The organism is Corynebacterium sp. USCH3 (assembly GCF_037619475.1).
Lineage (GTDB): Bacteria > Actinomycetota > Actinomycetes > Mycobacteriales > Mycobacteriaceae > Corynebacterium.
This window is the reverse complement of the sequence record NZ_JAQPZT010000002.1, coordinates 230,686-286,652: the sequence shown is the minus strand read 5'-3', so window position 1 is coordinate 286,652 and position 55,967 is coordinate 230,686. Positions and strand designations below refer to the sequence as shown.

At 67.6% G+C, this 55,967-nt stretch carries 57 protein-coding genes, 2 tRNA genes and 1 pseudogene (1 of these 60 running past the window's edge); 35 read left to right on the top strand and 25 right to left on the bottom strand.

The annotated features are described in order from the left end of the window. Together PQI66_RS04650 and PQI66_RS04645 are read left to right on the top strand one after the other, a co-directional pair. On the top strand, positions 1–366 hold the 3' end of the coding sequence (locus PQI66_RS04650) for an alkaline phosphatase D family protein (protein WP_339996392.1). It extends 1,419 nt beyond the left edge of the window; 366 of the gene's 1,785 nt are visible here — the last part of the coding sequence; its start codon lies off the left edge, out of view; it ends in the stop codon at positions 364–366. 20 nt (positions 367–386) lie between these two features. After that, positions 387–1,103, top strand: coding sequence for a DNA alkylation repair protein (locus PQI66_RS04645; protein ID WP_339996391.1), 717 nt, complete (start codon positions 387–389; stop codon positions 1,101–1,103). Positions 1,104–1,140: 37 nt separating this feature from the next. Here the strand turns inward: PQI66_RS04645 and PQI66_RS04640 are convergent, their stop codons facing one another. Both PQI66_RS04640 and PQI66_RS04635 read right to left on the bottom strand, forming a co-directional pair. After that, entirely contained in the window at positions 1,141–2,733 is a 1,593-nt protein-coding gene (locus PQI66_RS04640) for a PTS ascorbate transporter subunit IIC (RefSeq protein WP_339996389.1), read from the bottom strand. Positions 2,734–2,745: 12 nt separating this feature from the next. Beyond that, positions 2,746–3,573, bottom strand: coding sequence for a PTS sugar transporter subunit IIA (locus PQI66_RS04635; RefSeq protein WP_339996388.1), 828 nt, complete (start codon positions 3,571–3,573; stop codon positions 2,746–2,748). A gap of 118 nt (positions 3,574–3,691) precedes the next feature. On the opposite strand from PQI66_RS04635, the gene PQI66_RS04630 reads away from it, so the two are divergent. Together PQI66_RS04630 and PQI66_RS04625 are read left to right on the top strand one after the other, a co-directional pair. Continuing rightward, a complete protein-coding gene (locus PQI66_RS04630) occupies positions 3,692–4,210 on the top strand; it encodes a hypothetical protein (RefSeq protein WP_339996387.1) in 519 nt (172 codons plus the stop codon). Between the two features lie 25 nt (positions 4,211–4,235). Next, entirely contained in the window at positions 4,236–5,093 is an 858-nt protein-coding gene (locus PQI66_RS04625; RefSeq protein WP_339996386.1) for a CoA transferase, read from the top strand. Positions 5,094–5,102: 9 nt separating this feature from the next. Here PQI66_RS04625 and PQI66_RS04620 read toward each other — a convergent pair whose 3' ends face one another. Both PQI66_RS04620 and PQI66_RS04615 read right to left on the bottom strand, forming a co-directional pair. Further along, the gene (locus PQI66_RS04620) at positions 5,103–5,642 is read right to left on the bottom strand and encodes a GNAT family N-acetyltransferase (protein ID WP_339996384.1); all 540 of its coding nucleotides are present in this window, start codon (positions 5,640–5,642) and stop codon (positions 5,103–5,105) included. Beyond that, on the bottom strand, positions 5,643–5,930 hold the full coding sequence (locus tag PQI66_RS04615) for a hypothetical protein (RefSeq protein ID WP_339996383.1): 288 nt from the start codon (positions 5,928–5,930) through the stop codon (positions 5,643–5,645). It lies immediately after the preceding gene. Positions 5,931–6,233: 303 nt separating this feature from the next. On the opposite strand from PQI66_RS04615, the gene PQI66_RS04610 reads away from it, so the two are divergent. Beyond that, positions 6,234–6,911: a hypothetical protein gene (locus tag PQI66_RS04610; protein WP_339996382.1), complete on the top strand. Its 678-nt coding sequence runs from the start codon at positions 6,234–6,236 to the stop codon at positions 6,909–6,911. Positions 6,912–6,978: 67 nt separating this feature from the next. Next, the gene (locus PQI66_RS04605; RefSeq protein ID WP_339996381.1) at positions 6,979–7,926 is read left to right on the top strand and encodes a D-isomer specific 2-hydroxyacid dehydrogenase family protein; all 948 of its coding nucleotides are present in this window, start codon (positions 6,979–6,981) and stop codon (positions 7,924–7,926) included. Between the two features lie 23 nt (positions 7,927–7,949). Here the strand turns inward: PQI66_RS04605 and PQI66_RS04600 are convergent, their stop codons facing one another. Continuing rightward, positions 7,950–8,564: a DUF1990 domain-containing protein gene (locus PQI66_RS04600; RefSeq protein WP_339996380.1), complete on the bottom strand. Its 615-nt coding sequence runs from the start codon at positions 8,562–8,564 to the stop codon at positions 7,950–7,952. A gap of 126 nt (positions 8,565–8,690) precedes the next feature. Between PQI66_RS04600 and PQI66_RS04595 the strand changes: the two genes are divergently transcribed. The 4 genes from PQI66_RS04595 to PQI66_RS04580 all read left to right on the top strand — a co-directional run bounded on the left by PQI66_RS04595 (position 8,691) and on the right by PQI66_RS04580 (position 12,936). Then, on the top strand, positions 8,691–9,518 hold the full coding sequence (locus PQI66_RS04595; RefSeq protein WP_339996379.1) for a hypothetical protein: 828 nt from the start codon (positions 8,691–8,693) through the stop codon (positions 9,516–9,518). Positions 9,519–9,868: 350 nt separating this feature from the next. Beyond that, positions 9,869–11,713 (top strand): BCCT family transporter, encoded by a 1,845-nt coding sequence (locus PQI66_RS04590; RefSeq protein ID WP_339996378.1) that lies wholly within the window; start codon positions 9,869–9,871, stop codon positions 11,711–11,713. Between the two features lie 81 nt (positions 11,714–11,794). After that, positions 11,795–12,649, top strand: coding sequence for a 3-hydroxybutyryl-CoA dehydrogenase (locus PQI66_RS04585; RefSeq protein WP_339996377.1), 855 nt, complete (start codon positions 11,795–11,797; stop codon positions 12,647–12,649). Positions 12,650–12,726: 77 nt separating this feature from the next. Then, positions 12,727–12,936 (top strand): CsbD family protein, encoded by a 210-nt coding sequence (locus PQI66_RS04580; RefSeq protein ID WP_339996376.1) that lies wholly within the window; start codon positions 12,727–12,729, stop codon positions 12,934–12,936. A gap of 110 nt (positions 12,937–13,046) precedes the next feature. On the opposite strand, the gene PQI66_RS04575 is transcribed toward PQI66_RS04580, so the two are convergent. From PQI66_RS04575 to PQI66_RS04560, 4 genes are read right to left on the bottom strand one after another with little or no spacing between them, the layout of a single operon-like run. Beyond that, positions 13,047–14,951, bottom strand: coding sequence for an ABC transporter ATP-binding protein (locus PQI66_RS04575; protein WP_339996375.1), 1,905 nt, complete (start codon positions 14,949–14,951; stop codon positions 13,047–13,049). Between the two features lie 17 nt (positions 14,952–14,968). Continuing rightward, the gene (locus PQI66_RS04570) at positions 14,969–16,183 is read right to left on the bottom strand and encodes a MalY/PatB family protein (protein WP_339996374.1); all 1,215 of its coding nucleotides are present in this window, start codon (positions 16,181–16,183) and stop codon (positions 14,969–14,971) included. Between the two features lie 10 nt (positions 16,184–16,193). Further along, positions 16,194–17,675, bottom strand: a complete 1,482-nt coding sequence (locus PQI66_RS04565; protein WP_339996372.1) for a carboxylesterase family protein — start codon at positions 17,673–17,675, stop codon at positions 16,194–16,196. Further along, a complete protein-coding gene (locus PQI66_RS04560) occupies positions 17,675–18,391 on the bottom strand; it encodes a TetR/AcrR family transcriptional regulator (protein ID WP_339996371.1) in 717 nt (238 codons plus the stop codon). Before PQI66_RS04560 ends, PQI66_RS04565 begins: the two co-directional genes overlap by 1 nt. A gap of 92 nt (positions 18,392–18,483) precedes the next feature. On the opposite strand from PQI66_RS04560, the gene PQI66_RS04555 reads away from it, so the two are divergent. From PQI66_RS04555 to PQI66_RS04480, 16 genes are all read left to right on the top strand, one after another. After that, positions 18,484–20,607 (top strand): M3 family metallopeptidase, encoded by a 2,124-nt coding sequence (locus tag PQI66_RS04555; RefSeq protein WP_339996369.1) that lies wholly within the window; start codon positions 18,484–18,486, stop codon positions 20,605–20,607. Positions 20,608–20,668: 61 nt separating this feature from the next. Beyond that, a complete protein-coding gene (locus tag PQI66_RS04550) occupies positions 20,669–20,899 on the top strand; it encodes a hypothetical protein (protein ID WP_339996368.1) in 231 nt (76 codons plus the stop codon). Positions 20,900–21,114: 215 nt separating this feature from the next. After that, positions 21,115–22,941 carry an AMP-dependent synthetase/ligase gene (locus PQI66_RS04545; protein WP_339996367.1) on the top strand — a complete coding sequence of 609 codons (1,827 nt, stop codon included), beginning with the start codon at positions 21,115–21,117 and terminating at the stop codon, positions 22,939–22,941. A 155-nt stretch (positions 22,942–23,096) separates the two neighbouring features. Next, positions 23,097–23,762: a hypothetical protein gene (locus PQI66_RS04540; RefSeq protein ID WP_339996365.1), complete on the top strand. Its 666-nt coding sequence runs from the start codon at positions 23,097–23,099 to the stop codon at positions 23,760–23,762. A gap of 57 nt (positions 23,763–23,819) precedes the next feature. After that, entirely contained in the window at positions 23,820–25,049 is a 1,230-nt protein-coding gene (gene hemW, locus PQI66_RS04535; RefSeq protein WP_339996363.1) for a radical SAM family heme chaperone HemW, read from the top strand. Positions 25,050–25,156: 107 nt separating this feature from the next. Next, on the top strand, positions 25,157–26,191 hold the full coding sequence (gene hrcA / locus PQI66_RS04530; protein ID WP_339996361.1) for a heat-inducible transcriptional repressor HrcA: 1,035 nt from the start codon (positions 25,157–25,159) through the stop codon (positions 26,189–26,191). 86 nt (positions 26,192–26,277) lie between these two features. Continuing rightward, the gene (gene dnaJ, locus PQI66_RS04525; protein WP_339996360.1) at positions 26,278–27,423 is read left to right on the top strand and encodes a molecular chaperone DnaJ; all 1,146 of its coding nucleotides are present in this window, start codon (positions 26,278–26,280) and stop codon (positions 27,421–27,423) included. Between the two features lie 14 nt (positions 27,424–27,437). Further along, a complete protein-coding gene (locus tag PQI66_RS04520; protein WP_339996358.1) occupies positions 27,438–28,226 on the top strand; it encodes a 16S rRNA (uracil(1498)-N(3))-methyltransferase in 789 nt (262 codons plus the stop codon). 61 nt (positions 28,227–28,287) lie between these two features. Next, positions 28,288–29,379: a PhoH family protein gene (locus PQI66_RS04515; protein WP_339996356.1), complete on the top strand. Its 1,092-nt coding sequence runs from the start codon at positions 28,288–28,290 to the stop codon at positions 29,377–29,379. Continuing rightward, positions 29,376–29,969, top strand: a complete 594-nt coding sequence (ybeY, locus tag PQI66_RS04510) for an rRNA maturation RNase YbeY (protein WP_339996355.1) — start codon at positions 29,376–29,378, stop codon at positions 29,967–29,969. Before PQI66_RS04515 ends, ybeY begins: the two co-directional genes overlap by 4 nt. Next, a complete protein-coding gene (locus tag PQI66_RS04505) occupies positions 29,962–31,368 on the top strand; it encodes a hemolysin family protein (protein ID WP_339996353.1) in 1,407 nt (468 codons plus the stop codon). Before ybeY ends, PQI66_RS04505 begins: the two co-directional genes overlap by 8 nt. Beyond that, entirely contained in the window at positions 31,361–32,359 is a 999-nt protein-coding gene (gene era, locus PQI66_RS04500; RefSeq protein ID WP_445227995.1) for a GTPase Era, read from the top strand. The genes PQI66_RS04505 and era overlap by 8 nt, the downstream gene beginning before the upstream one ends. A gap of 53 nt (positions 32,360–32,412) precedes the next feature. Continuing rightward, complete coding sequence (locus PQI66_RS04495; RefSeq protein ID WP_339996351.1) at positions 32,413–32,937, top strand: DUF4282 domain-containing protein; 525 nt, start codon at positions 32,413–32,415, stop codon at positions 32,935–32,937. 46 nt (positions 32,938–32,983) lie between these two features. Beyond that, positions 32,984–33,769, top strand: coding sequence for a DNA repair protein RecO (gene recO, locus PQI66_RS04490; protein ID WP_339996349.1), 786 nt, complete (start codon positions 32,984–32,986; stop codon positions 33,767–33,769). 79 nt (positions 33,770–33,848) lie between these two features. Then, a complete protein-coding gene (locus tag PQI66_RS04485) occupies positions 33,849–34,520 on the top strand; it encodes an isoprenyl transferase (RefSeq protein ID WP_445228003.1) in 672 nt (223 codons plus the stop codon). Beyond that, a complete protein-coding gene (locus tag PQI66_RS04480; protein WP_339996346.1) occupies positions 34,517–35,650 on the top strand; it encodes a VIT1/CCC1 transporter family protein in 1,134 nt (377 codons plus the stop codon). Before PQI66_RS04485 ends, PQI66_RS04480 begins: the two co-directional genes overlap by 4 nt. A 43-nt stretch (positions 35,651–35,693) precedes the next feature. On the opposite strand, the gene PQI66_RS04475 is transcribed toward PQI66_RS04480, so the two are convergent. After that, complete coding sequence (locus tag PQI66_RS04475) at positions 35,694–36,110, bottom strand: Fur family transcriptional regulator (RefSeq protein WP_339996345.1); 417 nt, start codon at positions 36,108–36,110, stop codon at positions 35,694–35,696. A 398-nt stretch (positions 36,111–36,508) separates the two neighbouring features. On the opposite strand from PQI66_RS04475, the gene PQI66_RS04470 reads away from it, so the two are divergent. Together PQI66_RS04470 and PQI66_RS04465 are read left to right on the top strand one after the other, a co-directional pair. Then, positions 36,509–37,891 (top strand): glycine--tRNA ligase, encoded by a 1,383-nt coding sequence (locus tag PQI66_RS04470; RefSeq protein WP_339996343.1) that lies wholly within the window; start codon positions 36,509–36,511, stop codon positions 37,889–37,891. 18 nt (positions 37,892–37,909) lie between these two features. Then, positions 37,910–38,503: a hypothetical protein gene (locus PQI66_RS04465; protein WP_339996342.1), complete on the top strand. Its 594-nt coding sequence runs from the start codon at positions 37,910–37,912 to the stop codon at positions 38,501–38,503. A 28-nt stretch (positions 38,504–38,531) separates the two neighbouring features. Here the strand turns inward: PQI66_RS04465 and PQI66_RS04460 are convergent, their stop codons facing one another. Then, positions 38,532–39,053 (bottom strand): dihydrofolate reductase family protein, encoded by a 522-nt coding sequence (locus PQI66_RS04460; protein WP_339996341.1) that lies wholly within the window; start codon positions 39,051–39,053, stop codon positions 38,532–38,534. Positions 39,054–39,187: 134 nt separating this feature from the next. Continuing rightward, positions 39,188–41,257, bottom strand: coding sequence for a TPM domain-containing protein (locus PQI66_RS04455; RefSeq protein ID WP_339996340.1), 2,070 nt, complete (start codon positions 41,255–41,257; stop codon positions 39,188–39,190). Between the two features lie 50 nt (positions 41,258–41,307). Here PQI66_RS04455 and PQI66_RS04450 point away from each other — a divergent pair, with 50 nt between their 5' ends. Continuing rightward, complete coding sequence (locus PQI66_RS04450) at positions 41,308–41,976, top strand: YdcF family protein (RefSeq protein ID WP_339996339.1); 669 nt, start codon at positions 41,308–41,310, stop codon at positions 41,974–41,976. A gap of 14 nt (positions 41,977–41,990) precedes the next feature. Next, positions 41,991–43,295, top strand: a complete 1,305-nt coding sequence (locus tag PQI66_RS04445; protein WP_339996337.1) for a deoxyguanosinetriphosphate triphosphohydrolase — start codon at positions 41,991–41,993, stop codon at positions 43,293–43,295. A gap of 15 nt (positions 43,296–43,310) precedes the next feature. Here the strand turns inward: PQI66_RS04445 and PQI66_RS04440 are convergent, their stop codons facing one another. Together PQI66_RS04440 and PQI66_RS04435 are read right to left on the bottom strand one after the other, a co-directional pair. Continuing rightward, positions 43,311–43,745, bottom strand: a complete 435-nt coding sequence (locus tag PQI66_RS04440) for a ribonuclease domain-containing protein (protein ID WP_339996336.1) — start codon at positions 43,743–43,745, stop codon at positions 43,311–43,313. A 25-nt stretch (positions 43,746–43,770) separates the two neighbouring features. Next, positions 43,771–45,585: a GMC family oxidoreductase gene (locus tag PQI66_RS04435; RefSeq protein WP_339996334.1), complete on the bottom strand. Its 1,815-nt coding sequence runs from the start codon at positions 45,583–45,585 to the stop codon at positions 43,771–43,773. Between the two features lie 164 nt (positions 45,586–45,749). Here PQI66_RS04435 and dnaG point away from each other — a divergent pair, with 164 nt between their 5' ends. Further along, positions 45,750–47,729, top strand: coding sequence for a DNA primase (gene dnaG, locus PQI66_RS04430; protein ID WP_339996333.1), 1,980 nt, complete (start codon positions 45,750–45,752; stop codon positions 47,727–47,729). Positions 47,730–47,882: 153 nt separating this feature from the next. Here dnaG and PQI66_RS04425 read toward each other — a convergent pair. Beyond that, positions 47,883–48,122, bottom strand: a pseudogene (locus tag PQI66_RS04425) (hypothetical protein); the annotation flags it as partial. Positions 48,123–48,287: 165 nt separating this feature from the next. Between PQI66_RS04425 and PQI66_RS04420 the strand changes: the two are divergent. The 3 genes from PQI66_RS04420 (at position 48,288) to PQI66_RS04410 (ending at position 50,509) form a co-directional block, all read left to right on the top strand. After that, the gene (locus PQI66_RS04420) at positions 48,288–49,415 is read left to right on the top strand and encodes an S-(hydroxymethyl)mycothiol dehydrogenase (protein ID WP_339996332.1); all 1,128 of its coding nucleotides are present in this window, start codon (positions 48,288–48,290) and stop codon (positions 49,413–49,415) included. An 11-nt stretch (positions 49,416–49,426) separates the two neighbouring features. After that, complete coding sequence (locus PQI66_RS04415) at positions 49,427–50,074, top strand: MBL fold metallo-hydrolase (protein WP_339996807.1); 648 nt, start codon at positions 49,427–49,429, stop codon at positions 50,072–50,074. A 135-nt stretch (positions 50,075–50,209) separates the two neighbouring features. Continuing rightward, entirely contained in the window at positions 50,210–50,509 is a 300-nt protein-coding gene (locus tag PQI66_RS04410; protein WP_339996805.1) for a metal-sensitive transcriptional regulator, read from the top strand. An 85-nt stretch (positions 50,510–50,594) separates the two neighbouring features. Here PQI66_RS04410 and PQI66_RS04405 read toward each other — a convergent pair. Continuing rightward, positions 50,595–50,668 (bottom strand) — tRNA-Ile (locus PQI66_RS04405). 206 nt (positions 50,669–50,874) lie between these two features. On the opposite strand from PQI66_RS04405, the gene PQI66_RS04400 reads away from it, so the two are divergent. Continuing rightward, positions 50,875–50,946: transfer RNA gene (locus PQI66_RS04400), tRNA-Asn, on the top strand. 172 nt (positions 50,947–51,118) lie between these two features. Here the strand turns inward: PQI66_RS04400 and PQI66_RS04395 are convergent. From PQI66_RS04395 to PQI66_RS04355, 9 genes are all read right to left on the bottom strand, one after another. Continuing rightward, positions 51,119–51,550 (bottom strand): hypothetical protein, encoded by a 432-nt coding sequence (locus PQI66_RS04395; protein WP_339996331.1) that lies wholly within the window; start codon positions 51,548–51,550, stop codon positions 51,119–51,121. Positions 51,551–51,679: 129 nt separating this feature from the next. Next, positions 51,680–52,234: a hypothetical protein gene (locus PQI66_RS04390; RefSeq protein WP_339996330.1), complete on the bottom strand. Its 555-nt coding sequence runs from the start codon at positions 52,232–52,234 to the stop codon at positions 51,680–51,682. Between the two features lie 35 nt (positions 52,235–52,269). Further along, positions 52,270–53,013, bottom strand: a complete 744-nt coding sequence (locus tag PQI66_RS04385) for a hypothetical protein (RefSeq protein ID WP_339996328.1) — start codon at positions 53,011–53,013, stop codon at positions 52,270–52,272. A gap of 57 nt (positions 53,014–53,070) precedes the next feature. Next, positions 53,071–53,541, bottom strand: a complete 471-nt coding sequence (locus PQI66_RS04380) for a hypothetical protein (protein ID WP_339996327.1) — start codon at positions 53,539–53,541, stop codon at positions 53,071–53,073. Between the two features lie 41 nt (positions 53,542–53,582). Then, positions 53,583–53,795: a hypothetical protein gene (locus PQI66_RS04375; protein WP_339996326.1), complete on the bottom strand. Its 213-nt coding sequence runs from the start codon at positions 53,793–53,795 to the stop codon at positions 53,583–53,585. Then, positions 53,792–54,124 carry a hypothetical protein gene (locus PQI66_RS04370; protein WP_339996325.1) on the bottom strand — a complete coding sequence of 111 codons (333 nt, stop codon included), beginning with the start codon at positions 54,122–54,124 and terminating at the stop codon, positions 53,792–53,794. The genes PQI66_RS04375 and PQI66_RS04370 overlap by 4 nt, the downstream gene beginning before the upstream one ends. 97 nt (positions 54,125–54,221) lie before the next feature. Next, a complete protein-coding gene (locus PQI66_RS04365) occupies positions 54,222–54,632 on the bottom strand; it encodes a hypothetical protein (RefSeq protein ID WP_339996323.1) in 411 nt (136 codons plus the stop codon). Between the two features lie 2 nt (positions 54,633–54,634). Next, the gene (locus PQI66_RS04360; RefSeq protein WP_339996322.1) at positions 54,635–55,618 is read right to left on the bottom strand and encodes a helix-turn-helix domain-containing protein; all 984 of its coding nucleotides are present in this window, start codon (positions 55,616–55,618) and stop codon (positions 54,635–54,637) included. 142 nt (positions 55,619–55,760) lie between these two features. After that, on the bottom strand, positions 55,761–55,949 hold the full coding sequence (locus PQI66_RS04355; RefSeq protein ID WP_339996321.1) for a hypothetical protein: 189 nt from the start codon (positions 55,947–55,949) through the stop codon (positions 55,761–55,763). Positions 55,950–55,967: the final 18 nt, after the last annotated feature.

Here is a 55,967-nt window from a genome sequence, read left to right as displayed (position 1 = left end):
GGCAGGGACACCTCCGTCGCTGCGGCGGAGTTCATCGTCCCGTCGGTCACCGCCGCCAGCGCCTTCGACTCGATCGTCCCGTCACCGGTGGCGGCTCCGGCCGTCAGCGACGCCGTGAGGATGGGGGAGGCGCTGCTGACGCAGGTCGATCCCTGGTACAAGTACGTCGATCTGAGCAGGCACGGGATGATGGTGGTGGACGTGGACGCCGGACGCACCCAGGTGGACTGGTACCACGGTGACGTCCTGACTCCGTCGGCGCCGATGGCGTACACGAGGAGTTGGCAGACCCGTGCCGGGGATCCGGGGGCACGGCCGGCCGGCGGGGAACTCGACCGGGCCCGTGCGGTGTACGCCCCGGTGTGAGCGGTGGCTAGGATGGCGGGATGACTGATGCGATCTCTGATGACGTCCGTGACGTCCGTGACGCGTTGGCGCGGTTGGAGGACGGGGACGTCCTCGCCGTCAACCGTCGCCACGGCGACGATCACGCCGTGAACCTGACGAAGCTGCGTGCGGTGGCGAAGGAAGCCGGCGCCGGCCGGAAGCCTGCGGTGAAGCACGAGCTCGGCATGGCGCTGTGGGGGACCGGCGACTCTGCGTGCCGGCTCGCCGCGACACTCCTGCTGCGGCCGAAATCTCTCGACGCCGACACACTGGACGGGATGCTGCGCGAGGCCGGTACCCCGAAAGTCCACACCTGGTTGCTGAACTACGTGGTGATGAAGGGTGGTTGTGTCGACGAGCTGCGTACGCGATGGTTCGACGACCCAGACCCGGCGGCGGCTTCGGCCGGATGGGCGCTGACGACGCAACGACTGGTCAAGCGTGGGGACGAGATGTCCGCGGAGGACATGGAGGACATCAGTGGTCTTCTCGACATCATCGAGGCCACCATGGCGGACAGTGAGGACCGCCTGCAGTGGGCACAGAACGAATGCCTCGCACAGATCGGCATCCACGTCCCGCAGTTCCGGGACCGCGCCGTGGACATCGGCGAGCGGCTCGGTGTGCTCAAGGACTACCCGACACCGAAGAACTGCACGTCCCCGTACGCTCCGGCGTGGATCGCCGAGATGGTGTCACGCCAGGAAAATAGGTAGAACCGACCGGGCCGGGGCCCCGGCACCGTCGAGCGCACTAGTCTTCAGGCGGGGGCGGCGGAACCGGGGCGCCCTTCGGCGGGGCGATCTTCGCGTAGGACGTCCCGACGGTGGCCGTGGACGTCTCCGCGGCGGGGGCGTCGGCCGGGGCGACGTTTCCGGTAGCCCCGTCGCCGACCCAGCTACCGCCGGATCGTCCGGGGGCGGCGTCCCAGTGCCCGTCCACCAGCCTCTTCTGGACGAGCAGTGCGGTCACGAGGACCGCGGCAGCCACGGCGATGATGACGACCAGACCCCATACACCGGCAGGGGCATTACCGATGAGCAGGCCGAACCACCCGAAGTCGGCGTCGCCGAAGGTGGTGTTCTCCCCGGACAGGTCGCCGAGCGCGTTGATGAGGAATGCCGGCAGGATCGTGATGATCACGCCGTTGACGAAGGCGCCGACGACGGCGCCCCGTCGACCGCCCGTGGCGTTGCCGTACACGCCGGCGGCACCGCCGGTGAAGAAGTGCGGGACCAGGCCGGGCAGGATCAACGCGGCACCGAACGCAGGATTCAGCCAGGTCGACAGGACGACCAGCGCGACGAGTCCGCCGGAGAAGCTGGAGATGAAACCGATGAGCACGGCGTTCTGTGCGTACGGGAAGACGATCGGTGCGTCCAGCGCCGGGATGGCGCCCGGGACGACCTTGGCGGCGATGCCCTGGAAGGCGGGGACGAGTTCGCCGAGAATCGTGCGCACGCCGAAGAGAATCACGGCCACGGCCACACCGAACTGCAGACCCTGGGTGACTGCCTGCATCAGGTAGTTGCCCAGGTCCGTGGCGACGGAGTCCTCGCCGAAGGCGGTGAACGCCTCGTCCTGGCCCGCGCGCACGACGTACAGGACCGCCAGCACCAGGTACATCAGGACCATGGACAGTGCGGTGGCGACCATGGAGTCCCGCAGGAAACGCAGTCCCTCCGGCACCTTGAGGTCTTCCGCGGACTTCGACGCCCGGGGACCCCTACCGCTGACCGCCTTACCGACGGCGCCGGCGGCGATGTAGCCCGCGGTACCGAAGTGGCCGATGGCGACCGAGTCGTCACCGGTGACCTTGCGGGTCCACGGGTGGGCGAGGGCGGGGAGGGAGACCATGAGCACGCCGAGCAGGACCGCGCCCAGGCCGACGACGATCCAGTCCGCGTAGTCCGCGGTGACCAGGATGATGGTGATCATGGTGGCCATGAACAGCACGTGGTGTCCGGTGAGGAAGACGTAGCGTAGCGGGGTGAACCGGGCGAACAGCAGACTGACCACGTAGCCCAGGATCATCAGCCAGGCGACCTGTGAACCGAACTCCGCCTGCGCGATGCCGGCGATGGCTTCGTTGGTCGGGACGACCCCGTGCATCCCGGTGGCGCCCTCGATCATCACACCCAGTGGGTCGAGGGATGCGGTGACCAGCGTGGCGCCGGCACCGATCAGCAGGAAGCCGAGCACGGCCTTGATGGCGCCGCCGGCGACCTGGCCGGCGCTGCGCTTCATGGCGATCAGGCCGATGGCGGTGAAGATACCGATGAGGAACGCCGGGACGGCGAGGATCTCGTTGACGAGGAACTGCGGGATTGCGAGCAACCAGTCCATGGTGGTTCTCCTTTACAGGGCGTAGAGCGCACGCAGCGCTGCATCGACGTCGGGGGCACTGGTGAAGTTCTCCACGACCCGGACCGGAATACCGGGATCGCCCAACGTCTTGGCGATCTCCCCGGAGGTGAGGATGAAGTCGGCGTCCTTGGCCTTGCCTTTCGCGGAAATCGTGTCCGTGGCCTCCACGGAGACCAGGGCGTCCCACCCCCAGCGTTTGAGGATCTCCTCGGTGGTGTTCTTCAGGAACAGACTGGTTCCCAGGCCGTTCCCGCAGACGGTGAGGATGTGGTTGCGTGAGTCACCCCCGGGGTAGCGGCCATCGTCAGTGACGGAGGAGGGGGCCGCGGACGTCGCTGCAGAGGTCGCTGTGGAGGTGCGGTCCGGGCCGCCGGCACCGTCGAGGACGGCCAGGACCTCTGCCGGGGTCGCTGCCGCATCCAGTGCCTTCCGGGTGGCGGGGCGTCCCACGACCTTGGCCAGCTGGGCCATGGCACTGGTGTGGGTGGTCGCGTCGGTGGCGGCCAGCGCGACGACCAGGGTGACCGGGTCGTTCTTCGCGTGCCCGAAGGCGACGGGGGCCGCGAGTCGGACCCAACTCAATGCGGTCTCGTGGACGGCCTCGCTGGGCCGGGCGTGGGCGAAGGCGAACCCGGGGGCGACGACGATGTAGGGGCCGTTGTCGACCACGGAGTCGACCATCGCCCGGGTGTAGGCAGGGTCGACGGAACCGGTCTCCTCGAGGAGACCTCCGGCGTAGGTCACGGCGGATCTCCAGTCGGCGGCATCCACGTCCAGGGCCACCCGGTTCTCGGCGAGGAGGGAAGTGAGGGTACTCATGGGGAACATACTATCGATGGGGAACGGAATCCGGGGGAGGCCCCGGCCGTGCCTGTTTCCATGTCCGGGCGGTGTCGTAGTCTCAGGGGAGAAAGCAACAGGTTGAGGAGGCCGTGCCGTGGATCAAGACCGCCGCTATTCAGCGCAGAACCCCTACGGGCAACCGGGAGGGGGAATTCCCGAGGACGTGTCGTCCTACGTCAGCGCCACCGCCGCGAATCCGCGGGAGCGTCTGCGCAGGTACCGCCCGACCCTGACCAAGAAGATCCTGGCCTGGACCGGTGTCGTGCTGGGGGTGCTCCTGGTGCTGACGCTGCTGACCTCGGAGGCCGGGAACCTCGTCGCCGATGCACTGTTGAGCGTGGGTTTCGGGGCGATGATGGCCGTGCCCGGGGCCTACTGGCTACTGTGCAACCGACGGGACACGCGGATCGTGTCCGACTGGGTGCAGACGCATCAGGAGTACCAGGCGAACTGGGAGCTGCTCGCCCGTGACGAACAGGCGATGTTCGCCCCGCCCGAGCACCTGCCGGTCCTGCCGTTGCGGCGCTGGAAGACCGTGGCCGTGGTCATCGTCGCCGCGTTCTTTGTCGCCATGGCCGGATCCATGCTTCTTCCCGAAACGACGGTGGCCTGAGCCCGTCCCGCGTAGCATCACGGCCATGGAACGAGCTTTGACCGGTGTCACCGTGGTGTCCTTGGCCGTCAACCTGCCGGGGCCTGCTGCAGCCCGCCGGTTGCGGCAGCTGGGGGCGGCGGTGACGAAGGTGGAGCCGCCGTCCGGAGATCCCCTGGCGTTGGCCGCACCCGACTACTACGCGCATTTCTGTGACGGGCAGGACACCGTCACCCTCGACCTGAAGACCGGTGAGGGCCAGCACACGCTGCACGGGTACCTCGGGGCCGCGGACCTGCTGCTCACCTCGCACCGGCCGCGGGCGCTGGCCAGGCTCGGGCTCGACTGGCCGACGCTGCACCGGCGTCACCCGCGGCTCTCGCAGGTCGCGATCGTCGGCACGGAAGGCGTGGACGCCGACGTCCCCGGACATGACCTGACCTACCAGGCACAGGCGGGGACTATCGCCGTGTCGGACGGTGTGCCGGTCATGCCCGCCGTGCCGCTGGCGGACCTGGGGGGTGCCGAACGTGCTGTCGCAGCCGGGGCCGCGGCACTGTTCCACACCGCCAGGACAGGGGAGGGCACCTTCACCGAGGTGGGGTTGGCCGAGGTCGTCGACGACTTCGCTGCCTCGACTCGTCTCGGTCTGTCCGGTCCCGGCGCCGTCCTCGGGGGAGGGTTCCCCCTCTACGGGGTGTACCCCGCCCGGGACGGGTTCGTGGCCCTGGCGGCCATCGAACCCCATTTCGCGCTGGCCCTGTCGACCCTGATGGGCCTGTCGTCCCCGCTGGAGATCACGGCAGAGCAGCTCACGGCCTTCTTCGCCGCGGAGTCGGTGCGGCACTGGACGTCCTGGGCCGCGGAGCACGACCTCCCCCTCGCCGCCCTGGACAACGGGTGACGGCAGGGGTCAGACGTTCCGGCGGTAGGCGCTCCGTGGGGCCACGTCGAGGCCTGCAGCGCATTCGGCGTCCCGGATGGAGCGCAGGTCCGGGCCGAGATCGTCCGGGTCGAGTCGGAGAAAACCGAGTCGGCGGTACAGCGGACCGTTCCACGGGATCTCGTCGAAGGTGGTCAGGCAGACCCCGGGGCAGCCGCGCCGGCGGGCGAGGGTGACGGCCAGGGCGACCAGGGTCGTGCCGAGCCGACGCCCGCGATACTCCGGTGCCACCGACACCTGTTCGATCAGCAGGTCGCCGTCAGCTGACCCGGTCCAGAGCCAGGCGGCGAGGGGCGCGGCGGCGGTGACGTCGTCGGCGTCAACGACGAGGACCCTGCCGTCGTCCACGGACAGGGCCAGTTCCGCCGCATCCGGCGGGTCGTCGTCGGCGATGGAGTCCAGCCCCACGGAACGGAACAGCTCGCCGGCACGGCGTTCCAGCTCGCGGATGGCGGGGATGTCGTCGGCGCAGGCGCGGCGGGCCGGATGGAGATCCTCCTCCGGGAACACCTAGGAGACGGGCGAGGTCTGTGCCCCCGGTGCGTACGGCTCGGTGTCGCCGACGGTGTCGGGGGCGCCCTCGGTCCCGTAGACCGTGTCGGCGTCGGTGGGCTCGCCGGACTCACTGGAGGACGCGCTCGTCGGAACTCCCGCGCCGTCGTAGCCGCTGTCCGGGGTCACCTCGGTCGACGGGGCAGTGCGTTCACTGTCGTTCTCGCTCGGCGGCTGGCAGGCGGTCGCCCCCAGCGCCAGAACGGCGGCGGCGAGCAGGGCGGTGGTCCGGCGGGTGCGGGTCATCTCATCTCTCCTGAGTGAGTCAGCAGTGGATCAGCAGGAGGTGGTCACGTCCTCCCGTGTGTACTCGTCCATGAGCATAGTGGGTCAGACCTGCAGGCTGGTACACGGGCAAGGCTCGGTGCCGATAACATGGGGTGCCAACGCGTCCTGCCGAGCACCTGACGTGCCCCGGACGGTCCGCCGTGCGGGGGCACGGCGGCGAGAGCCTGCGGCCTGCTCGGCCCCGATGTCACGGTAACTGCCCCGCAGGTGCGGTAACCTCTTGCGCAGACTCACGGGACGCGACGGCGAAAGGACGTGGTGATGGGGCCGAACGGTCACAGCGGCAGACAGGACGACGACGGGCGCTCCGGGGACGACACCCCCACGACGGCGTGGGGGTCGACCGGGCCCGGGGCCGGGCGGGACAGCGGGCGCGGACACGGCGATGTTCCGCCGGACGAGAACCCGACCACGGTGTGGTCCGGCAACCAGCCGCAACCGCCGCAGTACCGGCACGCCGGTGCCGACGAAACGCAGATCATCCCGCCGACGCAGCCCGGCGACGTCCCCTCCGGCTACGGCCAGCAGCCCTACTACCAGCCCTACGACCAGCAGCAGTACGGCCAGCCGGAGTTCGGTGCCGCCCAGACGCCGGCCCCGCAGGGGGCGACGAAGCGACGTGGCGTCCTGGGCATGGTCCTGCTGGTGGTCGCGGCCCTGGTCGCCCTCGCGTTGATCCTGGTCGTCTTCGTCTTCGGCGGCGACGATGACGACACCCCGGCACCTGCGTCGACGACGCAGCCCGCCCCACGGACGACGCAGGAGCAGACGCCCGAGGACGAGCCGTCTGCCCCGGGGTTCCAGATCCCCAGCGACATCCAGATCCCCAGCGAGCTCGAAGACCTGCCCAGCAACCTCCCCGAGCTGCCCACCCTCGACCCTGGGCTCGAGGACCAGCTCAACGACACCCTCGACCAGCTGCGACAGCGCTTCGGCTGACCCGGCGGGAAGATGTTCCGGGGGTGCGGCCCGGCGGGGAGAGAGGCCGGACGGTATGACTGGGGCCATGAGCCAACAGACCCCGTCCCTGAACATCTTCACCTCGACCGTCCCGCTGCCGGAGACCCGCGCGGCGTTGGAGGACGCCGGTGCCGTGCTCGTCGACGACCTTGAGGACGCCGACGCGTTCATCTGCCACGGCGTCGCCCCGGCAGACTTCCCTGACCTGCCTGACCGGGTGAAATGGGTCCAGCTGTGCCAGGCGGGCATCGAGGGTTTCTTCGCCGAGGGGGTCATCACCGCCGGGGCGCAGGGGGACCGGCGGTGGTCGAACGCCTCAGGTGTCTACGGTCGCCAGGTCGCCGAAAGTGCGGTCGCGCTGCTGCTCTCGGTCACCCACATGCACAAGAGGATCGCGCGCGCGGCGAGTTGGTCGGTGTGGCGGGAGGTCGACGAGCAGACCCGGTGGCTGCACGGTGCCACAGTCGCCGTGGTCGGGGCCGGGGGAATCGGCCGCCACCTCATCGAGATGCTGTCCCCGTTCGGTGCGGAAGTCATCGCCGTCAACCGCACCGGACACCCCGTTGACGGGGCGGTCCGGACCGAACCGATCGAGCGTCTGGCGGACGTCGTCGCCGCCGTCGACCACACTGTCATCGCCGTGCCGCTGACCGGCGACACCGAGGGCCTCTTCGATGCGGAGTTGTTCGCGTCCTTCCGCCCCGGAGGCACGGTGGTCAACGTCGCCCGCGGCCCCGTCGTCGTCACCGGTGACCTGGTCGCTGCGCTGGAGTCCGGGCGACTGGGCGGGGCCGGGCTCGACGTCACCGACCCCGAGCCGCTGCCCGACGGCCACCCGCTGTGGGACATGGACAACGTCACCCTCACCACACACTCGGCGAACACCCGGGCGTCGATGGACGCACAACTCGCCGGCGCGGTCGTCGAGAACTACCGTGCCTTCCTTGCCGGGGGCCGTATGCCCACCGAACTGGATCCGGCCAAGGGGTACTGAAGGGTTCACACCCCCGCAAGCGGTCAGGGTGCTCCGATCCCCCTGATGTAGGCGGCGGCCATCCTGTGCTGGATCCGTCGGCCGATGACACCGCCGAGCCGGGTGATCAGGCGGCCCGGCCGGGAGAAGGCGCTGACCGTCGCCGTGACCGTCCCGTCCTCGTGGAGTGACACCCCGAAGAACTCTTCCCCGCACTCCGCGTGTCCCGGGAGCGTCCCGTACATCAGCGAGGACGGGCCGGCCGTGAGCACCAGGCACGGAGAATCGAGGGGGGTGAGCAGCCCCCGCCCCGGGGTGACGGTCACGAGGTCCCCGGCGGACATCGGTGCAGCGGGTGTCAGCGGTGCGCCGTGGCGGTACAACACTGCGCCGGCGAGGCGGTGGGCCCGACCGGAGAGCAGGTTGGTCAGCGCCCGGTCGTGGTCGACACTGCCGTGGCCGACCACCCGGCTGTGGCTGAAATGGTGGAACCCCTGGGCCTGAAGACGTCCGGCCAACACGGCATCGTCGTCGATGTCGTGGATCGACTCCGACGCCCCGGTCAGTTCGTGGGGGTAGGTCAGGTCGTTCTCGGTCAGCGGCCGCCCCCGGGGTCGCGGCGGGAGTTTCGGTGGGGAGGTCGGTCGACGCAGGCGCATGGGAGTCAGGGTACCGGCACCGTCCGACGTCGGGGGAGAGGTACTTTGCCGTGCGAGAGCAATTCGGCGTGGGACGCGCTACAATCCCCTACGTACCGCTCCCGGCCCCAGCGAAGGAACAGCACAATGCGCAGAAGTACCGGCTCCACCCGCTCCGCCGAATCCGCCGACCGCCACGGTCGTCGTCCCCGGCGAACACTGGGCAGGATCCTGTCCGCCGGTGCCATGACGGTCGCGCTGGTGGGTGGCGGCTCGGCCCTGGCACTGCCGGCGACGGCCGGTGCCGCGACATCGACCCACGCCGGCGACGGCGTCGTCATCACGACGGCCGACGGTCGGCAGTCGATCTGCACCCTGAACTCGGTCGTGGAGCAGTCGGGGACGTTCTACGGCGTCACCGCGGGCCACTGTCTCAACCAGCGGGAGATCGGGTCGCCGGTGGTGAAGATCTCGACGAGGGACGGCAAGCTGTTGGCAGGGGAGGACGACATCAGGGCCGGAGGCGTGGTCCGGGGAGGCACCGCGAATCCCTTCGAGCCGTACGCCGGCCTCGACGACTTCGGCTGGTTCCGCCTCGACGACTCGGTGACCCCGGACCCGGGCCGGGTGTCCAGCACCGCCGACACCGGTATCCCAATGCTCGACGATCTCCTGCGTGGCACCAGCCAGCCGCTGGGCGATCCGGTGCCGGTGACGCAGAACCTGGTCGGCAGCATCGTCTGCAAGGACGGCACGATGTCGGGGCGGACCTGTGGCCCGGTCCTCGCCGTCAACGCCGACACCAATGAGATCACCGCCCTCATCCCGGCGATCGGGGGTGACTCGGGCAGCCCGCTGCATGTGGCCGGCCGTGACGGCAAGCGCCACGTCGTCGGGACCCTGTCCAACGGGACGCCGGTGTTGTTCAACACCTTCGACGGCACGCGTGAGCATCTGCCGCTCGTCGGGGCCTGATCTACTCCGACAGAGGTTTCAGCACGCTGTCAGGCAATTCCAACCTCCGCGTCGTACTGTCGGAGACATCGCCACCTCAGGTGGTGAGGTGATATCCAGGACAGTCGTCGTGAAAGGACCCCTATACGGCAGCTGAGCATTCTCCTCTTGAAACGTCAGCAGGTGACCCCCGGTTCGTCAGGAGCCGGGGGTCACCTGTGTCTGTCGGAGGTTCTGCACCTGGAGTGGTTCGCTATCCTCCCGTCAGCCTGAGATTTCCCTGTAGACTCGGAGAACAGTTGTCCACTTGACCTCAACCATCCGGATGCGGCACCATGCTCGGCCGCAGCCCCGGAGGAACCGGATATGATGTGACTTCTTCTCCTGACAGTTCACCTGCCACCCGCGAAACGGCACTCCGCAGCGACACCGGGGAGGAGGTGGCGAAACGCGGCCCGGATCGGCTCATCCTCTGGGTGTCCGCCGGATTCATCGTCCTGTTCGTTGCAGTCTGCGTGATCTTCGGCGATGGTGCACGGGATTCATTCTCGACAGTCTCCGGTTGGTTGATGACGAACCTGAACTGGCTCTATGTCGGTGGCGTGACTATAGCGCTGCTGTTTCTCGTCGCCCTGGCGTTCAGTCATTTCGGGCGGATGAGGCTGGGCCCGGACGGAGAGAAGCCCGAGTACTCCCTGAAGAGCTGGTTCGCCATGCTGTTCGCCGGAGGCCTGGGCAGCGTGCTGATGTTCTGGGGCGTCGCAGAGCCGATCAACCACGCGGTGAACGTTCCCATGCAGAACGAGGAACCGATGTCCCATGAGGCCGTCAACCAGGCCATGGGCTTCACGATGTACCACTTCGGCATCCACATGTGGGTCATCTTCGCCCTACCGGGGCTGGCACTCGGGTACTTCATCTACAAACGCAACCTGCCGCCGCGCATGTCGTCGATCTTCGCCCCGATCCTGGGCGGGGCCATCTACTCCTGGCCCGGAAAACTCATCGACGCGCTGTCCATCATCGGCACCGTGTTCGGCATCGCCGTCTCCCTCGGCCTCGGGACCCTGCAGATCGAGTCCGGACTGGGCACGGTCTTCGGAATCGACGGTTCGACACTCCTGCTCGTCGGCATCATCGTTGTCATTGTCGCGGCGGCATGCGGGTCGGTTGCCGCCGGCCTGGACAGGGGCATCAAGAACCTCTCGAACATCAACATCGTCATGGCGGTCGTCCTGATGCTGTTCGTCCTCGTCGCCGGGCCGACGCTGATGCTGCTCCGGGGCACGATGGACACTGCGTCCCTGTACGCGGAATGGCTTCCGAGGTTGATGTTCTGGTCCGACGCCGACGAGATCACCGCGGAGGGCTGGCAGGGCACGTGGACCGTCTTCTACTGGGCCTGGACGATCTGCTGGTCACCGTTCATCGGCATGTTCGTGGCACGCATCTCCAAGGGGCGTACCGTCCGCGAGTTCGTCGGCGGTGTCCTGGCACTGCCGGCCCTGTTCATCCTGGTGTGGTTCGCCGTGTTCGGCTACGCCGGGTTGAACGCCGAACGCCAGAATCCGGGCAGTGTGTCCGGCCCCGTCGTGGAGGGCGGGGACGCTGCGTCGTCCTTGTTCATCCTCCTCGACACCATGCCGTGGAGCACGGTGGTCAGCGGCTTCGCCCTCGTCGTGGTAGCCATCTTCTTCGTGACGTCCATCGATTCATCGGCCCTGGTGACGGACATGTTCGCGGTCGGGGAGGAGAACGTGACCCCGACGTGGCAGCGGGTCCTGTGGGCGGTGTCGATCGGGGCCGTGGCCGCGGCAATCCTGGTGATGTCACCTGACGCAGGCATCGAGGCGTTGCAGGAGGTGGCGATCATCATCGGGCTTCCGTTCTTCCTCATGTTCTTCGTGATGATGTACTCGATCCTCAAAGGGATGAACAATGACTACCACGCCAGGCCGGAGCCCCAGACCAGGCAGTGGGAGAAGGCGGACAGTCCTGAAGCACTGGAGGAGAATGAACGCAGGCCCGCCCCCGGCTACGCCGAGACCGGGGATGAACTCCCTGTCGCGACATATGACGGGGAGGGAAAACTCATCGTCCCGGGCAGCATCATCGTCGCCGGGGACGTCGGGGTGGTCGGGGACATCGGCGGGGCGGATCCGGGGGACGTCGATGCCCTCGAGAGCGACGACAGCAAGAGGGGCAGGACAGGGTAGCGTTCGTTGTGGACCGTGATCCCGGTTACACTATGCAGATATAACCACATACCAATTTTCACGAACGCGAAGGAGAACATGATGGTTCAGCGTGTAGGCGTTATCGGTGCAGGCCAGATGGGTGGCGGCATCGCCGAGGTGGCGGCCAAGTCCGGCAGCGACGTCCTGGTGTGGGAGGCCAAGCAGGAGGCCCTGGACTTCGGCAAGTCCAAGATCGAGAAGTCGCTGGCCAAGGCCGTGGAGCGCGGCAAGCTCAGCGACGGTGACCGGGACGCCGCCCTGGGCCGACTGACCTTCACCACCTCCCTCGACGACTTCGCCGACCGTGAACTGGTCATGGAGGCGATCATCGAGAACGAGAAGGTCAAGAAGGACGTCTTCTCCCAGCTCGACGCCATCGTCGAGGACAAGACCGCGCCGCTGTGCTCCAACACCTCCTCACTGCCGATCCAGGCGATCGCCTCGGCGACCGAGAGCCCGGGACGCGTCATCGGCCTGCACTTCTTCAACCCGGTCCCCGTCCTCCCCCTCGTCGAGGTCATCCCCGCGCTGACCACGGATGATGCCACCGTGGAAACCGCCCGGACCTACGCCACCGAGGTGCTGGGCAAGACGGCGATCCAGGCCAAGGACCGGTCCGGCTTCATCGTGAACTTCCTGCTGGTGCCCTACCTGCTCTCGGCGGTGCGCATGGTCGAGCAGGGCGTGGCCACCAAGGAGGACATCGACACCGGCATGAAGCTCGGCGCCAGCCACCCGATGGGGCCGCTGACCCTGGCGGACATGGTCGGTCTGGACACCTGCGCCTTCATCGCGGACGTCATGCACGAGGAGTTCGGGGACCCGTCCTACGCCTGCCCGCCGCTGCTGCGCCGGATGGTCCAGGCCGGGCACCTGGGACGTAAGTCCGGCAAGGGTTTCTACGACTACGCATAGATCCCTGCACGGCCGACGGGTTTTCACTAGAGTCGTCGGTGCAAGCCTTTTTACGTCAACAGCGAAGGAGAGCTTTAATGTCAGGGTTCGACGACATCAAGAACAAGGCCACGGACGCCGCAGGTCAGGCCAAGGAAGCCGCCGGCGATGCCGCGGGCAACGACGACCTGAAGAACGAGGGCAAGGCCGACCAGGTCAAGTCCGACGCGAAGCAGAAGTTCGAGGACGTCAAGGACAAGGCCTCCGACAAGGCCAACGAGGTCATCGGGAAGTTCAAGGACAACTGACCGGCACCTTCAGCTGAGAAGACGAACCCCGCCGCCCGGAGCCGGGCGGCGGGGTTCTCGTCGTGTCAGGGTGGTTCTTCTCCGGTGCCTCCGCCCGGCGAGCCCGGCCGCTATGTCTCCGAGCCGGGTTCGCCCTCGGCATCCTCGTCATCTCCGGCGTCCCCGTCGCCGTGGAAGCCGAAGCGGCGTAACCTCGCACGGTCTTCGGCCGAGGAACTGGCGGTAAGCCGCAGCAGTTCACCGTAGATGCCGCCACTGGTCGCCAGGTCCGCCGGGGACCCGATCTCGTCCACGCGACCGGAGTCCAGGGTCACGATGGTGTCGACCGTCGCGATCGTGGACAGACGGTGGGCGATGACCAGGGTCGTCCGCCCGACCATCAGTTCCTCCAGACCGGCCTGGACCGCGCGTTCAGCGCGGGTGTCGAGCGCGGACGTCGCCTCGTCGAGCACCAGGATCGGCGCGTCCTTCAGCATGGCGCGTGCCACGGCGATGCGCTGCTTCTGCCCGCCGGACAACCGCAGACCACGCTCACCGATCAGGGTGTCGTAACCGTCGGTGAAGTTCCGGATGAAGACGTCGGCGTTGGCGCGTTCAGCGACCCGGAGGATCTCCTCGTCGGTGGCGTCCGGACGGCCGTAGGCGATGTTCTCCCGGATGGTCCCGGAGAACAACGCGGCGTCCTGGAACACCACGCCCACCATGCCGCGCAGCTGGGCGGCGGAGAGCTCCCGGATGTCGTGACCGCAGACCTTCAGCGTGCCACCGGTGGGGCGGTACAACCCGAGCAGCAGGTTGACCAGGGTGGATTTCCCGCCGCCGGATTCGCCGACCAGGGCGACCTTCTCGTTGTCGCCTGCGGTGAAGCTGACCTGGTGGATCACCGGGTCAGCGGGATCGTAGCCGAAGGTCACGTCGTCGAACTCGAACACCGGGGTCCTGCCGGGCCGACCCCCCTCGACGACCGGGGTCGGCGGGGACGGGACGGCGTCGAGCACGTCCTGCTCGTCGACGACGGACGGGCCGTACTCCCGGGACGCAGCGAGCAGCACCGGGGACGTCGTCGGTTCCTCGAGTTCGTCCATGGCCTCGAAGTACTCCCGGGAGCCGGCGGCCGCCCGCTGTGCGGAGTCGACCATCCAGCTCATCATCGTCGCCGGCTGCTTGGCCATCGCGACCAGCTGCACCAGCAGGACGAGCTCGCCGATGGTGAAGGACCCGTTGAGGGTACGGAGGAAGAGAACCAGGTAGATCGCGAAGAAGACGAGATTCATGCCGGCCATCCGGAAGATGTCCATCATGTGCCACCACCGTGACTGGCGCCTGGTCACGTCCACGGTCTCGGCGAAGTGCGACTGGAACAGCCTGAGCTCACGGAGCTCGGAGACGAAGGACTTCACGACCTTCACCTGGCCGACAACCTCGGCGAACCGGCCCTGGGCGGTGTCGATGTGCTCGTTCTTGGTCTTCTCCCACCGCATCCAGCGTCTACTGGTCAGCGCGGTGAGCCACAGGTACATCGGGAAGATGACCACCAGCAGCAGCGCCAGCGGCCAGTAGTACCAGGCGGAGATCCCCAGCACCACGACCACGGTGAGGATCATCGAGAAGAAGTTGTTGGCGAACGCCTGCAGGAACTGGGTCAGCCCCATGATCGAGCGGTCCAGCCGGGAGATGACCGTGCCGGTGATCTGCCGGTCGAAGTAGCCCTGGGGCAGCGACAACAGCTTGGCGAAGTACCGGTTGGACAGGATCTGCCGCATCCGCATGCCCATCACGTCGCCGAACCAGCCGCCGACGTTGTGGATCACGGTGTGGGCCAGTTCCGCGGCCAACAGGCCCAGTGCGACGGCGACGACGGTGCGCGTGGCGGTCTCCACCGGCGTGGACCCGTTCACCGTGTCGACGATCGTGTCGGTGGCGTGGCTGATCAGGAACGGCGACGCCAGGGAGAGCAGGACCGTCGCGAGGGCGGCGACGATGACCATCGTGTAGTACGGCCACAGCTCCTTCATGGAGCTGACGATGCGGGTCAGACTTCGCACGCGTGCCCGCCCCGCAGGTCGGCCCCGGCGATACGGTCCAGGGCGTCGTCCAGGATCTCCCGGGAGGTACCGAAGTTCAGACGCACGTGGCCGGCCCCGGTGGGGCCGAAGTCCGTCCCTTCATTCAGTCCGACGCGGGCGAGGGCGCGCAACCGTGCCGCAGGCGCGGTGACGGCCCCGTCGGCACCACGTAGCCGGTCGACCCCGGACACGTCCAGCCAGGCCAGGAAGGTCGCCTCCTCCTTCGGCAGTCTGATCCCGGGGAGGACCTCGGGCAGGCGGTCCGCGAGGTACCTCCAGTTGTCGGCGAGGTAGTCGACCTCCTCGGTCAGCCAGTCGAGACCGTCGGTGTAGGCGGCCGTGGCGGCGGCGAGGCCGATGGTGGAGGCCTCCCCGGTCACCAGGTTCGACAACCGGCCGATCTCGCGGGCGTCCTCCCGGTTGGTGCTGATGATCTGGGCGCATTTCAGCCCCGCGGTGTTCCACCCCTTCGAGGTCGCGGTCACGGTGACCGTGACGTCCGCGGCGGCGTCCGACACCGTGGCGGTGGGGACGTGGTTGCCCGAGTACACCAGCGGGGCGTGGATCTCGTCGGAGATGACCCGCACATTGTGCGCCGCGGCGAGGTCGGTGACGTCCCTCAGCTCAGCGGCGGTGAAGGCCCGTCCCAGCGGGTTGAACGGGTTGCACAGGATCATGCTGCCCACCCCGTTCGGGTTGTCGGTCGAGGTGAACGCGCGCTCCAGGGCGTCGAGGTCGAACACGGCCCCGCCGTCGGTGCCGCGGCCCATCGGCACGTAGGTCGCCGGACGCCGGGTCGCGGCGGGCACCTTCTGGAACGGCGGGTAGGCGGGCAGCGGGATCACGATGGACGATCCCGGGGCGGTGAGGTTGTCGACGGCCACGACGATGCCCTTGACCACGTCAGGGACGACGGTCACCGTCGCCGGGTCGACCGTCCAGCCGTGGCGCTGTCGGGAGAAGGACGCCAACGCCTCAGCAAGCTGACGCGACCCCGCCCCCAGTTCCGGGTAGCCGAAGTACTCGCGGTCGACGGCGTCACGGACGGCGGCGGCCACCGGCGGGCAGGTGTCGAAGTCGGTCTCCGCCACCCACAGCGGCAGGACGTCGGGCTCGTAGGCCGTCCACTTCATGGTGCGGCGGGCACGCAGGGTGTCAAGGTCGGGAAAGGTGAGAGCCATGCGCACAACTCTAACCCCCGTCCACCACCCGTGGTCCGGCAGGCGTGCCGCCGGTACCGGGGTAGAGCGGACCGGCCAGGGTACGGACGTCCCGCCACGGATCGTCGACCTGGCGTGGTCGCGCCGGAGCGGTGGACGCACCAGACAGGTCGAAGACCCGCGCGCGGCGTTGCGGGACGGTGTACCGGTCCCAGTCAGGCTCACGGCCGTGGACGAACCCGACGACCGCGTCACGGAACTGTGTGCCGGGGCCGCCGGGCGTGTCGAACAGCAGTGGCAGCTCGCCGCAGTGCTGTGCCGGCCGGGCGTCGTCGCGGAACTCGTACGCCCACACCGGTGCCCCGGAGTCCGCCAGGGACTCGGCGAAGGCGGACGCCCAGCGGCGGATCATCCGGTCGCCGACGGTGCGGCCCAGGGGACGTACCGGTGTCGTCGTGGACACCGAGCGGCACCATGCGGGCACGGACCGCACCGGCACACCGAGCACCAGCATCGCCGGGGCAACGGCCCACGCCTCGGCGACCCGGGGCAGTCCCAGACGCTCCGCCGCACGGCCCAGGGTTCGGCGCAGCACCGCATCCACCTGCCGGACACCGGGGAACCGTACGAACTCGTCGTGCATCGTCCCGGTGATCACCGGGACCGGACGCATCCCCGACGGGGTGAACGGGTGGACCCCCACGGCACAGTCGGTCACGTGGAACCGGGCGAAACGCCGGTAGGCGTCGGTCAGCTCCCCGGCCGTCAACGACGCCATCGACTCCGCCGTAGGACGGCGGCCCCACCGCCGCAGCGCCAGCGCCGTGGTGAGCCGACGCTGCGACCAGCCACGGCGGGGCGCGCCGGGTGACATCATGACGGCACGGTGAAAGAGACCGGACGCCCGCTCGTCGGCGAGCAGCCAGGCGACGAGCGCACCGCCGGCCGACTGGCCCGCGAGAGTGACCCGGTCCACGTCCCCGCCGACGTCACCGATGCAGTCCCGGACCCACCGCAGGGAGGCGACGAGGTCCCCGACGCCCCGGAAGTCTCCGTCTGCGCCGTCGCCCACCGGGAGAAACCCCTCGAAGCGTTTCCGGTAGTTCACCGCGACGACCACGCAGCCTTCCGCGGCGAGCGCGGTGGCGTCGTACCGCGGGTCGTCGGCATGACCGGTCTCGAACCGTCCGCCGTGGACCCACACCATCACCGGGTACGGCCCACCGGTGGACTCCGCCGGGCAGGTCACCGTCGCGGTGTGGGTGGCCCCCAACCCGCGGCGTTCCTCCGTGTCCGGACAGTCCAGCGTGCCGGGCCAGGACGGCGCGGGACGTGGGGCGGCGAATGCCGCGGACCCGTCGGCGTGGGGAGCGGAGACCGGCACGGCCCGGAACACCGCCACGGCCGGGCCGGAGCCGTGGCGACGCCAGGAACCGCTGACGACCCCGGAGGGGGTGTGCAGCAGGGGAGCTCCGGTCCCGGGGCCGACGCCCGACGTCGGACTCGACGACATCAGGACGGGTGCCGTGTGGCTTCCTGCATGATGATCCCGATCACGCCCATCGCGTGCAGGTCGAGCTGTTCGCGCAGGTCGGATGTCGGGTTCATCTCGTGGTCGACGAACAGCCCCTCCACACCGGAGACCATGTAGGTCACGATCGCGGTACGTCGGGACTCGGGGACGTAGCCGAAGTGCGTGGCGCCGATGTCGGAGAGCCTCTGGATGACGTCGGCGCGCATCTTCAGGTACATTCGTCGCGGCCCCGGGTCGTCCGAGCGTTTCTGCAGTGCCAGGGGCAGACACAACCGGATGAACTCCGGGTGGTTCTCCAGCGCGTTGAGGAGCTGCTCGGCGATCTGGGGCAGGTGCAGGAGGACGTCCTCGTCCTCCGGGATGTTCCAGGCGTCATTCCACGCGTCGAAGCTCTTGCCGATGACCTGGGACATCAGGTCGTCCTTGTCCTGGAAGTGCCAGTAGAGGGAGCTTGCCGGCAGGCCGCATTCCCGGCAGATCTCGGCGATGCTCGTCCCGTCGTACCCGCGTTCGGTGGCGATGCTGGTCGCGGCGTCGAGGATCCGCTGTCGGGAACGCTCGCCGTCGGCCCGCCGGTTCCGGGCCCGACGCTTCGGGGTGGGGGCGTCAGGCACGTCGGGGACGTCGGGGGTGTCATCGGACGTACGGGTGTCACGGGGAGCAGGGGTCGCGCTGAATTCTACCGGGGCTGACATGGTCAATATCCTACTGAAAATAACTACCGGCGACGTATCCGACCCCGGTCCGGCACCGCTGCCGCGGGAACCACGGCGTTAAGCTGGCGGGCATGACCGGTCACAACACTCAGTTCAACGCCCTGCTCGCGCCGTCGGAACTCGACCACGAACTCCCGGATTTCGCCGCCGTCTCCGTCGCCGACCTCGTCCCCACCTTCCGGACGGGCGTCGTCGACCAGCAGGCCGAGATCGCGGCGATCGTCGCCAACCCGGACGACCCCACCTGGGAGAACACGATGGACGCACTCGAGGCCAGCGGGCAGCTGCTCGACCGGGTCCTCGCCATCGTGTTCAACTACGCCGGGACCGACGCCACCGACGAGGTCATCGCCGTCGAGGAGACCGTCGCTCCGGAACTCGCGGAGCACATCAGCAGGATCAACCTGGACGCGGGCCTGTTCGCCCGGGTCAGTGCGCTTCCGCAACAGCCCGACGGCAGCGAGAACGCGGCGCTGCTGGCGTACTGGCTCCGCCGTTTCCGCCGGGGCGGGGCGGCCCTGGGGGAGGACGGGCGTGCGGAGCTCCGCGCCATCGACACCCGCCTGGCGGAGCTCTCGACCCGGTTCGGCCGCAACCTCGTCGACGCGACGGACGCCGCCGCCGTCCATGTCACCGACGAGGGCGACCTCGCCGGGTTGAGTGACGGCCACAGGACCCGTCTCGCCGAGGACGCCGCCGCGGCGGGGAAGGACGGGTGGCTCATCCGGCTCGGTCTTCCGAGCGTCCAGCCGGTCATCGAGGAACTGGACGACCCCGCCATGCGTGCCCGCGTCCACGAGGCATCCCTGCACCGCGGACACGGGGGCGGTGCCGTCGGCGACAACACGGAGGTCCTGCTGGAGATCGTCCGGCTGCGTGCCCGTCGAGCCGAACTGCTGGGCTACGCCAACCATGCGGAGTTCATTGCGGAGGAAGAGACCGCAGGATCGCTCGTCGAGGTCGACGACCTGCTGGGGAAACTGACCCCGGCCGCAGTCGCCAACGCCGCCGGCGAATACAAGAGGGCCGTCGACAGGGCCGGCGGGGACGAGGTGACCGGGTCGGACTGGCCGTACTGGGCGGCGAAGCTCCGGGCGGAGGAACTCGACGTCGACGAGGCGGAGGTGAAGAAGTACTTCCCGCTGGACCGCGTTCTGCGCGACGGTGCCTTCTTCGCCGCCCAGCGACTGTACGGGATCAGCGTCGTCCCCCGGGACGATCTCACCGGCTACCACCCGGACGTGCAGGTCTGGGAAGTCATCGAGTCCGGGGACGACCCGGTCCGGCCCGGGGAGTCCCTCGGCCTGCTGCTCACCGACATGTACGCCCGTCCGACCAAACGTGGCGGTGCGTGGATGAGCAGCTTCGTCGACCAGAACAACCTGCTCGGGCAATCACCGGTGGTCGTCAACGTGCTGAACATCGCGAAACCCGCCGAGGGCGAGCAGGCGCTGCTCACCCTCGACGAGGTGGCGACCGTCTTCCACGAGTTCGGCCACGCGCTGCACGGTCTGCTCTCCGACGTGCGCTACCCGAGCCTGTCCGGCACCAACGTGCCGCGGGACTTCGTCGAGTTCCCGAGCCAGATCAACGAGAACTGGGCCATGGAACCCGAGGTGCTGGCCAACTACGCCCGTCATGTGGACACCGGTGAGCCGTTGCCGGAAGAGATGGTCGCCTCGGTGAGGGAGCAGGCGGCGTGGGGCCAGGGGTTCGCCACCTCCGAGTACCTGGCCGCCTGCTGGCTGGACCTGGCGTGGCACCGGCTCAGTGCACGGGAGGCCGGGCAGGTGAGCGACGTCGCCGCCTTCGAGGCCGAGGCCCTGGAGACGGCCGGTTTCGGCGCCGGTGTGCTGCCTGCCCTGGCACCCCGGTATTCCTCCACCTACTTCAACCACATCTTCGCCGGAGGCTACTCCGCCGACTACTGGAGCTACCTGTGGGCGGAGGTGCTCGACGCCGACGGGTTCGACGGGTTCGTGGACACCGACGCCGCCCACGGCAGTGGCGGTGCCGGTGGTGCCCGTGGCATCGACCCGGACGACGTCCGCTTCGCCGGTGACCGCTTCCGCCGGATGATCCTGTCCCGTGGCGCGACCATCGACTACGACGACGCCTTCTGGATGTTCCGCGGTAAACAGCGCAGCGTGGAACCGCTGCTGCGACGCCGGGGGCTCGCCGGGGCGGTCGACTGAGACAGCACGGAGGCAGGTCACCGGGCCCGTGCACGACCGTGGGGGGGTAAACTCGGGCGTTGTGACTGACGGCATTGAACAATGGGTCCTCGACCTGCCCCTGTGGCTGCAGACCCCGTTGACCCTGGTCGTGTTCGTGGCCGTGGCGTCCGCCGTCGCGGTCGTGCTGATGAAGGTGGCATTCGGTGTGCTGCCCGCGACCGCGGACGAACGACGGGCGTTCGGGTCCCCGGGCAACCCGGCTGACCCGCCCGGTGCGGCGGCATCCCGTCCAGAAGGAGAGAACCGGTGAAACACCATTCCAGAGTCCGGCAGGCGCTGATCCTGCTGATCGTCCTGCTTGTCGTGGCGTGGTTGATCACCTACCTGCTCTGAGCCTGCGGCGGTCACGGAAATCCCGTTTTTGCTTATGTCGATACAGTAATCGGCTACGATCATGCACCGGAACACACCGGCCTTCCGGATGTGACCCGGATGACCCCTTGACAACACTGTGATTGGAGAGACATGCAGGAGTACTCCTCGGAGGCGCTGTACACCGTCGGCGAGAACGAGACCTGTCTGACCGTGCTCAGGGACAACACCCTGAAGCGTCCCCAGACGATCCTGTACAGCCGCCCGCGGAAGTTCGAGTGGGTCGACGTGCGTGCGGACGAGTTCCTCCGCGAGGTCTACAACGTCGCCAAAGGGCTGATCGCCAACAACGTGGAGCCCGGCGACCGTGTCGTACTGATGTCCGACACCCGCTACGAGTGGTCACTGCTGGATTTCGCGATCATGGCGGCCGGCGCGGTGTCCGTGCCCATCTACCCGTCGTCGTCCACGTCACAGTGTGAATGGATCGTCCAGGACTCCGGTGCGAAGATCGGCATCGCCGAGAAGTCCGGGCACGCGGTCCGTCTGCGGACGTTCGTCAAGGAGGGCGGGCACGTCGACGGCACCGCCCACCTCGACCGTGTGCTGTCCTTCAGCGAAGGTGCGGTCGACACCCTCATCGCCGAGGGCAGGGACATCTCCGACGACGCGGTCGAGGAGCGTATCGCCGACACCCGGTCGTCGGACCTGGCGTCGCTGGTGTACACCTCCGGTACCACGGGCCGCCCCAAGGGCTGCCGCCTGCTGCACTCCAACTGGTTGGGCGAGGCCCGCGCCATTCTCACCCACCCCATCGGCGGTATCGCCGTGGAGGGGCACCGCACCCTGACCTTCCTGCCGCTGGCCCACGTCCTCTCGCGTGCGGTGTCCCTCGCCGCGACGCTCGGCGGGGCCACCCAGTCCCACTGGGCCGACATGTCCACCCTCGTCCCGGAGTTCCAGCGGTCGCAGCCGCACCTCATCCTGGGGGTGCCCCGCGTCTTCGAGAAGGTGCACGCCGGGGTCAAGACCAAGGCCACCGAGGGGGGCGGTCTCGGGGCGAAGATCTTCCCGGTGGCGGAGAAGACCGCCGTGGAGTACTCCCGGGCGCTCGACACGGCCTCCGGCCCCTCCCTGGGCCTCAAGATCAGGCGTGCCGTGTTCGACAAGCTGGTCTACGGCAAGGTCAAGGCGGCAATGGGCGGGGAGCTGCAGTACTGCATCTCCGGGGGCTCCGCGCTGAACCCCGAGCTGATGCACTTCTTCCGCGGCATCGGCGTGCGTATCTACGAGGGCTACGGCATGACGGAGACCACGGCGGCGATCGCCGTGAACTTCGAGCCGGACAACATCATCGGCACCGTGGGTAAGCCGGTCGGCGGCAACACCATCCGGATCGCCGACGACGGCGAGATCCTGATGAAGGGCACCGTCGTCTTCGACGGCTACTGGGAGAACGAGGAGGCCACGAAGGACTCGTTCACCGAGGACGGCTTCGTCATCTCCGGTGACCTGGGTGAACTCCTGCCCACCGGGCACCTGAAGATCACCGGCCGCAAGAAGGAGATCATCGTCACCGCCGGCGGCAAGAACGTCTCGCCCGGCCCGCTCGAGGACATCCTGCGCTCCGCCCCGTTGATCTCCCAGGCCATGGTCGTGGGCGACAACGAGAAGTTCATCGGCACGCTGATCACCCTCGACGAGGACGCTCTCGTCGGCTGGCGGAAGCGCAACGGGGTCAGTGCCGACGCACCGGTCAAGGAGCTGGCCAAGAACCCGGTGCTGCGCGCCGAGATCCAGGACGCGGTCAACGAGGCGAACGACACCGTCTCGCACTCCGAGGGCATCAAGAAGTTCCGCATCTGCGCCCGGGACTTCACCGAGGAGGACGGTGAGGTCACGCCGTCGATGAAGGTCAAGCGCCACGCCGTCGCCGAGCACTTCGCCGACGACATCGCCTGGATCTACACCTCGAGGTAGGCCGTGACCAGGGGGTGACCGGCCCCGCCGAAATAGCCCACGCCACCCCGGCCCAGCCTCCCTGGGCCGGGGTTCGCCATGTCCTACACTGTCTCTCAGTCACGGCCCCCTGACGATCCGCCGACGACTTCTGACGCTGCTGAGAGGAGCCATCCGTGCACGACGCCGCCCGCCTGCGACTGCGCGAGCTCACCCAGGGTGTCTACGACATCGGCGACGAGGTCGCCGAACTCATCGAGAATCTCGCTGAATCCCTGGCGGACTGGGACCAGGAACTGGTGGATGACTGCCTCCTGGAACTGGCCGAGGCCGTCGCGCAGGGCCGCTCGGAAGTCCGGGCCGCACTGGCGGAACTCAACGGACTGCGCCAGGCCTTCGTCTCCGGTATCCGCTCCGGCTCCCTGTCGGCGGCCACGGTGGTCGACAACCATCCGGGCCGGACGCTGTCCTTCCTGCGCGACCACGCCGTCACACCCGTGGAGGCGACGCCGTCACCGATGGTGAGCACGGCGACGCTGCGGGTGAACCTGCGGCGGCGCAACGCCGAACTCACGGACATGCTCGCCGACCTGGCGGAGTGGACGGTGGAACAGACACGTCTGGCGGTCGAGGAGCAGAGCGTCCTGCTGCCACAGGCGCTGGCACGGGCGGAGAAGCACGCCCGTGAGGTGGTGGCGCGGTGGCGGGCCACGGTGGTCGGGGACCATCCCGCCCTGGTGGCCGAACTGCGTGGTGAAGCCCCGCCACGGTTCCTCGCCGAGCGGGCCCGGGTGGAGCAGGTGCTCTCGAAGATCCGGTCACGGCGCGTCGCCGCCGGCTGACGGATCCCGCCGAGGCCACGTTCGGTGGTGGTGGGCCGGACCGATAGCATGGCTGCAATGACCTCCATTCCCGACGACCGGTACGGCCTGTACATCCACGTGCCGTTCTGCAGCACCCGCTGCGGCTACTGCGACTTCAACACCTACACCCCCGGTGAGACGGGGTCGTCGTCGATGTCGACCTACCTGGGTTCGCTGGAGGCGGAACTGGACCTCGCGGCCGCGGACTGGGACCGTTCCGGACCGCCGTCCACGGTCTTCCTCGGGGGGGGCACGCCCTCACTCCTGGGGGCGGACGGCCTGACGCGGGTGCTGCGTGCGGTGAAGCGCAGCCTCGGGCTGGCTCCGGGCGCCGAGGTGACCACGGAGTCCAACCCGGAGTCGACGTCCCCGGCGTTCTTCGACAGCCTCCTGGAGGCGGGCTACACCCGGGTCTCGTTGGGGATGCAGTCCGCCGCGGGCCACGTCCTGAAGGTCCTGGACCGTACGCACACCCCGGGCCGTGCCACCGAAGCCGCCGGCGAGGCTCTTGCCGCCGGGTTCGAGCACGTGAACCTCGACCTGATCTACGGCACCCCCACGGAGACGGACGACGACCTGCGGCTCACCCTGGACCGGGTGCTGTCGACCGGTGTGGACCACGTCTCCGCCTATTCCCTGATCGTCGAGGACGGCACGGCGATGGCGCGCAAGGTGCGCAAGGGGCTGCTCCCGCAACCCGACGAGGACGTCTACGCCGACCGCTACGAGATGATCGACGCCGCACTGCGGTCGGCGGGCATGCAGTGGTACGAGGTGTCGAACTGGTCGCGTCCGGGTGGGGAGTGCCGGCACAACATGGTCTACTGGCGCTCCGGTGAGTGGTGGGGCGCGGGCCCCGGCGCCCACGGCTGCGTGCGACTGGTCGACGACCCGGTGAGCGGTCGGGGCGTGGACCCGGTCGCCGACGCGGTGGACCCGACCGGGCCGGACGCTAGCGGAGTCACCCGTCTGGTCAACGCGAAGCTGCCGCGTCGCTACGCCGAGGCGCTCGGTCAGGGCGCGAGCCCGGTGACCACGGTGGAACCGTTGGGTACCGGTGACCTGCACACCGAGCGGGTCATGCTGGGTCTGCGGCTGCGTGAGGGGCTGCCGGACGAGGTGCTGTCGTCGGCGCGTGGCGCGGTGGAGCATCATGTGGGGCTCGGCCTGCTGGAACAGGTGGCGGGCCGGACACGCCTGACGGACCGGGGACGCCTGTTGGCCGACGGCATCATCACCGACATCCTGTTGGCAGAGGAGAGCTGACGGGGGCTGACGCTGCGGCGGTGGTCGTGGGAGAATCGGGGAGGACACGTCGTGCGGTGGCATACTGGGCTGACGAGGACAGGACCGGAAGAAAGGACGGGCACCCGATGACTGGTAAGGCGATGACCGGTACGGAGCAGCGGCGTGCCGAGGTGCTGCGCGCCATCGTCGCCGACTTCATCTCCACCCACGAGCCGGTCGGGTCGAAGGCCCTGGTGGACCGGCACAGTCTCGGGGTGTCGTCGGCGACGGTCCGGAACGACATGGCGGTGCTGGAGTCCGAGGGCTACATCATCCAGCAGCACACCAGTTCCGGCCGGATCCCCACCGAGAAAGCCTACCGCAGCTTCGTCGACGGGATCGCGCAGATCAAGCCGCTGAGCCGTCCGGAGCGGCGTGCCATCCTGGGTTTCCTGGAGGACGGCGTCGACATGGAGGACGTGTTGCGCCGCAGTGTGCAGCTGCTCGCCCAGCTGACCCGTCAGGTGGCCGTGGTGCAGATCCCGGACCTGCGCCGCGGCCGGGTCAAACACTGTGAGATCGTGCAGCTGGCGGACTCCCGGCTGCTCCTCGTGCTGATCACCGACGCCGGCCAGGTGGAGCAGCGCAACGTGGACCTCAGCGAACCGTTGGCGTCCGAGGACCTCCCGAGGCTGCGGGAGCTGATCAACGAGACGTTGGTCGGACACACGCTGGACGACGCGTCCGCCGCGATCGCCGAGATGGCGGCCGGGGACGACGAACGGGTCTCACCGCAGCTGCGTGGGCCCGCGCTGACCTGTGCGACGGTGCTGGTGGAGACGATGCTGGAGCGCCCCACCGACCGGCTGATCCTGGCGGGGACCCCGAACCTGGTGCGTGCCGGGGAGCTGGAGAGCGTGCTGGAGGCGCTCGAGGAGCAGGTCGTGGTGCTGCGACTGCTCTCTGCGGCGCGGGACCGTGGGGTCAGCGTGACCATCGGCGAGGAGAACGGGACCGCTGAACTGCAGTCGGCCGCCGTGGTCTCCACCGGCTACGGGACCCGGGAGGGGGTCATGGGCGGCATGGGGGTGCTCGGGCCGACGTACCTGGACTACCCGGGCACCATCAGTTCGGTGCAGGCGGTGGGCCACTACGTCTCCCGCATTCTCGCCGGGGAGTAGGACGTACTACACTTGTCCGGGTGATTTCACGGGCTCGTCAGAGCCTGCGGACAGACCCCAATTACGGTGAGAAGGAATCAGCCACCTTGGCACGTGACTACTACGGAATTCTCGGCGTCAGCAGCGATGCGTCGGACGCCGAGATCAAGAAGGCCTACCGACGCCTGGCCCGCAAGTACCACCCGGACGTCAACCCGTCCGACGAGGCCGCGGAGAAGTTCCGCGAGGCGTCCCTGGCGCAGGAAGTACTGACCGACCCGCAGAAGCGTCAGATCGTCGACGCCGGCGGGGACCCTGAGGAGCAGGGTCCCGCTGGTGGTGGCGGCGGTGGATTCGGCGGCGGTGGATTCGGGGACATCTTCGACGCATTCTTCGGCGGCGGCGCCGGTGGTGCGGGCGGTGGCCCCCGGGTCTCCCGCGTCCGGCCGGGCAACGACGCCCTGCTGCGGCTCCAGATGACCCTGGACGAGTGCTTCGCCGGGGTGGCCAAGGACGTCACCGTGGACACCGCCGTGCTGTGCGGGGTGTGCGAGGGTTCGGGCTCGGAGTCCAGGTCGGACCCGGTGACCTGCCCGACCTGTCACGGTCAGGGCCAGGTCATGGAGATCCAGCAGTCGATCCTGGGACGTGTGCAGGTCGCCCGGGCCTGCCCGCGGTGCCAGGGTGTCGGCGAGATCATCGAGGACCCGTGCCAGGAGTGCGCCGGCGACGGCCGGGTGCGTGCCCGCCGCGACATCGAGGTCAAGATCCCCGCCGGCATCCGCGACGGGATGCGCATCCGCATGTCCGGTGAGGGCGAGGTCGGCCCCGGTGGCGGCCCCGCCGGTGACCTGTACGTCGAGGTGCAGGTCAAGGAGCACCCGTACTTCCTGCGCGACGCCGACGACCTGCACGTCACCGTGAACGTGCCCATGGTTGACGCGGCTCTGGGAACCTCCGTGGAGGTCCCGCTGCTCGACGACTCCACGGCGACGGTCACCGTGGAACCCGGCACACAGCCGGAGGCGGTCGTGCGCGTCAAGGGCAAGGGCATGCCGCACCTGCGCCGCGAGGGCCACGGCAGTCTCATCGCCCATGTCGACGTGACCGTCCCGTCCGACCTCGACAAGAAGCAGCGTGAGCTGCTGGAGCAGTTCCGCGGCACCTCGAAGCACGTCGCCGGGCTGCAGTCCAGTGAGGACGAGCGCTCCGGGGGGCTGTTCTCCCGGTTGCGCCAGAAGTTCGGGCGCTGACAGGTGGGCCCGCGGTGACCGACCCCGTCTTCGTCGTCCCCGACCTCGTGGGCCAGCTGGCCCGTGTCGGGGAGTCCGGTGCGTTCACCCTCCCCGGGGCGGAGGCACGGCACGCCTCGGTGAAGCGGATCCGGGCGGGGGAGCCGGTCGTGCTCACCGACGGCTCGGGCGTCGGCGTGGCCGGTCGCTGGAACGAGGACGGCACGGTCGCCGGTGAGCGCCGGATCGCCGGACGGGACCCCCGCCCACGGGTCACCGTGGTGCAGGCGATCCCGAAGTCCGAGCGCGCCGAGCTGGCGGTCGACCTGGCCGTCCAGGCGGGCGCGGACCGTATCGTCCCGTGGCAGGCCGACCGCTGCGTCTCCCGCTGGACCGGTGGCAAGGGCGGGAAGTCCGACAAGTCCGCCAAGGCGCACGCCCGTTGGACCGCCACGGCGGTTGCGGCGATGAAGCAGTCCCGCCGGCTCTCCGGCGCCCACGTCGGCGAGCTGCTCACCGACATCGCCGACCTGCCGGCGCATCTCGCGCCACGGCCGTGGGACGGGCCGGCGGACCCGTCGGTGCGCGTTCTGGTCCTCCACGAGGATGCGGCCACCCCCTTGGCGGAGACCGACCTCGACGTCGACGAGGTCGTGCTCGTCATCGGCCCTGAAGGGGGAGTGAGCGACCGCGAGATCGCCGTAGTCACCTCGGGGGACGGTGCCCAGGCCGTCGTCCTCGGCCCGGAGGTGCTGCGCACCGCGACGGCGGCCGCGGTCGCGCTCGGCGCCATCGGGGTGCTCACCACACGGTGGGGACGCTAAGCTTCATGTATCAGCACGTCGCCACGTGTACCACTCATCCACAGGAGAACCCGGAAGTATTTTGAAGCAACCACCACGGAGAATCGCCTCCACCTCTGTCGAACTCGACCCGGACGCCGCACCGACGGTCTCGGGACTGGCCGACGAGAACTTCCGCATCATCGAGGACCACATCGACGCCGACCTGCTCAGCCGTGGAAACCACGTCACCGTGCGTGGTGAGGCGTCCCAGGTCGCCCGCGCCCGTCGCGTCCTGCACGAGCTCGAGGCCATGGCGGTCCGCGGCTCCGAAGTGACCCCGGACCTCACCCGACGCACCATCGACCTCGTCGACGAGACCGACCGCCGTGCCGACGCGGATGCCCGGGCGCAACTGCCGGCGGACGGGTCCGCGCGGGCCGGCATGGTGTCGGTGACCGGGGAGGCCATCGTCGAGCACCGTGGCCGGACCATCCGGCCCAAGACGGTGGGGCAGCGCAGCTACGTCGACGCCATCGACGCCTCCACCGTGGTGGTCGGCACCGGACCGGCGGGAACCGGCAAGACCTACCTCGCCGTCGCCAAGGCGGTGCAGGCACTGCAGAAGCGCGAGGTCAGCCGGATCATCCTCACCCGGCCCGCCGTGGAGGCCGGCGAGAAGCTGGGCTTCCTGCCCGGCACCCTCGGCGAGAAGATCGACCCCTACCTGCGGCCGCTCTACGACGCCCTGCGCGACATGCTGGACCCCGAGTCCATCCCCCGGCTCATCGAGTCCGGGGTCATCGAGGTCGCCCCGCTGGCGTACATGCGCGGACGCACCCTCAACGGTGCCTTCGTCATCCTCGACGAGGCGCAGAACACCACCCCCGCCCAGATGAAGATGTTCCTGACCCGGCTGGGCTTCGGCACCAAGATCGTGGTCACCGGTGACCTCACCCAGGTCGACCTGCCGAACCACCAGTCCAGCGGACTCAGTGTGGCGCACCGGATCCTGTCCGGGGTCGACGGGGTCACGGTGATGGAGTTCGACTCCAGCGACGTGGTCCGCCACCACCTGGTCGGGCGGATCATCCAGGCCTACGAACACTACGAGTCCGAACAGGCGGCCGAGGCGGAACTGGCACGTCAGGACCGGGCGGACCGGGCGGACCGGGAGAGAAGGAGAAACCGGTGAGTATCGAGGTATTCAACGAGTCCGGCTACGGCGAGGTCAACGAGGAGGAGTTGATCGACGTCGCCCGCTTCGCACTGTGGAGCCTGGACGTGCACTCCTCGGCGGAGTTGTCGATCCACATCGTGGACCTCGACACGATCGCGGACCTGCACGTCCGGTGGCTGGACCTCCCCGGTCCCACCGACGTGATGAGCTTTCCGATGGACGAGCTGACCCCGGGGTGGGGCCGTAAGGACGGCCCGCCCCCGGGTCCCGGTGTCCTCGGCGACATCATGCTGTGCCCGGAGTTCGCCCGCGGCCAGGCGGAACGCGCCGGCCACGGGCTGGCGCACGAGCTCGACCTGCTGACCGTCCACGGCGTTCTCCACCTGCTCGGCTTCGACCACGTCGTGCCGGAGGAGGAGCAGCGCATGTTCGCGCTGCAGAACGAGATCCTGGTCAACTGGTACGACTCCCAGGCGGAACGGGGCGTCTCCTACGGGCCGAAGCCCAGCGGAGCCGCAGCCTTCCCCAGCGCCTCGGACGCCGGGACGGACCGCTGGGTGAATCCGGTCCCCCCGCCGTTCAGTGAGCCGCCCGCCGATGCCTGATCCCGCCGTCGTCATCTCCGCGGTGGTGGCACTGCTGGTCGTCCTGCCGTTGGCCGGGGTGCTGTCTTCGACGGAGACCGCACTGGGGTCACTGTCGGTGGCCAGGGTGGAGTCCCTGGTCAAGGACGAGAAGCCCGGGGCGTCGCGACTGCTGCAGGTGGTACGTGACAGGCCGGACTACATCAATCTGCTGGTGCTGCTGCGTACCGTGTGTGAAGCCTCTGCGGCTGTCCTGGTCACGGTCGTGGCGCTGGACGTGGTGGGCCAACGCAGCTGGTCGGTCGCCGTGTCGATCATCGTGGTCACCCTGCTGATCTACGTTGTCGTCGGTGTGGTGTCCCGGACCATGGGACGGCGCAACCCGTACAGCGTCTCGCTGCGCTCGGCGACCGTGCTGGTCGTGGTGCGTAAGATCCTCGGCCCGCTGTCCAGGGTGCTGGTCTGGCTCGGCGGGGTGGTCACCCCCGGTCGTGGGCTGCGCACCGGTCCGTTCGCCTCGGAGATCGAGCTGCGCGAGATGGTGGACATCGCCCAGGAGCGCGGCGTGGTCGAGGTCGACGAACGTCGGATGATCCAGTCCGTCTTCGACCTGGCGGACACGACCGCCCGGGAGATCATGGTCCCGCGACCCGAGGTCCTGTGGATCGAGGACGACAAGTCCGCCGCCCAGGCGGTCCGGTTGTGCGTCCGGTCCGGGCTGTCGCGGGTGCCGGTGGTCGGCGAGAGCGTCGACGACATCGTCGGGGTGGTCTACCTCAAGGACCTCGTCGCGGCGACGTACGACGCCTCGACCGCCGACCGTGCCGTGCCGGTCCGCGACATGATGCGTGAACCGGTGTTCGTCCCGGACTCCCGCAACCTGGACGACCTGCTCGAGGACATGCAGCGTGACCAGGTGCACATCGCCGTCCTCATCGACGAGTACGGCGGCACGGCCGGCCTGGTCAGTATCGAGGACATCCTGGAGGAGATCGTCGGCGAGATCAGCGACGAGTACGACGACGGCGACGACGTGGCCGTGGAGAAGATCACCGACGGTGTGTACCGGGTCGAGGCGTGGATGAGCCTCGGCGACCTCGCCGAACTCTACGAGGACGTCGACCTGGAGTTCTCCGACGAGATCCTCGACGAGGTCGACACCGTCGCCGGCCTGGCCGCGTTCGAACTCGGCAAGGTCCCGCTGCCGGGTGCCGAACTGGACGTCGCCGGGCTGCACCTCACCTGTGAAGGCGGCCGTGACCGGCGCGGCCGGATCAAGGTCCGCACCGTGGTGGTCGCCGGGCCGACGAGGCCTGCCCGCGGGGACAATGACCTGCACGACGACCCCGACCGGGGATCAGACAACACACCGGACACTGACGTGCCGGACAACACCAGAGACAGGATCGACCATGAGTGACACCGCCGACTTTCCCGACGTCCCCGATTTCCCGGACTTCCCCGACGAGAACGACCTGACCGCCGCGGCCGCCGCCCCGGTGGACTTCAGCGCGCCGGAGGGGTTCCGCAGCGGCTTCATCAGCTTCGTCGGCCGCCCGAATACCGGCAAGTCGACGCTGACCAACGCCCTGGTCGGTGAGAAGATCGCGATCACCGCCGACCAGCCGGAGACGACCCGCCACCCGATCCGGGGGATCGTGCACCGCCCGGACTCCCAGATCATCGTGGTCGACACTCCCGGCCTGCACCGGCCGCGGACCCTGCTGGGTGAGCGACTCAACGAAGTCGTCAAGGAGACCTACGCCGACGTGGACGTCATCGGGCTCTGCATCCCGGCCGACGAGAAGATCGGCCCCGGTGACCGGTGGATCCTGGACGCCGTCCGTAAGGCTGCGCCGAAGACCCCGGTCGTCGGTATCGTCACCAAACTCGACAAGGCCTCCAAGGACCAGGTCGGTGCCCAGCTGATGGCGTTGCACGACCTGTTGGACGACGGGGAGGTCGTGCCCGTCTCCGCCACGGGCGAGGTCCAGCTGGACGTCCTGCTCGACGTCGTCACCGGCCTGCTGCCGGAGGGGCCGAAGTACTACCCGGACGACCACGTCACCGACGACGACCGGGACACCCGGATGTCCGAGCTCATCCGGGAGGCGGCGCTGTCCGGGCTCCACGACGAGCTGCCGCACTCGGTCGCCGTCCAGATCGACGAGGTGCTGCCCTCCCAGGACCGGGAGGGCGTTCTGGACGTCCACGCCGTGATCTTCCTGGAACGCGAGGGGCAGAAGCGCATCCTGCGTGGCAAGGACAACCGCCGGTGGGGCCGGATCATCCACAACTCCCGGCAGAGTCTCATGGACCTGCTGGGGCAGAACGTGTACCTGGATCTGCGGATGAAGGTCGCGAAGAACTGGCAGTCCGACCCCAAACAGCTGGGACGCCTCGGGTTCTGAGCGGGTGGTGATAGTGTCAGTCTGACCCGACACGACGTTCCCAGGAGATCTTCATGACGACCCCCGGCGACAACAACAACAGCAGCAACAGTAACGAGAACAACGGTGAGTACCGCGCCAACCGGTGGAGTAATCCCGCCGGTGGTGACCAGCCCCCGAACGGCTACCCGTCTTTCGGTGCCCAGCCGCAGCCGGGCCCCGGCACCTACGCCGCCCCGATGGGGGCGGGGGCACGTCAGGACTCCTTCTTCTCCGCCCTGTTCGACTTCAGCTTCACCCGCTACGCGACACCGTCGATCATCAAGTTCGCCTACGCCCTGGGTTTCGCGTTCATCGCACTGCTGTGGGTCGGCTATGTGCTCTTCGCCCTTATCGCGCCGGCCAGCGAATTCGGCGTCGGTGGTTTTGTCCTCGGTCTGTTCGGCGTCGTCATTCTCACCGTCGGGATGCTCTTCATGCTGATGTCCCTGCGGATGATGCTGGAGTTCTACCTCTCCAACATCCGTATCGCCCAGTCCGCACAGTCGATCGACCAGCGACTGCTGGAGCGCCAGGGTGGTCAGCCCGGACGGTACTGACACCTCGTCCGACCAGTGCGCGGCCTCCAGTCGTACACTGGTCACCATGTCCAGAAGCCCTCGTCCCCAGTACCGGGACGAGGGCTTTGTCGTCCGTACCCACAAACTCGGTGAAGCCGACCTCATCGTCGTTCTGCTCACCCGCGAGCACGGACTGGTCCGCGCAGTCGCCAAGGGGATCCGCCGGTCCAAGTCGCGCTTCGGTGCCCGCCTCGACCGGTTCTGCCTCGTCAACGTCCAGATCTACCCAGGACGCAACCGCGCCAGGCCGGACGGAGGCCTGGCGAACGTCACCGACGCGGTCACCGTCCGCACCTTCGCCCCCCAGATCAGCACGGACGTCGACCGCTACTACGCCGGCGTGGCGATGCTCGAGATCGCCGAGCTGACCGTGCAGGGGTCGGGCGAGGAGGCCGGTCACGTCGTCGACCTGCTCGACCAGTCACTGGCTGCCCTGGCGGCAGGGGGCGTGCTTCCCCCGCGCACCCAGGCCGACCGGTTCGTCCTGCAGTCGCTCGGCATGGCCGGATGGGCACCGAGTCTGGTGAACTGCGCCCAGTGCGGTCGTCCGGGGCCGCACTCCGCCTTTCACCCGCTCGCCGGTGGAGCGGTGTGCACGGCGTGTCGTCCGCCGGGCGCGTTCACCCCGCCGGCCCAGTCCGTCCGGGTGCTGTGGCTGCTGTCCCGCGGGCACCCCGGCGACCTCGCGACGGTGGCGGAGGTCGCCTCCGGGGCGGACGGGCCACGGGTGCTCGGTATCGCCCATGAGCTGCTCCTCGCACACGTGAAGAACCAGACGGAGTCGGGCTGTCGGGCGTACTCCTCCCTGTGAGTGACGTTCTGGCACAATGTTGATCGTGAGTACACCTGAGATCCCCGCTGAGTTCATCCCCCGTCACGTCGCGATCGTGATGGACGGCAACGGTCGTTGGGCGCAGGACCGGGGACTTCCCCGCACCGACGGGCACAAGCGTGGTGAAGGTGTGCTGATGGACATCATCGACGAATGCCTGGACCTCGGGGTCGACTACCTGTCCGCCTACGCCTTCTCGACGGAGAACTGGCGCCGGAGTGCCGACGAGGTCCGCTTCCTCATGGGATTCAACCGTGACGTGCTGCGACGGCGCCGGGACGAGCTTGACGCGAAGGGTGTGCGGGTCATCTGGGCGGGACGCCGCCCGCGGCTGTGGCGCTCGGTGATCTCGGAGCTGAAGAAGGCGGAGGAGCAGACCCGGGACAATACGCGCATGACCCTGGTGATGTGCGTGAACTACGGTGGACGGGCCGAGATCACCGACGCGACACGGGCGATCGCCGCCGAGGTCGCCGCCGGCAGGCTCAGACCCCGCGACATCACCGAGAAGACGGTCTCTGCCTTCATGAACGACCCGGGCATGCCGGACGTCGACCTCTTCCTGCGTCCGTCGGGTGAGCAGCGTACCTCCAACTTCCTGCCGTGGCAGTCCGTGTACGCCGAGATGGTGTATCAGGACGTGCTGTTCCCCGACTTCACACCTGCCCACCTGCGGGCGGCGGTGCTCGAGTACGCGACACGGGACCGGCGGTTCGGCGGTGTGAAATGACTGACGAGCCGACCCGGCGTCAACTCAACCGCTGGCGCCGGTACCTCGCCGACGAACGTGCCGAAGGTGCGGTGTACCGGGAGCTCGCGCGCCAACGCACCGGGGAGGAGCGGGAGATCCTGCTCGGCATCGCCGAAGCGGAGTCCCGCCATGAGGAGTACTGGCGGGCACGCCTCGGCGACGAGGTCGGCCTGCCCCAGAAGGCGGGGTTCAGTACCCGGCTGATGGCGTGGATGGCCCGCAGGTTCGGGTCGGTGTTCGTGCTCGCTCTGCTCCAGTCCGCGGAATCCCGCAACCACTACCTCTCGGACAAGGACGCCACCGAACAGATGGCGGCGGACGAGGCGATCCACGCCGAGATCGTCCGTGGGCTGGCGGCCCGGGGCCGGGCGAAGATGTCCGGGGACTTCCGGGCGGCGATCTTCGGGGCCAACGACGGTCTCGTGTCGAACCTGGCCCTCCTGCTGGGGATGTACGGTGCCGGTGCCGGGCAGGCGACGATGCTGACCGCAGGTATCGCGGGCCTGCTGTCCGGTGCGCTGTCGATGGCGGCCGGGGAGTACGTGTCGGTGACGAGCCAGAAGGAACTGCTGGAGGCCTCGGCACCGGATCCGAAGGCCAGCACCGCGGTACCGAAGCTCGACGTGGACAAGAACGAGCTCGAGCTGGTCTACCGGGCGCGTGGTATGGACCCCGACGCGGCAGGTGCCAAGGCCCGCGAGGTCTTCGCCGAGCTGTCCCGTCTCAAGGAGATCAGACACGCCACCGACGGGGTCGGGGAGGACCCGGAGATTGTCGGGGGACTGGACTCCGGGGCGGGGGAGCCCACCGGCGAGGACGCCCCGCAGGACGGCGGTTCCGGCATGTCGGCGGCAGTCTCAAGCTTCCTGTGCTTCGGGGTGGGGGCACTCGTGCCGGTGGTCCCGTTGCTTGTCGGGATGGTGGGGCTGCCCGCGATTGTCCTGTCGTGTGTCCTGGTCGGGGTCGTGCTGCTGGTCACCGGCGGGATGGTCGGACTGTTGTCCGGGATGTCCCCGTGGAAGCGGGCGCTGCGGCAGCTGGCGATCGGCTTCGGGGCGGCGGCGGTGACCTTCATCCTGGGCACGTTGTTCGACGTCGCTGCGACGTAGGAGCGTCGTGGACCACCAGGGGCGGGGGGTCCGGCGGTCCCCGTCAGCCTCGGCGCTGCTGCCGGGCGCAGTCGACGCAGAGCCCGAAGACGTCGGCGGTGTGCCCGGTCATCACGAAACCGTGCTGCCGGGCGACGTCGGCAGCCCAGCGTTCCACCGGGCCCCCGTCGATCTCCACGGCCTTCCTGCATGAGGTGCACACGAGGTGATGGTGGTGGTGCACGGAACTGCAGCTCCGGTAGAGCATTTCACCGCTGTCGTCCTGCAGCGTGTCGATCATTCCCTGGGTGTTGAGCTGCTGGAGGGTGCGGTACACCGTGGTCAGACCGACCTTGTGGCCGCGTTCGCTCAGCGTGGCGTGGATGTCCTGCGCGCTGGCGAATGTCGTCAGTCCTTCGAGAGTGTCGACCACGGCCGCGCGTTGGCGGGTGTTTCGCTGTCCGATCCGGGGAGTGTTCATCGTGACCACCACCCTATCCTTTCCCCGGCGCGGAGGGAGCGGAAACGGTGGCACAGTCAGGGGAATGTACAGGTCAGGGTGTCTTCTTCGGGGTGGTGTGGTCGGACTTGACAGGGGTAGTGGAGTCGCCGTAAATTGGGTCCAGTTCCCCAGGGATGGCTTGTCCCCCCCCTAAGTCCATCCCATCAAACGGGGAACAAGGCCCCATCCTCTTCGGAGGACAGAGTGGCCGGGACCCGCGATAACCCCCCCTTTCGCGGGTCCTTTTTATACGTTCCGGAGGGTCCCCGGGATCCCGTGGACCCGGAGGTGTCCCAGGTACCACCAGGCCGGTAGTATGGGCGTGATTGTCTGAACGACCATCAATCCCCACCGTCTACGAGGAGTGCCCCGAGCCCATGGCCGCAAGTAACATCGAGACCGTCGTCAACCTCTGCAAGCGCAGGGGACTGGTGTTCCCTGCAGGTGAGATCTACGGCGGTACCCGTTCCGCCTGGGACTACGGTCCCCTCGGCGTCGAACTCAAGGAGAACATCAAGCGCCAGTGGTGGCGTCACATGGTGACCTCCCGTAAGGACGTCGTCGGTGTCGACACGTCGGTCATCCAGCCCACGCAGGTGTGGGAGGCCTCCGGGCACGTCGAGGTGTTCACCGACCCGCTCGTGGAGTCGCTCTACACCCACAAGCGGTACCGCGCCGACCACCTGCTGGAGGCCTACGAGGAGAAGCACGGTCACGAGGCGCCGAACGGTCTCGCCGACATCAACGACCCGGTCACCGGCCAGCCGGGCAAGTGGACCGAGCCGCGGGAGTTCTCCGGCCTGCTGAAGACCTACCTCGGCCCGGTGGACGACAAGGAGGGCCTGCACTACCTGCGCCCGGAGACCGCACAGGGTATCTTCATCAACTTCAAGAACGTGATGGGTTCGTCCCGTCAGAAGCCGCCCTTCGGTATCGCCAACACGGGCAAGTCGTTCCGCAACGAGATCACCCCGGGGAACTTCATCTTCCGCACCCGCGAGTTCGAGCAGATGGAGATGGAGTTCTTCGTCAAGCCGGGGGAGGACGAGGAATGGCACCAGAAGTGGATCGACGACCGCTTCAACTGGTACGTCAACCTCGGCATCGACCCGGAGAACCTGCGTCTCTACGAGCACCCGAAGGAGAAGCTGTCCCATTACTCCAAGCGCACCGTGGACGTGGAGTACGCCTTCAACTTCGCCGGTTCCAAGTGGGGCGAGCTCGAGGGCGTCGCCAACCGCACCGACTACGACCTGAAGACCCACGCCGAGCACTCCGGTGAGGACCTCAGCTTCTTCGACCAGGAGTCCGGCGAGCGGTGGATCCCGTACTGCATCGAGCCTGCCGCGGGCCTGGGTCGTGCGATGATGGCCTTCCTGGTCGACGCGTACTTCGAGGACGAGGCACCCAATACCAAGGGTGGTGTGGACAAGCGCACCGTCCTGCGTCTGGACCGTCGTCTTGCGCCGGTCAAGGTCGCTGTGCTGCCGCTGTCGAAGAAGGAGACGCTGACGCCGACGGCCGAGAAGGTGGCGGAGGAACTCCGTGGTCTCTGGAACGTCGACTACGACGTGTCCGGCGCGATCGGACGCCGGTACCGCCGGCAGGATGAGATCGGTACGCCGTTCTGCGTCACCGTCGACTTCGACACCCTGGAGGACAACGCCGTCACCGTGCGCGAGCGTGACACGATGTCGCAGGAGCGGGTCAGCCTGGACAAGCTGCAGGGCTACCTCGCCGAGCGCCTCGCAGGCTGCTAGGCAGAACGGACCTCACACATGCCGAACCCTGACATCCGCTGGACGGTCCCGTCCGACGGGCACACCTTCCCGATCTACGCCGGAATCCCCAGTGACATGGACCGGGTGGGGGAGTACTCCGTGGAACGCGACGTCGCGTCGATCCGTTTCGGCGGCGACACCTGGCAGCTCGACGCGGACAAAGGCCCGACCATGACGGCGACGACCGGCGAAGCCACCGGCTCGCAGGTGTTCACCGCCGTGGGAGACGCCAAGAGCTTCGGGGCGTCGAAGAACGTCAGCTGCACCGCCGACCGGCACCGGGTCCTGATCCACGCGGAGAGCAAGAAGGATTTCGTCCTGTTCCGGGCTCCTGCCGAGCAGGACGCACCCTTGGACCTCGGGAAAGCGGAGAAGATCGGGCAGTTCAGCTCGGAGAACGGTGGGCTCAAGAACGTCCACGTCTCCTTCGAGGGCGCCGGCGAGAAGCTTCCGCTGGATGTCCAGGTGTTCCTGTCCTGGGTGGCCCGTCACGCGATGGAGACCCGGGTGTTGTCCTCCACCTGGCGGCTGTCGATCTTCCTGATCATCCTGATCCCGTTCCTGGTGCTGTACTTCCTCGGATTCCTCTGAGGCGTCCCTTGAGGCCCCCTCGGGGGTGTCACCTGACAACGCGGAACCGGGCGCACACCATCGCCCGGTTTCTCTGTGTGTCGAGCAACTCCAGGGTGAGCGGCCGGGGGAGCAGTGGTGCACCGTCGCCGAGCATGACGGGTGCGTACTGTATCCACACCTCGTCGAGCAGTCCGGCGTCGACGAACTGGCCGGCGAGGTCGCCGCCGCCGACGATCCAGAGGTCGCGTTCTCCGGCGGCCTGGGTCATCCGGGCGTGGACATCTCGCAGCGGGGCTGAGGTGAATCGGATGTCTGCACCGCCGACCGCGGGGAGGTCGCGGTGGGTGAAGACCCAGGTCGGGACGGTGTAGCCCCACCCGTCGTCGTTCGCCAGGATCCACTCGTAGGTGGTGGCTCCCATCGCGATGGCACCGATACCCTCGACGAACCTGGTGGGGGACATCGGTCCCTCCCAGTCGAAGTCCTGGGAGGTCAGCCAGTCGAGTGAGTGCTCGCGTGTCGCGATGAAGCCGTCGAGGCTGGATGCGGTGGAGTAGTGGGTCGTCATATGGGCCAGGCTAGCCGTCCTGGCGCTGCTGTTGCCTCACCTCATGCTGCCGATTACGTTCGGACTCGATGGCGGTCCAGGAAAACCCCTGGTTGGTTGAGGCGGGCGGCGTAATTCGTGACCGGAGTCGGCTGTCAGAAGCCGAAAGAGTCGCTCCCTCCGCCGAAGTCGCCGCCCCCGCCTCCGAAGCCCCCGCCGCCGCCGAAGCCCCCGCCGAAACCACCGTTACCGCTGAGGAGTGAGCCGAGGAGCATGCCTGCGACGAGGTTCCCGCCACCTCCGCCACCGTGGTAATTGTTGCGACGGTTGTAGTCGTCGATGTCCCGACGCGCCATCTGCGACGCCTGGCGAGCCAGTGCATTGGCTTGCTGCGCGGCGGTGAATGCCGCGCGGGGCTTGGTGTCCCGCTGTGTGCGGGCGGCGTCGAGGGCCTGGGCCGCGGACTGGGCGGAGGACCGGGCTTCGACACCGATCATACGGCCACGGGTGTGGATCGTGTCCTCCACGGCACGCAGGTGGTTGGTGGCATCGGTGATGGTCCGGTCGACCATGCCCAGTGTGCGTTGGTAGTTGTTCTCTGCGCCGCGGGCCTCGTCCAGCTGGATGTCGAGTTCGCCGTCGGCGTCCAGGAGCTCGGAGTAGGTTCCCAGCGGATCCCTGTCGCCCCTCTCCCGCGCCGACTGGAGTGCGTTCCTGGCCTGCTCCACGGCCTTGCCGAGCTCTGCGCGGTCAATCTCCGCGTTGCTGGCAGCGAGGTGGGTGGCTTCGGTGATCTCCTCGTCCACTTCCTGGATCAGTGAGTCGAGGTTCTTCTGCGCCTCGAGCAGCTGGGACTCCGCATGCTCGACCGCGGAGAGCTGGCTGTCTGCCTGATTGATGGCCAGGTGTGCCGCGCCGGCGGCGTCGATCAGTTCTCCCTGCTGCCCGGCGGGGAGGTTCAACAGTTCCCGGGCGCGTGTGATGGCCTGTTCCGCTTCAGCGATCTCCGCTTCGGCGATGTCCGGGTTGTCGGACACGGATTCGAGGAGTTCGGGATCCACCTTGCTGGCCAGTTCCTCCAGGATCTCCCGGGAGCGGGGGATGCGGGAGCGAAGTTCCACCGTCTGCTGGAAGAACTTGTCGACGATGGCAGGTGCGTCGATCAACTTCTCGCGTAGGGTGGCGAAGCGCTCAGCCTGGTCCCGCAGGTTCTGTTCCGCTGTTCCACAGGAGGAGATCATGTCGATCAGCTGCGCACGCTCCTCCTGCTCCCCGCTGACCAGACCGTTCTGCAGCCGCTGGTGGGTGTCGTACGCCGTCGTCAGGGCCTTCTTCGAAACATCCAGGGCCTTGCGCAGATCACGCGTGCGTTCTTCGCCGAACTCGGCCTCGGCGGTGTCGAGTTCCTGGTGGCCCTTGCGGATTGACTCGTCGGTGCTGTGCAGTTCCTCGCTCGCGAGCGTACGCAGCACATGGGTGGGCTGCTGGGAGAGGTCGTCCGTGTTCTCCGGCGTGATGGTGCGCGCGGACTCGAGCTGTTCCGCCTCGTTCTCCCGCTTCTTCTTCCGCGAGTACCAGATTGCGCCACCGGCACCGCCGATGACGACAACCGCCGCCCCGCCGCCCCAGGCGTAGGTGGAGGCGGGCGTGACGTCCGCGACGACGTCGGCGACGGCTTGGCCACCGGCGGCCCAGTTCCCTCCGGCCATATTGTCTTTGACCGCCGACCGGACGTCGTTGACCACTGACTGGCTGACCTGGTCTCCCCATGCGAGCCCGGCTCGCTCGGAGCTGTCAACGACCAGCACGAGACTGTTGGAGATGCCCAGCCCATTATTTAGCTGTTCGGCGACGTTGTTGAGGTCCCCCGAGATACCGTCCGTGTACACCAGGTACGCCTTCACCCCGGTCTCGGAGGGTCCCTTGGCCAGGGTCTCCTCGATGGAACTGCGTTCGGAGTCCGACAACACGCCCGCCTGGTCGACGACCTGTGAGTCCAGGGTGATGTCGGTGGCGGAACCGGTGTCTGTCGCAGCCCCCTGGGCGAGGACCGTGGCGCCGGCGGTACCGGCGACGACGGGTGCCGACTCCGCGGCCGCCGTCCCGAGCCCCAGGACAGCACCGGTCCCGACGCCGAGACCAGCCACCCCGGCGACGGCGACGGAGGCGGCGAACCGTCGGAGTCTGATACTGGTGGCGGGCCGGGAGTGATTCGCAGCATACATGCACCCCACAATAACGAAATCCCCGAACTCGGGTGCGTAGTCTTAGTCGCATGAACGGCAGAACCATCGGCAGCACCGCGGGACGAACCGTCGGTGCGGGTATTCGTGGACTGATCTACATGGTCATCGGCACGGTCGTCATCGGACTGGTCATCATGCTCGCCACCGCAGCACACGTCTGGGCCTACGCACGCCAGGACGACCGCGCCGGCGCGGACACGATTCTGGTGCTGGGGGCGGCGCAGTACAACGGCACGCCGTCACAGTGGTTCGCGGCACGGCTCGACCACGCCGCGGAACTCTACGAGGAGGGCGTCTCGTCACACATCACCACGATCGGTGGAAAGCTCGACGGCGACGTCTACACCGAGGCGGAGGCCGGGGCGGCCTACCTCCGCGAGAAGGGCGTCCCCGACGACGCCATCACCGAGGTGAACGAGGGGATGGACACTCTCGGATCGGCCGAGGCATTCGCACCGGTCGCCGAAGAGAACGGGTGGGACCGGGTTCTTGTTGTGACCGACCCCAACCATTCCCTGCGTGCGACGAATATGGTGGGGGACCAGGGGGTCGACGCCCATGCATCGCCCACCAGGCAGGGGCCGGCGGTGTCGAGCCGGAAGGAGCAACTCGACGCCATCATCCATGAGACCGGCGGTCTGCTGTACTACCGGGCGACGGAGGAAGGCGGCGGTGACTACACCGTCGACGAAAACTAGAGGAGTCATTCAGCGTGCAACGGTACGGCTACACCGCCCACGACCTGGAGCGCATCATCGACGTGCCCGGGAAATCACTCGGCGTCGACGGCGCGGTTCCTGACGCACGCGATGACTTCGACCGGGACCGGGCCCGGGTGCTGCACAGTGCGGCGTTGCGGCGCCTCGCGGACAAGACCCAGGTCGTGGGCCCGGGGTCCGGCGACACCCCGCGCACGCGTCTGACCCATTCCCTGGAGGTCGGGCAGATCTCCCGCGGCATCGGCAAGACACTGGGTGTGGACCCGGACCTGGCTGATCTGGCGGGTCTGACCCACGACATCGGCCATCCCCCTTACGGCCACAACGGTGAGCGCGCCCTGGACGAGGCCGCGGCGGCCTGCGGCGGCTTCGAGGGGAACGCCCAGACGTTGCGCATTCTCGTGCGCCTCGAACCGAAGACGGTCGGACCGGACGGTCAGAGCTACGGGCTGAACCTGACCCGGGCGTCCCTCGATGCTGCGTGCAAGTACCCGTGGGGCCCGACGGCCCCTGACGGCACACCGCGACGCAAGTACTCCTGCTACGCCGACGACCTGGACATCCTCGCGTGGATCCGGGACGGTGCCGAGGAGGGGCGGAAGTGCCTCGAGGCGCAGATCATGGACTGGTCGGACGATGTCGCCTACTCCGTGCACGACGTCGAGGACGGCATCGTCTCCGGTCGCATCAGCATGAATGTGCTGTGGGACCTGGTGGAGCTGGCCACACTGGCGGAGAAGGGGGCCAGGGCTTTCGGGGGCGACCCCGAGGAACTGCTCGACGCCGCCGACCGTCTGCGGCGGATGCCTCCGGTGGCCCGCGCCGCGGACTTCCACGGGACCCTTCAGGACCTCGCCGCGCTGAAGGGGTTGACCAGCGAGTTGGTGAGCAGATTCGTCACGGCGTCGGTCACGGCCACACGTGAATCCCACCTCGGCCCCGCCACTGACGGTGACCGTCGCGTCCCGTTGGGGCGTTATGCCGCGGACCTCGTCGTCCCCGCCGAGGTGAAGGCGGAGGTCGTCCTGCTGAAGTCCCTGGCTGTGCTGTACGTGATGGACGAGCACCGCCACCTCGCGGAGCAGGAACGGCAACGCGACCGGATCTTCCGGGTCACGACCTACCTGGCACAGGGTGCACCCGGCAGCCTTGACCTGCTGTTCCGTCCCTGGTGGGAAGCGGCGGCCACGGAAGCGGAGAGACTGCGGGTGGTCATCGACCAGGTGGCCTCGCTCACGGAGGCGCGACTGGAACGCCTCGACCGCTCCGCCTCCGCCATCAGCGCAGCCTGGGGCTGACGGACCGGTCGGCCGTCAGTCCTCGGCGTCCGGGATAGAGCAGAAGGACCCGTAGTGGTCGGCCGTGTAGTACCAGACATCGGGGTCGGTGTCCGTCCCACCGCCGACGACGATCCGACGCGCCCCGCGATGGTCCAGGCCCGGAGTGGAGACCGTGTACTCCCGGTAGTAGCTGCCGGGCTCGTCGGGGAGCAGTCCCTCGTAGTTGCCGAAATGCTTGCCGTCGTGGTCAGGATGGGCGAAGTCGCCGTCGTCGAGGATCGAGTCGATGACGTCGTCGGCCTGGTCGGGCAGCGTCGACACGGCGCAGGTGTCGCCGACGCTGCTGCCACCCCCGCTGCCGGCGTCGGTGTCGTCGCCGGTGACAGCGTCGAGTCCGAAGTACCCTGCGACGAGGATGACCGCCGCACCGGCTACGCTGCCGACCACCTTGTTGTTCCGAGTGCTCACAGCACGTCAGTACACCACACCGCGGCTAGATCTTCACGTCCGGCGTGACGTCCTCGGTGGCTTCCGGTTCGACCTTCGGCACGGTGGTGGGCCGGTCGGAGGACACCGGGGTGATCGGCAGCCGCAGTGCGGCAGGGGCGCTGTCGGGGACGACGGGCCTCTCCGGGCGCACCGGCGTAACCCGCTGGTAGGCGTGGACGGACTCGCGCTGTTGAGGGCGGGGGTCGTCCTCACCCTTGTTCGGCCAGAGTGCCGCCGCCCGCTCCGCGTTCGCCGAGATCGACAGTGACGGGTTGACCCCGGGGTTCGCCGTGATCGACGCACCGTCGGTGACGAACATCGAGGGGTACCCCCAGACACGGTGGTACGGGTCGACGACCCCACGGTCCGGGGAGTCGGCGATGGTGCAGCCCCCGAGGAAGTGTGCGGTCAACGGGATGTTGAATACCTCCGACCAGACACCGCCGGCGACGGCCTTGGGGAAGTGCGCCGCACCCCGTCGGGTCGCGTCGTTGCCCTCCGGGATCCAGGTCGGGTTCGGGTCGCCCTCGCCCTGCCGGCTGGTGAGGAACCGTAGTGGTCCGAAGGTCTTCAGACTCGTTGTCAGGGAGTTGTCGCGGGCCTGCATCACGAGGTTGATCATCGTGCGCTCCGACCAGCCACGCAGGTCCAGGACCAGCTTGACCGCCGACGGGTTCTTTGCCAGTTGGCGCAGGAACTCGACCCAGCGCGGCCATGCCGTGTCACCGTCGGTCACGAGGGTCTGCAGCAGGCCCATCGCATTCGAACCCTTGCCGTACCTCACCGGTTCGATGTGGGTGTCCGGTGCCGGCCAGTAGCTGGAGGTGATCGCCACGCCGCGGGAGAAGTCGTGGTCGGGATCGGGTTTGTCCAGTCCGACGCCCAGCAGCGCCTCCGAGTTGGTGCGGGTGAGCTGGCCGAGATGATCGGAGATCCGGGGCAGCGTGCCGTCCTCCTTTCCGCGGTGGAGCAGATTCTGGGTGCCCCAGGTGCCGGCGGCCATGACCACGTAGTCGCTGGTGAAGGTCCGGCGCTTCTTCCGTCCGACAATCGGTGCGGTCGTCTCGGTGGACACCGTCCACCCCGGGGCGTCGTCGGCACCGGTCTTGTTGATCCCGGTCACGGTGGTCCGGTCGTGCACCGTGGCCCCGGCCTGCTCGGCGAGGTAGAGGTAGTTCTTCAACAGGGTGTTCTTTGCGCCGTGGCGGCAGCCGGTCATGCACTCGCCGCACTCCGTGCAGGCGGTACGGTCCGGGCCGACACCGCCGAAGTAGGGGTCGGCGACGGTCTCGCCTTCGTCGCCCTCCAGGCCCACCTTCTTGCCGAAGAAGACGCCGACCGGGGTCATCCGGAAGGTGTCACCGACGCCCATCTCGTCGGCGACCTTCTTCGACAGCCGGTCGGCGGGCGTGACCGTCGGATTCGTCACGACCCCGAGCATCCGTCGCGCCTGGTCGTAGTAGGGGGAGAGCTCGTCCTCCCAGTCGGTGATGTGGTCCCAGGCAGGGCTGTGGAAGTAGTCCTCCCCGGGCTTGTAGAGGGTGTTGGCGTAGTTCAGTGACCCGCCGCCGACACCCGCGCCGGCCAGGATCATGGCGTCCTTCAGCAGGTGGACCCGCTGGATCCCGTACAGACCGAGCTTCGGCGCCCAGAGGAACTCCTTGAGGTGCCAGCTGTTCTTCGCGAATTCATGGTCGGCGAAGCGACGACCCGCCTCGATGATGCCGACCTTGTAGCCTTTCTCGGTCAGCCGGAGCGCGGTCACGGATCCGCCGAATCCGGACCCGACGATCAGGACGTCGTAGTGGGTGTTGCTCATGGTGCACTGCTCTTCTCTCCACACCGCGGTCCGGTAGTCACTCCGGGGAGGTGTGCGGTAGTCGTCGATACTGTTTTGCAACAGATAGTGGCAATCCTAGGATGCGGCGTCGGTGACTTCAGGCGAATCGGGGACTTCGTCACGGGGTGGCTATCATGGTCGACATGGCACGAGGGCGGATTCCGGACACCGACATCGCCGCGATCAGGGAACAGACCCCGATCGAGGAGGTGGTGGGCGAGTATGTCCAGCTCACGCCGGGTGGGGTGGACTCGATGAAGGGCCTGAGCCCGTTCAAGGACGAGAAGACACCGTCCTTCCACGTGCGGCCCAACAAGGGCTACTTCCACTGTTTCGCCACCGGTGAGGGTGGGGACGTCTTCAGCTTCCTGATGAAGATGGAGCACGTGACCTTCCCGGAGGCTGTGGAGCAGTGCGCCGAACGGATCGGCTTCCGCATCAACTACGAGGGCGGGGGGCCGGTCAACCGCGTCGAGCCGGGGACGCGTCAGCGCCTGGTGGCGGCGAACCGCGCCGCACACGAGTTCTACATGGAACGGTTCCGCGACACCGAGGACCCCGGTGCGGAGGTCGCCCGGACGTTCCTCCGCGAGCGGGGGTTCGACGGTGAGATCGTCGAGACGTTCGGGTGCGGTTACGCCCCGGCCGGCTGGGACACGTTGACCAAACATCTGCTGCGCCGCGGTTTCGAGTTCAAGGAGCTGGAGGACGCCGGGCTGAGCAGGATGGGCAACCGCGGGCCGATCGACCGCTTCCACCGTCGCCTCCTGTGGCCGATCCGCTCGGTGGCGGGCGACGTCATCGGGTTCGGCGCGCGCAAGCTCTTCGACGACGACAACCTCGGCAAGTACATGAACACCCCGGAGACGCTGCTCTACAAGAAGTCGAAGGTGCTCTTCGGCATCGACCTGGCGAAGAAGTCGATCGCCTCCGACCACCAGGCGGTGGTCGTGGAGGGCTACACCGACGTCATGGCGATGCATGCGGCGGGGGTGCCGACCGCCGTGGCGGCGTGCGGAACCGCCTTCGGCGAGGACCACCTGCAGCTGCTGCGTCGCTTCATGGTGGACGACCAGTTCTTCCGCGGCGAGATCATCTACACCTTCGACGGTGACGAAGCCGGGCAGAAGGCGGCACTGCGTGCCTTCGAAGGCGACCAGAAGTTCACCGGACGCAGTTACGTCTCCGTCGCGCCAGACGGGATGGACCCCTGCGACGTACGGATGGAGAAGGGGGACGCCGCCGTCCGGGAGATCGTCGCCGACCGTATCCCGATGTTCGAGTTCGTCATCCGGACGGTCATCCGTGGCTACGACACCCACCACATCGACGGCCGGGTCGAGGCGATGCGTCGGATCGTACCGGTGCTCGCCGGGATCCGGGACGACGCCCTGCGCGACGAGTACGCCCGGCAGGCTGCCGGGTGGTTGAGCTGGCCGGACCCCACCGAGGTGGTCAGCCAGGTCCGTGCAGAGGCGGCGAAGGGACGACGGGGCAGTCAGGGCCCGGAGCTCAAGGAGGGCGTGGCGCGGCTGGCGAGACGCTCCGCGGAGGCGGAGAAGGCGGGGGCGGGATCGAACGTGACCTCGATGCTCAGCCGGCCTGATCCTGCGGACATGTACCTGGAACCGGCCCGCGAGGTGCTCAAGCTGATGCTCCAGGAGCCTGAGCTGGTCGGTGCGGACGCGGACGGCCTGCTACCGGACTCCTTCGAGCATCCGACCTACGTCGCTGTGGCGACGGCGATCGCGGCGGCGGGCGGCGTCGGTTCGGTCGGTACGGACAACGGTCACGTCGCCGGCGCCGAGTGGCTGGACGCGGTGACCTCCGCCACGGACGACGTGATGTGCCGGGCGGTCATCAGCGAGTTGGCGGTGGAGGAACCCCGGTGCCAGCGCGACCGGCTGCAGTTCTATGCCGGCGCGGTGGTCGCGCGGATGGAGGAGCGCTGGGTCGGGATGGAGATCGCCGAGCTGAAGTCCCGGATGCAGCGCATGCGTCCGGACCAGGGCGGGAGCAAGAAGCAGGAGTACAACAACACCTTCGCCGACCTGATGGCACTGGAGAAGTACCGGCGTACCCTGCAGGAACAGGCACAGAGCTACGGGGATCTGCGCGGCTGAGGGACGGGGTCAGGAACGGCGGCGGGACGGTCTGCCGAACCGCTTCGGGACGGGGCCCCCGGTCCCGTCCTGCTCGCTGACCGGGCGGCCCTTGCTGTCCCGCATACGGGACTGCTCGCCCTCGATGTAGATGTCCTCCTCATGGTCGACGGCGTCGTTCTCCAGGACGGCACCCGGGGTGGCGTCCTCGTCGCGGAGGTTCCGCAGCTCACGCATCCGAGGTTCCGGGTCAAGGCGGTCGGCCAGCGCTTTGCGTCCCGCCTGAACAGCCCGGCGGGTGGCAGGGGAGTTGACCGCAGCTTCGTAGCCGCGCCGGATCTGCTCGTAGCGGCGTCGTCCGGCCTTGGTGCCGAATACGTAACCGGCGGCAGCTCCGATGACCAGCTGGATCATGAAAAATACTCTCCTGGGACTCGACGGGAAGGGGGTCGGCCTGACTCACCCTGGAGTTCACTTCGACTCACCAGCCTACCCTGACCGCCCCCGCGCCCGGCGACAATCATCCGTATCCTGAACGGGAGAACGATCGCCTGCACGATGTAGAAGGAGAGCGAACACATGAGTACGACGGTGAAGGGTGTCATCGCCCGGGGTAAAGGTGCCGAGGTCGAGCTGACTGATATCGTGGTGCCGGATCCGGGGGACAATGACGTGGTGGTGCGGGTGCAGTCCTGCGGGGTGTGTCACACGGATCTGGCGTACCGGGACGGGGGTATCAGTGACGACTACCCGTTCCTGTTGGGCCATGAGGCCGCCGGGGTGGTGGAGTCGGTCGGTGAGCGGGTCACCCATGTCGCCGAGGGGGATTTCGTGGTGTTGAACTGGCGTGCGGTGTGCGGGCAGTGCCGGGCGTGCCGGAAGGGGGAGCCGAAGTACTGTTTCGCGACGTTCAATGCGTCGCAGAAGATGACGCTGACCGACGGTACCGAGCTGGAGCCGGCGTTGGGTATCGGTGCGTTCGCCGAGAAGACGTTGGTGCATGAGGGGCAGTGCACGAAGGTCAATCCTGAGGCGGATCCGTCGGCGGTGGGTCTGTTGGGTTGTGGTGTGATGGCTGGTCTGGGTGCGGCGGTGAACACCGGTGAGGTCAAACGTGGTGAGACCGTGGCGGTGATCGGCTGTGGTGGTGTCGGGATGGCGGCGATCGCGGGGGCGAAGTTGGCCGGGGCGACGACGATCATTGCGGTGGACCTGTCGGAGGCGAAGTTGGAGCGGGCGTTGGGCTTCGGTGCGACGCACACGGTCATCCCGTCGACGTTGGACGGTGATTCCGGTGATTCCGGTGCTACGGGTGAGGATCAGCCGGTGGTGCAGGCTGTCCACGAGATTCTCGGTGGTGTCGGTGCTGATGTGGTGGTGGATGCGGTCGGGGTGCCGGCGACGTTCACCCAGGCGTTCTACATGCGTGATCTGGCCGGGCGTGTGGTGCTGGTGGGGGTGCCGACTCCGGAGATGACCCTTGAGCTGCCTTTCCTGGACATCTTCTCCCGGGGTGGTGCGGTGAAGTCGTCGTGGTACGGCGACTGTCTGCCGGAGCGGGATTTCCCGATGTACACGGAGTTGTATCTGCAGGACCGGTTCCCGTTGGGTGATTTCGTTGATGACCGGGTCGGGTTGGCTGAGGTGGAGTCGGCGTTTGCGAAGATGAAGCAGGGGTCGGTGCTGCGTTCGGTGGTGGAGCTGTGAGTGCCTCGGAGATGACGGCAGGGGCGTCTGCCAGTGGTCTGCGTATCGACCGGGTGGTCACCCATGGGGTGTTTGCGTTGGATGGTGGTCAGTGGGAGGTCGACAACAACATCTGGGTCATCGGTGACGATGACGAGGTGGTTGTCGTCGACGCCGCGCATGACGCTGACGCGATCGTCGACGCCGTCGGGGACAGGACGGTGCGGTCGGTGATCTGTACCCACGCGCACAATGACCACATCACTGTCGCACCGGAGCTGGCGGAGCGGTTGGACACCCGGATTCATGTGCACCCGGGTGACCAGATGTTGTGGAATCAGACGCATCCGGGGGTCGGGCACGAGGACCTGGCGGACGGGCAGGTGTTTGATATTGCCGGGACCCGGTTGCGGGTGATTAATACGCCGGGGCATTCGCCGGGGTCGTGTTGTCTGTATCTGCCGGAGGCGGGTGTGTTGCTCAGTGGGGACACGATGTTTGCCGGTGGTCCGGGGGCGACGGGTCGGTCGTTCAGTGATTTCGACACGATCATTGGGTCGTTGCGGTCGAAGGTGTTGACGTTGCCGGGGGAGACGGAGGTGTATACCGGGCATGGTGATGCCACGTCGATTGGTGATGAGGCGCCTCATCTGGAGGAGTGGATCGCCCGCGGCTATTGATCGACATACCCCTCGGGGGTACTGTATTGACCACTGAGTGGGCATGGATGAAGGAGAGAACTCGTGTCTGAGAATCTACTCGCCGAGGACACGTCCTCGGGCGACGCCGGGTGTGGCTGCGGACCGCATGCGGAGGTGTCCGGCGACGGCGATGAGTCCCACGGCTACAGCGCGGACAAGAAGCGTTACCTCGCGCGCCTGAAGCGGATCGAGGGTCAGGTCCGGGGACTGCACCGTATGGTCGACGAGGACACCTACTGCATCGATGTGCTCACCCAGGTGTCTGCGGTGCAGTCCGCACTCAAGGGCGTCGCGCTCGCGCTGCTGGACGACCACATGCAGCACTGTGTGCTGCATGCGGCGCAGCAGGGGGAGGACGAGGCCATGGAGAAACTCGACGAGGTCTCGGCGGCGGTCGGGCGGCTGCTGAAATAGGGCGGGGAGGTGCGCCCAGTACCGGCTACGTCCGTGGACCAACGGCAGTGCCCCGCGTTCGTTGGCGGGGCACTGCCGTTTTCCGTGGGGCCAGCGGGGCTTGAACCCGCGACCAGCGGATTATGAGTCCGCGGCTCTAACCAACTGAGCTATAGCCCCGTGAGGACATTTAAGCACACGGCCGGTAGCGACTCCGTTGGGTGTCCCTTGCTCTGTGAACGTGCCTACCGGCTCCTTGGCCCACGACTTGCGCCGCTCACTTCCTGCCACTGTCACTGCAGGTGGAGCCGGTGATTTGATCCTGTGCGCCGCGCTCTGTAAAGTTCCATTCCGTTGCCGGGGAGAGCATATCCCGGTTGCGGCATTCCTCCATAGCTCAATGGCAGAGCATTCGACTGTTAATCGAAGGGTTGCTGGTTCGAGTCCAGCTGGAGGAGCAGAACAGGCCCCTGACCAGTATGAACGGTCGGGGGTTTTCGCATTCCCAGTCATACTCGACCTGGATAACCGGGTGGGTGTCCATAAAGTGTCCAAAAAGGGTTGAGCCCCCGCCGGCGGACCGGGCGGGGGCTCGGGGTACTAGCGCTGAGTAGCGCAGGCGTAGTTGAACTAGCGGTGCCCCGCTACGGCCATCCAGTGCGCCTCGAGTTCTGGATCAGCCGGTTTGTCCAACAAGCTACTGAGTCTCTTCCGTGCGTCTTCGACAACCGACGCGGAGACGGCTTCGATCTTGCGTCGTTCTTCCTCTGTGTTGATGTGAGGGTAGTCCTGATGGATCTGGGCGAGGGTTTTGTAGGATGCGGCGGCTTGTTTCACGCTGTTCGCTTCGGCGACGTAACACATTTCGAGGTAGATGCCATCATCTGCGGGTGTGCCATAGCGGACGGCAAGTGCATAGTTCTCGACGGTGAGTGGTTCCTCGGCGTCTTCCCACTCGAGGACAGAGATCGGCTTGTCGTACTCGCGGAGGATGTCGAGGATGGCGCCGTTGAGCGCGGGGCACCATTGGGTGCGCCCGTAGGGTCGGAACTTGTAGATCAAGAGGGTCTCCTTGTCGAGGCCGAGGGCTGGTTTTGCCCCCGATTGTATCGGGGGAGCATTGGGTTGGGGGATAAGAGCAGTCTCGTCGGTCTTGGCGGAGCGCTACGAGAGCTGCGATCCGGAACGGCTCTAGGCGTAGTTGTCGCGGGCGTAGGGCATGCGGAACTCTTCGCCCTCGACGTAGAACGACTGCCCGCTCAGCCCCCTGTGGCTCTCCCGAGGTGCGATCGTCTGGCCGGGGACCGCGTTGCCGTCGGTATCTGCTTCGACCTGCCTGTCGAAGTTATCGGCCACGAAACCGCGGATCTTCTGGTACTCGACCATGGCGGCCTGGTGCGCGGCGTTGTGGGCTGCCGTCGCTTCCCGCAGGGGCTGCAGGGTGTCCCGGGCGGCGTCCTTGGCCTCCTCGAGCTTCGGCAGCATCTCCGCGAGGGTCGCGTGTGCCTCTTCGAGTCTCGCGGCTTCTGCGGCGGCGTGTGCCTCGGTGGCGGCCTGGATCTCGTCGGCGATGGCCTTGTCACGCTCCGCGACGGCATCCCGCTTGGCCTCACGGTCGTAGGCATCGGTGAGCCACTTGTCGGGGACATCGCGGCCGGCGCCGCGGAGGTGGATCAGCTCGGCGTAGGTGTAGCCCTGGTCTGCGTTCGGGTTGGTGTCGAAGGTCTTGATCAGGTTGTCTCGCATGATGTGGTGAACCTCCTGGTTCGGTTGGGGCGTGGTTAGTCGAAGTCGGGGACGGTCGGGCCGTCGACCATCTCGACAGCGGTCCCGACGGGGTAGCTGACGTCGTGGCCGGTCGGCGCGCCAGACTGGGCGGCGTGTTCAACGGAGGTCGCCGCGTCGTACCCGGTGAGGGTCTGTTCGCCACCGGAGCCGATGCGCGGAGTGCTGTCGAGGCGTTCGCCGATCTGGCGGGCCTTGCCTCTGAGGACGTTCTGGTGGTTCTTGGCGAACACGGCCAGGCTGTTTGCCTCCCGGTACTCGGGTGACTCCTGGGCGAGCATCGCATCGACGGTGTCGGCCTCGAGGTCGCCTCGCGCAACGAGTTCGTTGAGCATCAGGGTGCGGGAGGGGGACGGGTCCATGTTTTCGAGCTGGCGTCGGATCTCGCGGAAGCGGTCGGTGGGGTCGGCGCTCTTCACCGAGGGTCGGGCCATGATGCGCTGCAGGGCGAGTTCCGCGGCGACCTGGGTGCTCGGGTCGTCGGAGGTGGGCATGAGGGCTGCGCGGGCTTCCTGGCGCTTGGTCTCGACGGCCTGGGCGTGGAGGTCGATCATGTCGTTGATCTGGTTGAGTCGGTCGCGCTGGCGGGCGGTCATCTGTGCCCAGCGTTCCTGGTTGCCGGCGGGGGTGTAGTTGTGGAAGGTCTTGTTGAATCCGCGGCGTCGGCGGCTCATGTCTCCGGCGAGGTGGTTGATCTGCTGTTCGATGTCGTGTGCGCTGATGTTGGCTTTGCGGGCCATGGTGACCTCCTGTGGTCAGTGTGGTGTGGGGGTTGCATCTCGGATGTGGCCCCCGGGCTACGGGGGTTCGTCCCGGTCGTCGGGGAACATGCCGTCGGTGTCCGAGAAGTCCTCATCCTCGAGATCCTTGGCGTCGAAGATCGAGCCGATGCCCGTCAAGGCTGCAATCTGCTGGTCCATCTCTTCCTCACGGTCGAGCTGCCGGCCGCGGCGCCCGTGGTCGTCGAGAGCCATGTCCTTGTCCGCGGCGATAGCCGCCATCGTGACCGCCCACTTCCGGTCGACCGGGCGCAGCCGACGATCCATCGCCATGACCAGCCCCTCCCGGGCAGCGACACGGAAACCGACGGCCAAGGCATCCCGCTCCGCCCGAACCTCACTGGCACGCGCAGCACGCGCCGCCTCGGTCTGAGTGCCGTCGAAGATGATGCCGGCTTCATCACCGGCCTTCCGGACGTAGTACGCGCTCGTGTGCAGCGCCCGGGCGGCCTGGGCCTGAGTGAACCCGCGCTCATGCAGGGCTCGCACCTTCTCCGGCTCTACCGGCCCATTATTTTGGGTGTCCACAGCTAAACCCCCTGTTCAAGGTCATTGATGTGCTCTGCGAGTTTCCGGTTCATTTGTCGTTCGTTGACGGCGATGAAGATGAGTGTGGGGGTGAGCGCGGGTTCCCAGTTGTCTATGACGGCTTGGAGCGTGTTGGGGTCGTCGGCGCATTGGCTGAGGATGTTTCCGACGCCTTGGAGTAGTTCGCGGCGTTGGCGGTCGGTGTGGTTGCTCATGCTGTCCTCCGGGTGTCTCGGTGTTGTCGGCGGCGGGTGGAGAGTAGGGAGCCGGCGGCGTAGTCGAGGACGAATCGTGCTTGTTGTGGGGTGAGGGAGTGGCGGATGTTGTGCATGTCGGCGTGGTCTCCGCGGGCTCTGGCGTCGGCCATGCGGCGGATTTGGTTCATGGCTGCGTTGAAGGCTGCGACTTCGGCGAATCGGTCGGCGAGCTCGTCACACGGGGTGTCTGCCTGGCTGACGTCCTCGGAGCCGTTGTCCTCATCGTTGAGGTTGAGTTCGGCCTGGTGGGCGTCGGGGAGGTCGAAGAGTCCGTCGGTGAAGGTCACTGGTCGGCCTCCTGGTTACCGGTTGCGAGGGCGAGGTAGTAGTCGGCGAGGGCGTCGCTGAGTGGGGCTGTGAGCGGTGGTGGGGTGACGGGGTGGCTCACTGGTGGCCTGCCTTTCGGAGGGCGGTGTCTGTGGCGATGAGGGCTCGCATGGCGATGGCTACGATCTCCCGGCGTTCGGCGGGGATGGTGACGATGCCGTTGGTGTATTCCTCGATGCGGCCGGTGATGAAGTCGCTGTAGAGCACGCGGGTTTCTTCGATGGCGTCGGTGAGGGTGCGGTACATGCGGGCGGCGGCGTCGAGCTGTTCGTTGGGGAGCGGGTCTGCCCGGTCCATCTCCTGCATCATGAGCATGGAGTTGATGGCGTGGGTGGCGCGCTCGGGGTCGGCGCCGAGGGTGTGGAGTAGGCGGGTGTAGTCGTCTCCGCGGCGTTGGCGCCAGTAGAGGCGGAGTTCGAGGGCGTCGTCGATGGATTGCTGTGCGGCTTGGCTGATGTCTTCGGTCATGGTTACTCCTGGTTCAGGCTGTCGAGGATCAGGGATTGGATCTCTGGGTCTGCTGAGGCTTCGAGATCGTGGAGGGGTACGTCGGTGTAGTCCACGTAGTTTTCGTCGCTCAGCGCCGGTTCTGTGGGCGGTGGGGCGTCCTGCCACTTGGCTTGGTTCAGCCAGGTGGAGGCGTTCATGTCGAAGGGTTGCCCGGATTCGATGAAGCCGCGCATGCCGTTGATGACGGTCTGCTCGTCGCCGGCCCGCTTCACTGCCTTGGGGTACGCGGTTCGGGCGTTGGCTTTCTTCTTCTTCTGGTCCGAGGGGACGAGGGCCCACCACTCTTCGAACCGGGACGGTTCGTGAGTGGGGGAGGGCGAATGAGAAGAGGGCTTGCGGCGCTCCGGGAGCGCAGTGGCCGCATCCGTGAACGATCGACCCCTGCCGAGTCCGGTTCCCTCTTTTGATTTAGAGGGGTGGTTTATATGGGGGGTTTGGGGGACACTGCTGACCCCGGGGCGGGTCACAGGTGTCCCCTGGGTGGATCTGTGCTGTCCCCCGTCCTGGTCAGGATTGTCCCCCGGGGTCACTGCTGACCCCGGGGTCAGTGTTGTACCCGGGGTACTGTGCTGTACCCCGTCTGTTGATTCGCTTCGGAGGTAGTCGAGGTTTAGCCGCCAGACTCTCGGACGCCGGTACTTGGGGTAGTGAGCGACGAGGCTCTGGTCTCCCATCGAGATCCAACCACCCTCCTTGAGGACTTTGAGCCCCCGCTTCACGGTCTGGTAGCTGGCGTCGACCTGCTTTCGGTATGCCGGATCCGCGGTCTTCCGGCTCTCGTCAACCGTGAAGCCGAGAAGGTAGCCAGCGAGGGTCTGCTTGGACGGCCATGCCTGCCACCGTTCATTGGCGTGCTCGGCGAGGCCGTAGAGAACCAGGCGGGCGGAGTCGGGGGAGGGGACCGGTGCGCGCTTTGTCACCCAGATGTAGGCGTCGAGGCTCATGGGCGGCTCCCCTCGCCGGTGTAGTGCTTGGCAGAGCACGTGTGTGTGGTAGCGATGAGGCCCCGGGTGGGCGCGCTGTTGTTGTCGGTCACGGGGACCTCCTTTCGCTGTCGGTGTGTGGTCTCGGCGTTGCAGCGCCGGTTCACTCGGCGGGGGTTATCAGGCTGTCGAGTTCGTCGACGGAGAAGAGACGGCATCGACGGTCTTTCGGGTCGCGCACCGGGTTCAGTTCGCCGGCGGCGGTCCGGCGGTCCAGATAGCCCATGGACACGCCGTAGCGCCGGATGGCATCAACGGCTCGGATCAGCTCTGGAGCGGGGGCGTATTTCATATGCGGCACATTGCACTG

Bases quoted from the DNA above. Each gene is read 5' to 3' on its own strand.
- PQI66_RS04645 (WP_339996391.1), top strand. From the start codon at position 387: ATGACTGATGCGATCTCTGATGACGTCCGTGACGTCCGTGACGCGTTG.
- PQI66_RS04640 (WP_339996389.1), bottom strand. From the start codon at position 2,733: ATGGACTGGTTGCTCGCAATCCCGCAGTTCCTCGTCAACGAGATCCTC.
- PQI66_RS04635 (WP_339996388.1), bottom strand. From the start codon at position 3,573: ATGAGTACCCTCACTTCCCTCCTCGCCGAGAACCGGGTGGCCCTGGAC.
- PQI66_RS04625 (WP_339996386.1), top strand. From the start codon at position 4,236: ATGGAACGAGCTTTGACCGGTGTCACCGTGGTGTCCTTGGCCGTCAAC.
- PQI66_RS04615 (WP_339996383.1), bottom strand. From the start codon at position 5,930: ATGACCCGCACCCGCCGGACCACCGCCCTGCTCGCCGCCGCCGTTCTG.
- PQI66_RS04610 (WP_339996382.1), top strand. From the start codon at position 6,234: ATGGGGCCGAACGGTCACAGCGGCAGACAGGACGACGACGGGCGCTCC.
- PQI66_RS04605 (WP_339996381.1), top strand. From the start codon at position 6,979: ATGAGCCAACAGACCCCGTCCCTGAACATCTTCACCTCGACCGTCCCG.
- PQI66_RS04600 (WP_339996380.1), bottom strand. From the start codon at position 8,564: ATGCGCCTGCGTCGACCGACCTCCCCACCGAAACTCCCGCCGCGACCC.
- PQI66_RS04595 (WP_339996379.1), top strand. From the start codon at position 8,691: ATGCGCAGAAGTACCGGCTCCACCCGCTCCGCCGAATCCGCCGACCGC.
- PQI66_RS04585 (WP_339996377.1), top strand. From the start codon at position 11,795: ATGGTTCAGCGTGTAGGCGTTATCGGTGCAGGCCAGATGGGTGGCGGC.
- PQI66_RS04580 (WP_339996376.1), top strand. From the start codon at position 12,727: ATGTCAGGGTTCGACGACATCAAGAACAAGGCCACGGACGCCGCAGGT.
- PQI66_RS04575 (WP_339996375.1), bottom strand. From the start codon at position 14,951: ATGAAGGAGCTGTGGCCGTACTACACGATGGTCATCGTCGCCGCCCTC.
- PQI66_RS04570 (WP_339996374.1), bottom strand. From the start codon at position 16,183: ATGGCTCTCACCTTTCCCGACCTTGACACCCTGCGTGCCCGCCGCACC.
- PQI66_RS04565 (WP_339996372.1), bottom strand. From the start codon at position 17,675: ATGTCGTCGAGTCCGACGTCGGGCGTCGGCCCCGGGACCGGAGCTCCC.
- PQI66_RS04560 (WP_339996371.1), bottom strand. From the start codon at position 18,391: ATGTCAGCCCCGGTAGAATTCAGCGCGACCCCTGCTCCCCGTGACACC.
- PQI66_RS04555 (WP_339996369.1), top strand. From the start codon at position 18,484: ATGACCGGTCACAACACTCAGTTCAACGCCCTGCTCGCGCCGTCGGAA.
- PQI66_RS04545 (WP_339996367.1), top strand. From the start codon at position 21,115: ATGCAGGAGTACTCCTCGGAGGCGCTGTACACCGTCGGCGAGAACGAG.
- hemW (WP_339996363.1), top strand. From the start codon at position 23,820: ATGACCTCCATTCCCGACGACCGGTACGGCCTGTACATCCACGTGCCG.
- hrcA (WP_339996361.1), top strand. From the start codon at position 25,157: ATGACTGGTAAGGCGATGACCGGTACGGAGCAGCGGCGTGCCGAGGTG.
- PQI66_RS04505 (WP_339996353.1), top strand. From the start codon at position 29,962: ATGCCTGATCCCGCCGTCGTCATCTCCGCGGTGGTGGCACTGCTGGTC.
- era (WP_445227995.1), top strand. From the start codon at position 31,361: ATGAGTGACACCGCCGACTTTCCCGACGTCCCCGATTTCCCGGACTTC.
- PQI66_RS04495 (WP_339996351.1), top strand. From the start codon at position 32,413: ATGACGACCCCCGGCGACAACAACAACAGCAGCAACAGTAACGAGAAC.
- recO (WP_339996349.1), top strand. From the start codon at position 32,984: ATGTCCAGAAGCCCTCGTCCCCAGTACCGGGACGAGGGCTTTGTCGTC.
- PQI66_RS04485 (WP_445228003.1), top strand. From the start codon at position 33,849: ATGGACGGCAACGGTCGTTGGGCGCAGGACCGGGGACTTCCCCGCACC.
- PQI66_RS04480 (WP_339996346.1), top strand. From the start codon at position 34,517: ATGACTGACGAGCCGACCCGGCGTCAACTCAACCGCTGGCGCCGGTAC.
- PQI66_RS04475 (WP_339996345.1), bottom strand. From the start codon at position 36,110: ATGAACACTCCCCGGATCGGACAGCGAAACACCCGCCAACGCGCGGCC.
- PQI66_RS04470 (WP_339996343.1), top strand. From the start codon at position 36,509: ATGGCCGCAAGTAACATCGAGACCGTCGTCAACCTCTGCAAGCGCAGG.
- PQI66_RS04465 (WP_339996342.1), top strand. From the start codon at position 37,910: ATGCCGAACCCTGACATCCGCTGGACGGTCCCGTCCGACGGGCACACC.
- PQI66_RS04460 (WP_339996341.1), bottom strand. From the start codon at position 39,053: ATGACGACCCACTACTCCACCGCATCCAGCCTCGACGGCTTCATCGCG.
- PQI66_RS04455 (WP_339996340.1), bottom strand. From the start codon at position 41,257: ATGTATGCTGCGAATCACTCCCGGCCCGCCACCAGTATCAGACTCCGA.
- PQI66_RS04450 (WP_339996339.1), top strand. From the start codon at position 41,308: ATGAACGGCAGAACCATCGGCAGCACCGCGGGACGAACCGTCGGTGCG.
- PQI66_RS04435 (WP_339996334.1), bottom strand. From the start codon at position 45,585: ATGAGCAACACCCACTACGACGTCCTGATCGTCGGGTCCGGATTCGGC.
- dnaG (WP_339996333.1), top strand. From the start codon at position 45,750: ATGGCACGAGGGCGGATTCCGGACACCGACATCGCCGCGATCAGGGAA.
- PQI66_RS04420 (WP_339996332.1), top strand. From the start codon at position 48,288: ATGAGTACGACGGTGAAGGGTGTCATCGCCCGGGGTAAAGGTGCCGAG.
- PQI66_RS04415 (WP_339996807.1), top strand. From the start codon at position 49,427: ATGACGGCAGGGGCGTCTGCCAGTGGTCTGCGTATCGACCGGGTGGTC.
- PQI66_RS04390 (WP_339996330.1), bottom strand. From the start codon at position 52,234: ATGCGAGACAACCTGATCAAGACCTTCGACACCAACCCGAACGCAGAC.
- PQI66_RS04385 (WP_339996328.1), bottom strand. From the start codon at position 53,013: ATGGCCCGCAAAGCCAACATCAGCGCACACGACATCGAACAGCAGATC.
- PQI66_RS04375 (WP_339996326.1), bottom strand. From the start codon at position 53,795: ATGAGCAACCACACCGACCGCCAACGCCGCGAACTACTCCAAGGCGTC.
- PQI66_RS04365 (WP_339996323.1), bottom strand. From the start codon at position 54,632: ATGACCGAAGACATCAGCCAAGCCGCACAGCAATCCATCGACGACGCC.
- PQI66_RS04360 (WP_339996322.1), bottom strand. From the start codon at position 55,618: ATGAGCCTCGACGCCTACATCTGGGTGACAAAGCGCGCACCGGTCCCC.
- PQI66_RS04355 (WP_339996321.1), bottom strand. From the start codon at position 55,949: ATGAAATACGCCCCCGCTCCAGAGCTGATCCGAGCCGTTGATGCCATC.